The sequence below is a fragment of the Nocardioides sp. genome, assembly GCF_029937575.1.
GTDB lineage: Bacteria > Actinomycetota > Actinomycetes > Propionibacteriales > Nocardioidaceae > Nocardioides.
The window spans coordinates 1-57,671 of sequence record NZ_JAPYPS010000016.1; the positions used below are offsets into that span (position 1 = coordinate 1).

Annotated in this window: 46 protein-coding genes and 2 pseudogenes (1 of these 48 running past the window's edge); 16 read left to right on the plus strand and 32 right to left on the minus strand. The window is 70.9% G+C overall.

Annotated features, from left to right (window positions below; translation table 11 throughout):
• On the plus strand, window positions 1-592 hold a 592-nt coding region (locus Q1K33_RS07915), incomplete at its 5' end, for an HNH endonuclease signature motif containing protein (RefSeq protein WP_300402470.1).
• Between the two features lie 319 nt (window positions 593-911).
• Here Q1K33_RS07915 and Q1K33_RS20725 read toward each other — a convergent pair.
• The 7 genes and pseudogenes from Q1K33_RS20725 to Q1K33_RS07940 form a co-directional block, all read right to left on the minus strand.
• Window positions 912-1,103 carry a maleylpyruvate isomerase N-terminal domain-containing protein gene (locus tag Q1K33_RS20725; RefSeq protein WP_363319658.1) on the minus strand — a complete coding sequence of 64 codons (192 nt, stop codon included), beginning with the start codon at window positions 1,101-1,103 and terminating at the stop codon, window positions 912-914.
• A gap of 403 nt (window positions 1,104-1,506) precedes the next feature.
• Window positions 1,507-1,911 carry a type II toxin-antitoxin system VapC family toxin gene (locus Q1K33_RS07925; RefSeq protein ID WP_300402474.1) on the minus strand — a complete coding sequence of 135 codons (405 nt, stop codon included), beginning with the start codon at window positions 1,909-1,911 and terminating at the stop codon, window positions 1,507-1,509.
• Window positions 1,886-2,137 (minus strand): type II toxin-antitoxin system CcdA family antitoxin, encoded by a 252-nt coding sequence (locus tag Q1K33_RS20730; RefSeq protein WP_363319659.1) that lies wholly within the window; start codon window positions 2,135-2,137, stop codon window positions 1,886-1,888. Before Q1K33_RS20730 ends, Q1K33_RS07925 begins: the two co-directional genes overlap by 26 nt.
• Window positions 2,138-2,242: 105 nt before the next feature.
• A complete protein-coding gene (locus Q1K33_RS07930; protein ID WP_300402476.1) occupies window positions 2,243-3,013 on the minus strand; it encodes an InlB B-repeat-containing protein in 771 nt (256 codons plus the stop codon).
• Window positions 3,014-3,070: 57 nt separating this feature from the next.
• Window positions 3,071-3,814 (minus strand): annotated as a pseudogene (locus Q1K33_RS20735) (hypothetical protein); the annotation flags it as partial.
• A pseudogene (locus Q1K33_RS07935) lies at window positions 3,730-9,756 on the minus strand (metallophosphoesterase); the annotation flags it as partial. The pseudogenes Q1K33_RS20735 and Q1K33_RS07935, both read right to left, overlap by 85 nt.
• Before the next feature lie 8 nt (window positions 9,757-9,764).
• Complete coding sequence (locus Q1K33_RS07940; RefSeq protein WP_300402480.1) at window positions 9,765-15,527, minus strand: InlB B-repeat-containing protein; 5,763 nt, start codon at window positions 15,525-15,527, stop codon at window positions 9,765-9,767.
• A 236-nt stretch (window positions 15,528-15,763) separates the two neighbouring features.
• Here Q1K33_RS07940 and Q1K33_RS07945 point away from each other — a divergent pair, with 236 nt between their 5' ends.
• Entirely contained in the window at window positions 15,764-16,501 is a 738-nt protein-coding gene (locus Q1K33_RS07945; protein ID WP_300402482.1) for a hypothetical protein, read from the plus strand.
• 39 nt (window positions 16,502-16,540) lie between these two features.
• Here the strand turns inward: Q1K33_RS07945 and Q1K33_RS07950 are convergent, their stop codons facing one another.
• A complete protein-coding gene (locus tag Q1K33_RS07950) occupies window positions 16,541-18,238 on the minus strand; it encodes an acyl-CoA synthetase (protein WP_300402484.1) in 1,698 nt (565 codons plus the stop codon).
• 128 nt (window positions 18,239-18,366) lie between these two features.
• Between Q1K33_RS07950 and Q1K33_RS07955 the strand changes: the two genes are divergently transcribed.
• From Q1K33_RS07955 to Q1K33_RS07975, 5 genes are all read left to right on the plus strand, one after another.
• Window positions 18,367-19,689: a cation:proton antiporter gene (locus Q1K33_RS07955; RefSeq protein ID WP_300402486.1), complete on the plus strand. Its 1,323-nt coding sequence runs from the start codon at window positions 18,367-18,369 to the stop codon at window positions 19,687-19,689.
• 77 nt (window positions 19,690-19,766) lie between these two features.
• Entirely contained in the window at window positions 19,767-21,134 is a 1,368-nt protein-coding gene (locus Q1K33_RS07960; RefSeq protein WP_300402488.1) for an NAD(P)-binding domain-containing protein, read from the plus strand.
• Window positions 21,131-21,766, plus strand: a complete 636-nt coding sequence (locus Q1K33_RS07965) for a TetR/AcrR family transcriptional regulator (protein ID WP_300402490.1) — start codon at window positions 21,131-21,133, stop codon at window positions 21,764-21,766. Before Q1K33_RS07960 ends, Q1K33_RS07965 begins: the two co-directional genes overlap by 4 nt.
• The gene (locus Q1K33_RS07970; RefSeq protein ID WP_300402492.1) at window positions 21,763-22,671 is read left to right on the plus strand and encodes an alpha/beta hydrolase; all 909 of its coding nucleotides are present in this window, start codon (window positions 21,763-21,765) and stop codon (window positions 22,669-22,671) included. Before Q1K33_RS07965 ends, Q1K33_RS07970 begins: the two co-directional genes overlap by 4 nt.
• A 9-nt stretch (window positions 22,672-22,680) precedes the next feature.
• The gene (locus tag Q1K33_RS07975) at window positions 22,681-24,366 is read left to right on the plus strand and encodes a GMC family oxidoreductase (RefSeq protein WP_300402494.1); all 1,686 of its coding nucleotides are present in this window, start codon (window positions 22,681-22,683) and stop codon (window positions 24,364-24,366) included.
• Window positions 24,367-24,372: 6 nt separating this feature from the next.
• Here the strand turns inward: Q1K33_RS07975 and Q1K33_RS07980 are convergent, their stop codons facing one another.
• The 3 genes from Q1K33_RS07980 to Q1K33_RS07990 all read right to left on the minus strand — a co-directional run bounded on the left by Q1K33_RS07980 (window position 24,373) and on the right by Q1K33_RS07990 (window position 28,133).
• Window positions 24,373-25,992, minus strand: coding sequence for a hypothetical protein (locus Q1K33_RS07980; protein ID WP_300402496.1), 1,620 nt, complete (start codon window positions 25,990-25,992; stop codon window positions 24,373-24,375).
• Between the two features lie 126 nt (window positions 25,993-26,118).
• Entirely contained in the window at window positions 26,119-26,730 is a 612-nt protein-coding gene (locus Q1K33_RS07985) for a hypothetical protein (protein ID WP_300402498.1), read from the minus strand.
• The gene (locus Q1K33_RS07990; protein ID WP_300402500.1) at window positions 26,727-28,133 is read right to left on the minus strand and encodes an MFS transporter; all 1,407 of its coding nucleotides are present in this window, start codon (window positions 28,131-28,133) and stop codon (window positions 26,727-26,729) included. The genes Q1K33_RS07985 and Q1K33_RS07990 overlap by 4 nt, the downstream gene beginning before the upstream one ends.
• A gap of 104 nt (window positions 28,134-28,237) precedes the next feature.
• Here Q1K33_RS07990 and Q1K33_RS07995 point away from each other — a divergent pair, with 104 nt between their 5' ends.
• Complete coding sequence (locus Q1K33_RS07995; RefSeq protein WP_300402502.1) at window positions 28,238-29,233, plus strand: aldo/keto reductase; 996 nt, start codon at window positions 28,238-28,240, stop codon at window positions 29,231-29,233.
• A 9-nt stretch (window positions 29,234-29,242) separates the two neighbouring features.
• On the opposite strand, the gene Q1K33_RS08000 is transcribed toward Q1K33_RS07995, so the two are convergent.
• Window positions 29,243-29,917, minus strand: a complete 675-nt coding sequence (locus Q1K33_RS08000; RefSeq protein WP_300402504.1) for a class I SAM-dependent methyltransferase — start codon at window positions 29,915-29,917, stop codon at window positions 29,243-29,245.
• A 101-nt stretch (window positions 29,918-30,018) separates the two neighbouring features.
• On the opposite strand from Q1K33_RS08000, the gene Q1K33_RS08005 reads away from it, so the two are divergent.
• Complete coding sequence (locus Q1K33_RS08005) at window positions 30,019-30,597, plus strand: XRE family transcriptional regulator (RefSeq protein ID WP_300402506.1); 579 nt, start codon at window positions 30,019-30,021, stop codon at window positions 30,595-30,597.
• On the opposite strand, the gene Q1K33_RS08010 is transcribed toward Q1K33_RS08005, so the two are convergent.
• The 3 genes from Q1K33_RS08010 to Q1K33_RS08020 are packed head-to-tail and all read right to left on the minus strand — an operon-like array spanning window position 30,586 to window position 33,430.
• Window positions 30,586-31,233 (minus strand): PaaI family thioesterase, encoded by a 648-nt coding sequence (locus Q1K33_RS08010; protein WP_300402508.1) that lies wholly within the window; start codon window positions 31,231-31,233, stop codon window positions 30,586-30,588. The genes Q1K33_RS08005 and Q1K33_RS08010 overlap by 12 nt on opposite strands.
• Window positions 31,230-32,327, minus strand: a complete 1,098-nt coding sequence (locus tag Q1K33_RS08015) for a phosphotransferase (RefSeq protein ID WP_300402510.1) — start codon at window positions 32,325-32,327, stop codon at window positions 31,230-31,232. The genes Q1K33_RS08010 and Q1K33_RS08015 overlap by 4 nt, the downstream gene beginning before the upstream one ends.
• Window positions 32,324-33,430, minus strand: a complete 1,107-nt coding sequence (locus tag Q1K33_RS08020; RefSeq protein ID WP_300402512.1) for a TIGR03857 family LLM class F420-dependent oxidoreductase — start codon at window positions 33,428-33,430, stop codon at window positions 32,324-32,326. Before Q1K33_RS08020 ends, Q1K33_RS08015 begins: the two co-directional genes overlap by 4 nt.
• An 89-nt stretch (window positions 33,431-33,519) precedes the next feature.
• Between Q1K33_RS08020 and Q1K33_RS08025 the strand changes: the two genes are divergently transcribed.
• A complete protein-coding gene (locus tag Q1K33_RS08025) occupies window positions 33,520-35,310 on the plus strand; it encodes an amidohydrolase family protein (RefSeq protein WP_300402513.1) in 1,791 nt (596 codons plus the stop codon).
• Window positions 35,311-35,535: 225 nt separating this feature from the next.
• Here the strand turns inward: Q1K33_RS08025 and Q1K33_RS08030 are convergent, their stop codons facing one another.
• The 12 genes from Q1K33_RS08030 to Q1K33_RS08085 form a co-directional block, all read right to left on the minus strand.
• On the minus strand, window positions 35,536-36,513 hold the full coding sequence (locus Q1K33_RS08030) for a hypothetical protein (protein ID WP_300402515.1): 978 nt from the start codon (window positions 36,511-36,513) through the stop codon (window positions 35,536-35,538).
• Between the two features lie 245 nt (window positions 36,514-36,758).
• Window positions 36,759-37,655, minus strand: coding sequence for an alpha/beta fold hydrolase (locus Q1K33_RS08035; RefSeq protein WP_300402517.1), 897 nt, complete (start codon window positions 37,653-37,655; stop codon window positions 36,759-36,761).
• Window positions 37,656-37,683: 28 nt separating this feature from the next.
• On the minus strand, window positions 37,684-38,115 hold the full coding sequence (locus tag Q1K33_RS08040) for a carboxymuconolactone decarboxylase family protein (protein WP_300402519.1): 432 nt from the start codon (window positions 38,113-38,115) through the stop codon (window positions 37,684-37,686).
• Window positions 38,112-38,963, minus strand: coding sequence for an NAD(P)-dependent oxidoreductase (locus tag Q1K33_RS08045; RefSeq protein WP_300402521.1), 852 nt, complete (start codon window positions 38,961-38,963; stop codon window positions 38,112-38,114). Before Q1K33_RS08045 ends, Q1K33_RS08040 begins: the two co-directional genes overlap by 4 nt.
• A complete protein-coding gene (locus Q1K33_RS08050; RefSeq protein WP_300402523.1) occupies window positions 38,960-39,712 on the minus strand; it encodes an SDR family oxidoreductase in 753 nt (250 codons plus the stop codon). Before Q1K33_RS08050 ends, Q1K33_RS08045 begins: the two co-directional genes overlap by 4 nt.
• Before the next feature lie 144 nt (window positions 39,713-39,856).
• Window positions 39,857-41,329, minus strand: a complete 1,473-nt coding sequence (locus Q1K33_RS08055; protein WP_300402525.1) for an aldehyde dehydrogenase — start codon at window positions 41,327-41,329, stop codon at window positions 39,857-39,859.
• A complete protein-coding gene (locus Q1K33_RS08060; RefSeq protein ID WP_300402527.1) occupies window positions 41,326-41,964 on the minus strand; it encodes a hypothetical protein in 639 nt (212 codons plus the stop codon). The genes Q1K33_RS08055 and Q1K33_RS08060 overlap by 4 nt, the downstream gene beginning before the upstream one ends.
• The gene (locus tag Q1K33_RS08065) at window positions 41,961-42,170 is read right to left on the minus strand and encodes a ferredoxin (protein WP_300402529.1); all 210 of its coding nucleotides are present in this window, start codon (window positions 42,168-42,170) and stop codon (window positions 41,961-41,963) included. The genes Q1K33_RS08060 and Q1K33_RS08065 overlap by 4 nt, the downstream gene beginning before the upstream one ends.
• A complete protein-coding gene (locus Q1K33_RS08070) occupies window positions 42,167-43,543 on the minus strand; it encodes a cytochrome P450 (RefSeq protein WP_300402531.1) in 1,377 nt (458 codons plus the stop codon). Before Q1K33_RS08070 ends, Q1K33_RS08065 begins: the two co-directional genes overlap by 4 nt.
• Window positions 43,540-44,325 (minus strand): SDR family oxidoreductase, encoded by a 786-nt coding sequence (locus Q1K33_RS08075; RefSeq protein ID WP_300402533.1) that lies wholly within the window; start codon window positions 44,323-44,325, stop codon window positions 43,540-43,542. Before Q1K33_RS08075 ends, Q1K33_RS08070 begins: the two co-directional genes overlap by 4 nt.
• A gap of 3 nt (window positions 44,326-44,328) precedes the next feature.
• The gene (locus tag Q1K33_RS08080) at window positions 44,329-45,633 is read right to left on the minus strand and encodes a cytochrome P450 (RefSeq protein ID WP_300402535.1); all 1,305 of its coding nucleotides are present in this window, start codon (window positions 45,631-45,633) and stop codon (window positions 44,329-44,331) included.
• Window positions 45,633-46,247 (minus strand): TetR/AcrR family transcriptional regulator, encoded by a 615-nt coding sequence (locus Q1K33_RS08085; RefSeq protein ID WP_300402537.1) that lies wholly within the window; start codon window positions 46,245-46,247, stop codon window positions 45,633-45,635. The genes Q1K33_RS08080 and Q1K33_RS08085 overlap by 1 nt, the downstream gene beginning before the upstream one ends.
• Window positions 46,248-46,532: 285 nt before the next feature.
• On the opposite strand from Q1K33_RS08085, the gene Q1K33_RS08090 reads away from it, so the two are divergent.
• From Q1K33_RS08090 to Q1K33_RS08105, 4 genes are all read left to right on the plus strand, one after another.
• Window positions 46,533-47,705 carry a trypsin-like peptidase domain-containing protein gene (locus Q1K33_RS08090; RefSeq protein ID WP_300402539.1) on the plus strand — a complete coding sequence of 391 codons (1,173 nt, stop codon included), beginning with the start codon at window positions 46,533-46,535 and terminating at the stop codon, window positions 47,703-47,705.
• A gap of 190 nt (window positions 47,706-47,895) precedes the next feature.
• Entirely contained in the window at window positions 47,896-48,498 is a 603-nt protein-coding gene (locus Q1K33_RS08095; protein WP_300402541.1) for a DUF4956 domain-containing protein, read from the plus strand.
• Complete coding sequence (locus tag Q1K33_RS08100) at window positions 48,495-49,376, plus strand: polyphosphate polymerase domain-containing protein (RefSeq protein ID WP_300402543.1); 882 nt, start codon at window positions 48,495-48,497, stop codon at window positions 49,374-49,376. Before Q1K33_RS08095 ends, Q1K33_RS08100 begins: the two co-directional genes overlap by 4 nt.
• A complete protein-coding gene (locus tag Q1K33_RS08105; RefSeq protein WP_300402545.1) occupies window positions 49,373-51,202 on the plus strand; it encodes a carbohydrate-binding domain-containing protein in 1,830 nt (609 codons plus the stop codon). The genes Q1K33_RS08100 and Q1K33_RS08105 overlap by 4 nt, the downstream gene beginning before the upstream one ends.
• Before the next feature lie 5 nt (window positions 51,203-51,207).
• Here Q1K33_RS08105 and Q1K33_RS08110 read toward each other — a convergent pair whose 3' ends face one another.
• The 4 genes from Q1K33_RS08110 to Q1K33_RS08125 form a co-directional block, all read right to left on the minus strand.
• The gene (locus Q1K33_RS08110; RefSeq protein WP_300402547.1) at window positions 51,208-51,729 is read right to left on the minus strand and encodes a hypothetical protein; all 522 of its coding nucleotides are present in this window, start codon (window positions 51,727-51,729) and stop codon (window positions 51,208-51,210) included.
• Entirely contained in the window at window positions 51,726-53,318 is a 1,593-nt protein-coding gene (gene fadD1, locus Q1K33_RS08115; RefSeq protein WP_300402549.1) for a fatty-acid--CoA ligase FadD1, read from the minus strand. The genes Q1K33_RS08110 and fadD1 overlap by 4 nt, the downstream gene beginning before the upstream one ends.
• Complete coding sequence (locus tag Q1K33_RS08120; RefSeq protein ID WP_300402551.1) at window positions 53,318-54,196, minus strand: LLM class F420-dependent oxidoreductase; 879 nt, start codon at window positions 54,194-54,196, stop codon at window positions 53,318-53,320. Before Q1K33_RS08120 ends, fadD1 begins: the two co-directional genes overlap by 1 nt.
• A 90-nt stretch (window positions 54,197-54,286) precedes the next feature.
• On the minus strand, window positions 54,287-54,856 hold the full coding sequence (locus Q1K33_RS08125) for a TetR/AcrR family transcriptional regulator (RefSeq protein WP_300402554.1): 570 nt from the start codon (window positions 54,854-54,856) through the stop codon (window positions 54,287-54,289).
• A gap of 103 nt (window positions 54,857-54,959) precedes the next feature.
• Here Q1K33_RS08125 and Q1K33_RS08130 point away from each other — a divergent pair, with 103 nt between their 5' ends.
• Together Q1K33_RS08130 and Q1K33_RS08135 are read left to right on the plus strand one after the other, a co-directional pair.
• Complete coding sequence (locus Q1K33_RS08130) at window positions 54,960-56,510, plus strand: ABC transporter substrate-binding protein (RefSeq protein ID WP_300402556.1); 1,551 nt, start codon at window positions 54,960-54,962, stop codon at window positions 56,508-56,510.
• A gap of 168 nt (window positions 56,511-56,678) precedes the next feature.
• Window positions 56,679-56,918: a DUF6458 family protein gene (locus tag Q1K33_RS08135; protein ID WP_300402558.1), complete on the plus strand. Its 240-nt coding sequence runs from the start codon at window positions 56,679-56,681 to the stop codon at window positions 56,916-56,918.
• 222 nt (window positions 56,919-57,140) lie between these two features.
• On the opposite strand, the gene Q1K33_RS08140 is transcribed toward Q1K33_RS08135, so the two are convergent.
• On the minus strand, window positions 57,141-57,671 hold the final stretch of the coding sequence (locus Q1K33_RS08140; RefSeq protein ID WP_300402560.1) for a heavy metal translocating P-type ATPase. It continues 1,725 nt past the right edge of the window; 531 of the gene's 2,256 nt are visible here — the last part of the coding sequence; its start codon lies beyond the right edge, outside the window; the stop codon is at window positions 57,141-57,143.

Consider the following 57,671-nt stretch of genomic DNA (forward strand, 5'->3'; position numbering starts at 1 on the left):
CGTGCTCCCCGAGCTGCAGGCCGAGATGTTCCGCAAAGCCCTCCAAGCACTCGCCGCGCCCAAGCACGTGCGTGCCACCGAGGGTGCCGGTGCCTACGACTACGAGAAGCCCACCCCACACAAGCTCGGTCTGGCGTTCATGGAGTACATCGAGCGGTACCCGCTCGACGCTCTCCCGAAGCAGGGTGGCCTGGCGGCGACCGTGGTGATCACCGCCGAGGCGGAGACGTTCACCCAGGGTGCGGAGAAGGCCGGTCACACCGAGACCGGGACCGGTGTCTCGCCCGGGCAGCTGATCCGGTTGGCGTGTGAGGCGAAGGTGTTCCCCGCGGTGATGGACACGGGCGGGCATGTCCTCGATCTCGGCCGAGGCACCCGGTTCCACACCGCAGCCCAACGCCTCGCCCTACTCGTTGAGCAGCAGCACTGCCAACACCCCTCCTGCGACACCCCCGGAGCGTTCTGCCACGTCCACCACACCACTCCCTGGTCCGACGGCGGCCACACCAACACCCTCGACGCCGTACTCCTGTGCCCCTTCCACCACCACCAAGCCCACGCCACCGGCCAGACCTACCCCATGAGGACGTAGACCGAGGCCTGAGAACACAAGTGCGGGGTGCGTCGCACCGCCCGGAATGACGCACCCGGACCAGGTCCCCGTCCCGGGAACATCACGGGACGGGTGTCGCGGGACACGGCGCACCTCGGTCGTGGTCTCGCGATAGCCGTCGCCGCTCAGGTTTCCTCATTCGAGCTGTTCCAGAGCTGGTGTTCGGCGCAGGAGCGGCGCGACCTCTTCACGCCCGAGTCGGCGCCCTCGGACCGGCGACCGCCGCAAGGGCGACCCACACTCGTCTCCGGGCAGTCCGCATAGACACGCTCGGGCCCCTTGGGTGCAGGTCATCGACTCACATCTTTGCGGCGCGGTTGGAAACCTGCGCAGCAGCCCAGAGGTGGATCTCGGCGAGGTGTCGGACGAGGTCACGCATGTCCCACCCGGGACAAGAAGAGACGGGCGCATCAAGATCGGTGAGCCGAGCGGCAGCAGCGAAGAGCTGAGCTTCCCGCTCAAGAGCGGCGACGTGGCGGTCGATTTCCATGTTGTTCTCCCATCCGCAGAGGATCGACCGTGACAGCCCCGACCTGGCACCACGGTCACTGCACGTTGGTGGGCCGAGTTCTGCAGGTTCGGCACTGAGATCGAGTACTTCCGCCGCCACGTCGACCACGGGCAGTCGGCGCTCGACCTTGCGTGTGTGGCAGCGGGCGCAGCCCAAGCACCAGCTCGATCATCCACGTCGCTATCGAACGATCGTCACGCACGACAGACTGCGTGCCGTCACGCTGGACTCTGCTCCGCATCGATCTGCTCGCGGCGACCCGTTGCCGAATCCATCGAACGATCGAGTCCGCGTCGTCGGCGACTCGGCTCGTGGCACGCTCCAGTGCAGCTACCCAAACGGCACACGAAACGGGCTCACGGCTGGTCGCTGGCGGGCGAGGTCAGCTGACGACGACCTCTACGGAGGGCGCCGCGCGAAGTCGACGGTCGGTGGTGACCAGCGGAAAATCGCGGAGGACCGCCAGCTGGACGTACAGGGCGTCGACGAGCCGCAGCTGATGGCGCCGTGACCACGTGCCGATGAGAAGGTCACTCACATCGTGACGTTGGATGGGAGCGGCGATGAGAGCGCGGAGTCTGGACTCGACGTCTTCGGCCTCAAGGTCGCCAGCACGATGCAATCGTCCCAACGCGGAAAGAACCTCGGCGTCGAGGTGCGCCGGTGCGTGCAGCGCTTGACCCTTGAGTCGTTGACGAACGGCGTCACCCAACTCGTTGTCGAGCAAGAGATCCACCATCGCGGAGGCGTCGACGACCACCTCAGCCATGGCGCGTTGGGGGCTCATCCCGCGCAGCGTCGAGCGCCTCGAGGGCACGGTCGTGTGGCACACGTTCACTCGAGGCAGTGGTGACCATAGTGTCAAGCCAGGCGTCGGTCGAACTCTTGGCCAGAGTTCGCCTCACCGCCTCCTGCGTCACCGCAGAGAGATTCAAGCCCGCCTCCTTGGCCGCTGCCGCGAGCTCGTCTGGAAGATAGACATTCAGTCGAGTCACACCACACAATATACACACATGTGCCCGAGCTCCTTGCCGTGACTCGCCTGCCTACTGCCACCCACCTCGCCGCTGACCGGGAGAGGGACGGCAGCCCACCTCCCGGCAGCAGGGAGCGAGCGACTATCCCCGGAGCGTGAACGCCAGGTTCTTGGCGGTGGCCCGCTTGTAGTGCTGGTCGCCCTGGTAGACGACGACCACCTTCCACCGCCCGGCCTTGAGGCGCTTCGGCAGCGCGATCCTGGACGAACCGTCGGTGACCGTGGCCTTCACCTTCTTCCTGACAGTGGCCCGCTTGCCCTTCTTCTCGACCTTGCCCGTCAGCTTCACCTTGACCTTGCCGGAGGCGGCGGACCGGTTCTCCGCGGTGGCCACGGTGAGCACGACGTGCGTGGGCATCTTCCGCCTCTTGGCGAGCTCGGCGCGCATCGCGGGGCTCACCTTGGGCAGTGGTGTCCAGGTCGCGGTGAAGGCGAGGTCTCCCCTGCTCCCGGCCTCCACGACGACCTCCATCGAGCTCCGCGTCAGCCCGGTGCCGGTCCAGCCGGCGAAGCGGTGGTCGAGCCGCGTCGGGTTCACGAGGGTGAATGCGGGAGAGTCGATGGAGTACGCCTCCGGGTTGTCGGTCACCGACCCGCCAGCCAGGTCGTAGGTGATCTGGTAGTCGGCGGTCGTCCACGTCGCGACGTAGGCACGCCTGCCGGTCGACCCGGCAGGGATCGCCACCGACGTCGTGGGCTCGGAGAGCTCGCTGCCGGTCCAGCCCGCGAAGACGTAGCCCGAGCGTCGCGGGTTGCTGAGCGTCAGCTCACCAGACTCGATCGTGTACTCCGCCGGGTTCGCCGCGGTGAGGTATCCACCGGCCAGGTCATAGTCCAGCTGGTACGTCAGCACGTCCCACTGCGCGGTGTAGGTACGGTCCCCGGTCGAGCCCTCCGGGATGGTGACCGACCTGGTCGGGGAGCTGAGTCCCGGCCCGGTCCATCCGACGAACCGGTATCCGGTACGCCGGGGCTCGCCCAGGGTGACGGCGTCCTCCGAGGTGTACGACGAGGGGTGATCGTCGTCGAACGAGCCGCCCTCGAGGTCGTAGTCGATCGCGAACGTCGCGACGCGACGCGACGCACCACGTTCGTCTTCGACGTGACGGTGTTGCCCGACTCGTCGCTCAGCACCGCGTACCACTCCTGGGTGACGTCCAGGTCGGGGTTGAAGGTGATCTCGCCCTGCTGCTGACCGACCAGCGTGACCGGATCCCCGAGGGCCTGGGGTGCACCGCTGGCGAACGTCACCCGCGAGGTGGCGAGAGTCCGTTCCTGGGTGCCGCCGAGGTCGACCTCGATGACGTAGTTCTCCGAGTTCTCTCCCCAGTACCCGGGCGTGCTCGGCTTCGGGACGTCCTGGCTCCAGCGGCCGTCCGACGTCGTCGTCTGCAGCCAGGGGCTGTAGGTGTTGACGTAGATGAGGTTGTTCTCGGCGTCGATGCTGAGGTTCTTGAAGAACCCGTGACCGCCCCACGCCCGCGTCTGGTAGTCGGTCAGGATCGAGAACACGCGCGTCCCCCCGCTGCTGGTCCGCGAGGTGACGAACGTGCCGGACTGGTGCCCGGACAGCACGAGCTTGACGTTGGGGTACGGATCGATCAGCTCGTTGATCATCGGGTTCGAGTACGGGTTGTTCGCGTCGCGCGCCCACAGGTGGTGGTGGGTCGCCATGATGACGCTGTGCTCCGGGTGGGAGCCGATCACCGACTGGGCCCAGGCGACACCGGCGGCCGAGTTCTTGGCCCCCGGCTCGACCGACCAGTGCCCCAGCTGGAGCCACAGGATCTTCGCACCGTTGATCTCACCGGTGTAGAAGAAGTTGTCGATGTCGTGGTTGCCTCCCCACGTCCACGGCGATCCCTCGAGACCGTCCTGGAAGCGCTTCATCGGGAAGTACTTCTGCAGCATCTGCCGACCGTTGTACGACTCGTTGTAGTCGTGGTTGCCCCAGGAGATCGCCAGCGGGATGTCCGCCTCCTCCAAGGCCAGAGCGGACGGCTCGGCGTTGCGCCACTGCCACTCGTCCTCGAACTCCTCCTTGTTGACCCAGTCACCGGCCTGGACGACCATCGCGGTCTTGCGCTCCTCCGCCTTCTCCGCGATGTACTCGAACTGCTCGGTCATGGTCCACGGAGTCGCCTGCGAGTAGAGCTGTGTGTCGCCGACGTGGTTGAAGGACCAGTCGTAGTCGTCGGCCGACGGCAGCACGTCATCGAAGTTCTCGCCCTCGGCCCACGGAAGAGCCGTGAGTCCGCGCCAGACGAGCACGGTCAGCACCCGCTGCGCCGAGACCGGGTTGTCGGCCGCCGTGGTCCGTACGTCGAGGTTGACCGCGTCGCCGCTCGGGCTGGCGTCGGCCTCCTTGAGCAGCCACTCCTGCGCAGCGGTGTCCCACACCCAGGCGGACACGGTCCGGGTGTCGGCCCTGCCTCGCCAGGAGAAGTGCCACTCGCCCTCCGCGGCCTGCTCCTCGGTGAGGGCCAGACGGTAGATCTGGAAGGGGTTGGTGTCCTCGCCCACGCTCGACGGCGTCAGCTCGCTCGTCGCAGAGCCGCTCGACGGAGTCAGCGCGCTCGGCTCGCGCGCGGAGCTGACGCCCGTGCGGACCTGTACGTTGCTCGAGTCCAGCGCCACGGACTCGTTCGCGTAGTACTGGGCCGACACCCTCTCCGGCAGGTCGGACTGCGGGGTGACGTGCAGTCGGAGCGAGTCGTTGGCGGGGCGCTGCGCGTCGGTGAGCGGAGTCGCCGGGGCAGTCGTGTCGCTCACGTCGAGGACGAGCACCGACGGCTCGGAGACCAGGCTCGGGTCGGCGCTGGCCGCGGCGGAGAAGACGACCTCGACGTCCGGTCCGGTGCTCAGCACGGGCACGTCCACCGTGAACACTCCTGCCTCCACCTGCTGCTCGAAGACCGTCGCCCCGTCGATGGCCGCACTCAGCAGCGAGCGCCTGGACACCGAACCGAACACCTCGACCGCACCTGCCTCGATCTCGGCCCCGTCACCGGGACGGCCCAGCGCGAGCACGAGCTCGTCGTCGGCCTTCGTCTCCCGGCCGCCGAACCGTACGGCGTCGCCGAAGTAGTTGTCGGCACGGAAGGCGTCCAGCTCCGGGATGAACTGCGTGCTGGCGATCCAGAGCTCGTCGACGACCCCGTGGAACGGCGCCAGCAACCGGTTCGGGTCGTCCGGGTCCACGCCCGCGTCGCCCACGGTCAGCGGTGCGTCGAAGAGGTTCGGGAACCGCTTGCCCTCGGCCATCGCCGAGTGGACCTCGGCCCCGTCGACGAAGACCGCGTAGGTCATCTCGTCGAAGGTGACCGTGACCACGTGGGGCTCGGCGTCCTTGGCGAGCTGCGCCGTGGCGTCGTCGTACGGCGTCAGCGCCTGGAACAGGCCGTCCGCCTTGCGCATGCCGATCTCCATGCTCGGCTCGTCAGCCCCGGGCACACTGCGCGCGACGAGGGCGTTGCTGTCGCCGCCGATGGCGGCCATGTCCTCGGGGGTGAGGCTGAAGATGGCCGAGACGGTGAACTTCTTGGCGTTGGCGCCGATGTTGCCGCCGTACTGCAGGCGCGAGGAGACGAAGCGCGCCGATCCGCTCGCGGGCAGCGCGGAGGAGGAGTTGGTGTCCGATTCCAGCTCGGAGCCCACGAGGGTGCCGGCGACCTTGCCGGTCGCGTCGGTGCGAGCCTCGCCGACGGCGATGTCGGCGTTGAAGTGCTCGACGAGCTCGAACTCCTCGGCCCACACGTCGCGGGGGTCGTTGCCGGGCGACCCGAGGCCGCCGAAGTAGGCCCAGACCACCTGCGACTCCCGCTTCGACAGCGTGTCGAGGCGCACCCAGACGACCGAGGTGCCACCGGGTTGCCAGGTCTCGACCTCGAAGGGCACCGGAACGCTGCGGTCGGTGAACACCGCGAACGCGTCCGCTGTGACGTCGGGGGTGTCCTCGACCTGCAGTCGCACGGGCACCTCGGTGAGGGTCCGACGCTGGTCGTTGGTCACGGTGATCGGCTCGCGCTGCGTGGCGCCGGGATCCGCCCAGGCGACCTCGCTGCCGTCCTCGGAGGCGACGCCGTGCAGCACCCGCAGTGCGGCCTCGGCGGCCTTGAGCCGGTCCAGGTGGTCGAGGGCCGTGCGTTGCGCCTTCGTCAGTCCCTTCACGGCGCTGCGTCCCGCAGCGACGGCGGGCTCGTCCTCCAGCGTCACGTCGGGTGCCGGCGGCAGCGCGGCGAGCTGGTCGTCGACCACAGACATCTCGCGGTCGACGCCGAAGCCCTCCGCGAAGTAGCTCACGCCGTTGCCGTTGACCTCGTGGCGGTTGATCGTCAGCCTGTCGTCGGTCACCTCGACCTCGAGGAACGACGGGTGGGAGTTGCTCGTGAAGCTGAGACCGCCACCGAGCCGCTCGAAGAGGCCCAGGTAGTCGTCCTCGCTGATCTCCTCGGGGTGGCCGTCCTCGAGCTGGCTGTAGTGCTTGGCGCCCGCGGTGCCGGGGTTGACGAACAGCGTGCCCTCGGGGTCGACCTTGTACTCCACCCGGACACCACCGATCACCTCCTCGATGACCTCGGCCTCGGGGTCGGCCGCACGGGCCTTCACCGGTGACGACGGATCCGAGAAGAGCTCCTTGGTGCGACTCCAGTAGTGGTCGTGGCCCTGGAGCACGAGGTCGATGTCAAGCTCGTCGATCAGCGGCACGAGGCGCTCGCGCATCCCCATGATCTCCTCGTCGAACGGGTGCGCCCCCGCCGTGTAGGGACCCTTGTGGGTGGTCAGGATGATCCACTTCGCACCGTTGTCGCGCGCCGCACCGACGTCCTCGCGGATCCACTCGAACTGCTCGTCGCTGATGATCTCGCAGCCCTCCGGGTTGCCGAAGCCGTGGAGCTGGCACCCGCCCCGACCCTCGTTGGTGTTCAGCATCACGAAGTGGGCGTCGTTGTAGTCGTAGGAGTAGTAGACGCCGGCAGAGGTGTTCTGATCCCCGGATGCCTGCAACGTGAAGTGCTGGGTGAACTCGTCCGGCGCGCTGTCATGGTTGCCCGAGACGGGCGCCATGGTGCTCGCCAGCAGGCTCTCCTGCGCGGCGCCGAGCATGTCGCTCCAGTCCAGCTCGTCGTCGCTGACCTGCACCACGTCGCCGGCGTGCACGATGAACTCCGACTCCGGCACCGTCCTGAGCGCCTGCGCGATCGTCTTGGCGGACACCACTGCATCGGCACCACCCCCGCGCGCCTGCGTGTCGGCGATGCCGATGAAGGAGAAGTCGTCATCACCGTCGGCCGTCTGGAACGACCCGTTCTCGCTCCACCTGCCGGTGAAGGTGTCACCTACCCGGTAGTAGTAGGTCATGCCCGGCGTCAGCCCGGTGGCGACCACGCGATAGATGGTCTCGCCCTCGTTGCTCTCCTCCGGCGAGGCGGCGAACGTCGCCGTCGCGTCGTCCGGGAAACGCGGGTCGGTGCTGACGATCGCGCCCGGCTCCACCGCATTGGTCAGCGCCTGGTACCAGGTGAAGGCCCGCTGGGTCCCGGGGTCGCCGTAGAAGGTGGAGGTGATCCGGTTCGGCATCTCCTCCGGGGCGACGTACTTGATCCTCGGCAGCAGCGTGTCGACATCCCACATCCACGCCTCGACGAAGTCCCAGCCCAGGCCGCTGTACGTCGACTTGTTGTGCTCGTCGAGGCCATCGCCGTCGTCGCCCACGACGACGTTGCCGCTGACGGTCGTGGCGGGTCCGAGATCCGCCCCGACGACGCCGTCGGTCGCCTCGGCCGCCAGGGCGGTGCCCTCTCGGACGAGGTTGTTGCGCACGACAGCGTCGTCGGAGACCTCTGCAACCACCCCGGCGGCAATGCCCTGGACGGCGACCTCCGCCTCCGTGTCGACGTCGTGGACCGAGCTGTGCTCACGCGACTGCGCGACGACACCCGCGCCGAGCCCGGCCGCAGGCGCCGTCAGCTGCGCCTCGGTGACCTGGACCTGCGTCACCACGGCCGAGCGCGCCGGCGTCCCACCGAGCGTCACGGCCAGGCCGGCCACCTTCTCGGTGCCCGCGACGGGTGCGAGCCGCACGCCGGAGAGCGTGAGGCCGCGTACGGTGCCGTGCAGCTCGCGGAAGAGGGCGAGGTCCTCGGAGCCGGCGGTCGGTGCGTAGGTGACGTCCTCGATGGTGTGGCCGTTGCCGTCGAAGGTGCCGGAGAAACGGTCGAAGCCCCCGAACTCGGCGCCGTCGAAGTCGATGTCGGCACCGAGACGGAAGAAGTCGGACCCGTAGACGCCGTAGTCGGACTCGATGGCCGCCTGCATCGCCTCGAGGTCGGCGGGCGAGGTGATCAGGTAGGGATCAGCAGCGGTCCCCCGTCCGTCGACACCGGCCTGCACGAACGGCGGGACCTGGGCCAGTCTCGGCACCGGGTGCCCCATCACCGGCTCCCAGCGCCAGGTGCCGGACGCGGAGAAGTCCCATCCGATGCCCTCGTAGGTGTCCTGAGCGGCCAGCTGCGCCGGCGTGGCCGGGGCACCGTCGTGGCCGATGCTCCAGGTCGTCGCCAGCTCGCCGGGGACCGAGACCAGGTCGATGTCGCTGTCCCACGCGAGGTCGAAGGAGCCGGTGCCGGCGGTCTTGACGGCCTGCTCGACATGACCCTCGGCGTCGAAGGTGCGGTTGTTGTTGGAGTTGACGAGGTTCTGCGTGGCCGAGCCCAGCCTGCTGGCGGCGATCCACCCGGTGCCGAACGTGCGGTTGGCGTTGGTGTTGGCGTCCATGTAGATCCACCCGGACCTGACGACGTTCGCACGCATCGTGGTCGAGGCGCTCGGCACCAGGGTCACGAAGGCCGCCGATGCGCCGCTGCCCTGCGTGTCCTCGTTGAGTCGAGTGTCGACCACCAGGTTGCGCTCGATCGTGGGACTGCCGCCCGAGACCTGGTTGAGCACGGCGCTGGGGTACTTCTTGCCGATGACGTCCACGTTGTCGAGGTAGTTGTCGGCGATCACGCTGCTGCCGGAGATCCGGTTGACGAGCGCCGAGGCACGCGAGTTGGTCGCGGTGATGGAGGCCTTGATCAGCTCGACCTTCGAGTCGATGACCGAGTTGCCACTGACCGTGACGTCGGTGCCGCTCTCCAGCAGGACCGCTGCGAAGTGTCCGGCCGACGGCGGGTCACCTGCGACCGTGACGGTGGCTCCGACCAGGGTGAGGTCTCGGATCGTCGCGCCGGTGGCGCTGCGGAAGAAGGCGGTGCTCGTGCTCGTCGCGTAGCCACCGATGTTGCTGACGGCGTGGCCGTTGCCGTCGAAGGTCCCGGTGAACGTGTGGAACGTCGGGAACGTCGCCCCCTGGTAGTTGATGTCCGCCTCGACCCGGTAGGTCAACGGCGCATACGTCTCCGGGTCGGCGTTCACGGCCTCGGCGGCGGCCGTCAGGTCGTCAGCCGAGGCGATCAGCACGGGGTCAGCCTCGGTGCCCGACCCGCTGAGCTCGCCGACGGTGGCGGCGGCCGCCGGGCCGGCGATCACCAGCAAGGAGCCGGTGAGCGCCGCGGCCACGACGATCGACAGGCGGCGCGGGGAGAGCATCTTCATGGCGGCCTTCACTTCTTGTGGGTGTAGGAGAGGGCCTTCGAGGTGGCCTTGGCGTAGAACTGGTCGCCCCGGTACCTCGCGGTGACCTTGTACGTGCCACGGGGGAGCGACTTCGGGAGCTTCGCGGTCGACGTGCCGGCCTCGAGGGTCGTCGTGACCTTCTTGGTGACGCGCACCTTCCGCTTCTTGCCGCCCGCCCCCTTGGTGACCTTGCCGGTCACCTTGACGAATATGCGGCCGGACGGAGCGTCGAGACCGGCGGCCTGAGGCACCAGGGCCTTCACCTGGGTCGGGCGCTTCTTGCCCTTGGTCTTCTTGACGTAGGACAGCGACACGCGTGAGGCGACCTTGGCCTGCTTCTTCCAGGTCGCGGTGAGCACGAGGTCGCCCGCCGTGCCCGTGGGGATGACCAGGGCCGTGCTCGTCTCACCGAGGCCCGCCCAGCCCGCGAAGTCGTACCCCGTGCGGGTCGGGTTGAGGATCGTGAGCGGAGCCGACGTCACCGTGTAGGAGGTCGGGTTGCCCTCAGGGGCAGTGCCGCCGGCCAGGTCGTAGCTGATCGAGTGCACCTGGTGCCAGGTGGGCGCATAGCTGCGCAGACCCGTCGAGCCGCTGGGGATCGTCACGACGAGCGTCGGCCCGGCCAGGTCGGTCCCGGTCCAGCCGGCGAACTCGTAGCCGGCGCGAACCGGGGTGGGCAAGGTGATCTCGTCCGACTCGATCGTGTAGGTGCCCGGGGCCGGGCCGTCGAATCCCTCGTCGTCGGCGAGCTCGTAGATGATCGTGTGGACGACGGGCGTCCAGGTCGCGGTGTAGGAGCGTGCCTCCGAGGAGCCCGCGGCGACGACCACCGTCGTGACCGCACCATTGAGGTCCGTGCCGGTCCAGCCGGCGAAGGCGTAGCCGGCGCGGGTGGGGTTGACCAGGCTGAACTCCTCGCTCTCGACGTTGTACGACGTGGGGTTGATCCCGCCCGCCGTACCGCCGGCGAGGTCGTAGCTGATCGCGTAGCCGATCGGCGTCCAGGTGGCCGTGTAGCTCCGGGTCCCGGTGGAGCCGGAGGCGACCGCGACGTCAGCGCTCGTGCCGTCGATGTCGGTGCCGGTCCAGCCCGCGAACGTGTAGCCGGCACGGGTCGGGTTCACCAGCGTGAACTGGTCGCTCTCGATCGTGTAGGACATCGGGTTGCCCTCGACCGAGCCGCCCGCGAGGTCGTAGCTGACCGCGTAGGACACGGGGGTCCAGGTGGCGGTGAACCGCAACGCCGTCGTCGGGTAGCGCGGCAGCGTCACGGCGAGCGCGGACCCGTCGACGCTCGGACCGCTCCACCCGGCGAACGTGTAGCCGACCCGGGTCGGGTTGACCAGCGTCGTGTCGGTGGCGTAGCCGTGGGTGGCGGGGTTGGCCCCGTCGTCGGTCCCGCCGGCGAGGTCGAGGTCGAGGTCGACGCTCGGCATGCTCACCCCACGGGGAAGCGGGTGCTCGCGCTCCTCGTCCCAGCGCCAGGCACCGACCTCGGAGGAGAAGTCCCAGCCGAGCGCCTCGTACGTCGCCTGGTCGGCCAGCTCCTCGCGCGAGGTGTAGGTGCCGAGGTCACCGAGGGTCCAGGCGCCGACGGTGTCGAGCGTCGTCGAGCCGGACCAGAACACGTCGTACGGATTCGGGGTGGGTGCGTCGGTGTGCCCGACAGGCGCCTGGGCGTCGATGTTGTTGTTGGCGTTCACCAGGTTGCCGGTGCTCTCGCACCCGGAGGCCGCGGTGCGGATCCACCCGTAGTTGGCGGGCGAGCTCTGCCGGATCGCGCCCGAGAGGACGACGTTGCCGGTGAGGGTTCCCGAGCACGAGCTGTGTCCGTTGAGGAAGGCCGCACCCGCTCCGGAGCTGCCGTTCTGCGTGATCGACGTGTCGAGGACGAGGGTCTGCGAGACCGCCGCGTCGCCGTTGGCCCAGCCGATCGCCCCACCGACACGCTTGTCGCCGTTGATGGTGACCCCGGCGAGCAGGTTGCCCACAAGGGTGTTTCCGCCGCCGACCGCCTTGCCGGCGAGGCCACCGACGCCCGAGGAGTTGTCGGTGTTGTCCGGGGACCTCACGGTCGAGCCGATCAGGGCAGAGCCGGTGATCGTGGCCCCGTCGATGCGGGCTGCGAAGCCGGCCTGCTGGACCCGGTCGGAGGAGCCGCCGGTGGTCAGCGAGGTCAGCTCGCGCAGCGTCAGGTCCCGGATCGTGCCCTCGAGGTGACGGATGAAGCCGGTCTGGGTCGAGCCGGCGTCACCGGCGTCGGCGACCGCACCAGGCTCCAGCGTCAGGTCGCTGATCGTGTGGCCGTTGCCGTCGAGCGTGCCGGAGAAGCGGTCGAAGGTCGCGAACGTCCCGCCGTCGTAGTCGATGTCCCCGGAGAGCTCGAACCACGCAGCGCCAGCGCCGCTCTGCTCCGTGTCGGCGTTGACCATCGACGCGGCGGCGTCGAGGTCCGCGGCCGACCCCACGACGTACGGCGACCCCTCGGTGCCCTCGCCGGCGAGCTCGCTCACCACGATCGTGACCGGGCTGGGCACCGCGATGTCGTCGCCGTCGGCCGCGGTGACGGTGGCGGGGTAGCTCCCCGGGACGGTGAAGTCGACGTCGCTCACGTCGACGTCGAGCGTGCCGCGGTCGACGGTCGCGCCGAAGCGGGCGAGCAGCTCGGCGACCGTCGGGCTGCTGCCCACCTGGTAGGACGTCGTGCTGGTGACGACCGCGATGACCGGCAGCTCCACGACCGGCTCGGCCGCCGCGCGCAGCACCGGGTGCTCGGCCTCGGCATCCCATGCCCACACGGTCTCGAAGTCCCAGCCCAGGTCCTCGTAGGGGGCCGGGGTCCGCAGCTCCTCGGACGGCGTCGACGTGCCGTCGTTGCCGAGGACCCACTTGTTGGGAGCGTCGTGCGCGTAGCCACCGCCGGAGCGCCGGGTCCACCGCAGCGCGTGGTCGGCCGGGTCGGTCTCGGCCACGGCGGGGAAGCCCACTCGGTTGTGGTCGGAGGTGACCAGGTTGAGGCCGTAGCTGTCGATCTGCTCGTGGTTGGCTCCCGCGATCCAGCTCACCGTGTTGCCGTTGGTGCCGGTCGCGTGCGAGTACACCGAGCCCGAGTAGACGACGTTGCCGGAGATGTCCTGCCCGTCGGCTCCGGCGCCGCCGTAGTTCACCAGCACGCCGGCGTTCATGTTGGCGCCCCCCGCCCCGTTCTCGGACATGTGGCTGCTGGACGGGTCGGCGGCGACGAGGTTGTTGGTGACCGTCGAGAAGGCCCCGTGGTAGCCGACGAAGGCGCTGACGTACTTGCCCGCGCTGTACACCGTGGTGGCGCCGCCGATCATGCTGTTGGACACGGTCGTCGGCTGGTCCGTCGTCCCGTCGATCCTCGAGACGAACCCGGCGTCGAAGGAATTCTCTCCCTCCGAGCTCTCGTTTCGCACCGTCGCGTCGCGCACGGCGACACGGTCGATCGTCGAGCTCGTCGCCTGGGTCGACAGGCCCGCGGTGACCGCCGAGGTGGCGTCCGGCGCCAGCGTCGTGCCCGACTTCAGTGCCGTGGCCTGGTCCAGCGTGAGGCCGACGACCGTGGCGCCGTCGAGCACCGCGAAGAAGGCAACGCGCTCGGTGCTGCCGTCGACCCACGGCGTGTAGACGAGGTTGCTGATCGTGTGGCCGCCACCGTCGAAGACGCCCGAGAAGCGGTGGAAGCCGGCGAACTCGGCGCCGGCGTAGCTCAGGTGCTCGGTGAGCTCCACGTGACGCGGGCCGAACGTCTCGTAGTCGCTGTTGACGGCGGCTGCCACGGCGTCGAGCGCGGCGACGTCGCCGACCAGGTAGGGGCTGGCCTCGGTGCCCTCGCCGACGACGCCGGCGATCTCCACCGGCTCGAGGATCCAGGTGGCGGTGTAGGAGCGCGCCCCCGACGAGCCGGACGGGATCGTGACGGTCGTCGTGGGCCCGTCCAGGCCGGTCCCGGTCCAGCCGCCGAAGGTGTAGCCGGCTCGGGTCGGGTTGGCGAGCACGATGTCGTCGTCGCTCTCGATGTACGTCTCCGGGTTGTCTTCGGTGGCCACGCCGCCGGCGAGGTCGTAGGTGATCGCGTGGCCCGAGATCCACGTGGCGGTGTAGCTGCGGTCGCCGGTGGAGCCGGACTCGATGGTCACCGTCTCGGCGGGCTCGCCGAGGTCGGTGCCGGTCCAGCCGCCGAACGAGTGGCCGGGGCGAGTCGGCGTCTCGAGGGTGAGGTCATCGCTCTCGATGGTGTAGGTCGCCGGCGCCGGGTTCTCCACGGAGCCGCCGGCGAGGTCGACGTCGAGCACGTAGTCGGTCAGGGCCCAGCTCGCGACGTACTCACGGTCGCCGGTCGACCCGGACGCCACGGTGACCTCGAGCGTCGCCTCGGCGAGACCGGTCCCGGTCCACCCGGTGAAGGTGTGGCCGGGGCGGGTCGGCGGAAGGATCGTGAGGTCGGCGTCCTCGGAGGTGTACGCCGTCGGGTTGGCGCCGTTCGCACCGCCGTCGAGGACGTAGGAGATCTCGTCGAAGCCGTCGAGGTCGGCGCGCGCGGGGACCGGGTGATCCAGCTCCGCCGCCCAGCGCCAGCCGCCGGTGCCGGCGGCGAAGTCCCAGCCGAGGTCCTCGTAGGTCGCCTGCTCGGCGAGCTGCTCGGGGCTGGTGTAGGTGCCCAGGTCGCCCACGGTCCAGCTGCCCGTCTCCGAGAGCGGGGTCGAGCCCAGCCAGAGCAGGTCGTAGGGGTTCGGCTCGGGCGCGACGGTGTCCCCGACCGGGTCGGCCGGGTCGATGTTGTTGTCGGAGCTGACCAGGTTGTCCGAGGAGGTGCACCCGTTGGCAGAGCGGACCCAGCCGTAGCCGGCCGAGGCCACCTGCTCGACGAGCCCGGACACCACCACGTTGCCGGTGATGTCACCCAGGCATGCGGTGTGGCCGGTGATCATCGCGGCGCCGGCGCCGGCGTTGCCGTGGTGAGCGACGGAGGCGTCGACGACGAGGTTGTCCGAGACCGTGGCCGCACTGTTCTGCCAGCCGACCACCCCGCCGACGCGCTTGTCCCCCGACACGGTCGTGCCCGAGAGCAGGTTGCCGCTGATCGTGGTCGAGGCCCCACCGAGGCTCTTGCCGACCAGGCCACCGACGGCCGAGGAGTTGTCGGTGTTGTCCGGTGAGCTCACCACCGAGTCGACCAACGACGATCCCGTCACCGTGCCACCGGCGCTGCGGGCGGCGAACCCACCCACCTGGACGCGGGTGCTCGAGCCACCCACCGCCGCCGCGGTCGCCCGCTTCAACGTCAGGTCCTCGATGACGCCGCCCGACAGCACCTGCACGAAACCGGTCTGAGTGGCGTTGGCGTCTGCGGAGTCGGTGGTCGTGCCCGGTCGCATCGTCACGTCGCTGATCTCGTGGGCGTTGCCGTCGAAGACCCCGGAGAACTCCCGGAACGTCTCGAACGTGCCACCGGCGTAGTCGATGTCGGCCCCCAGGCGATAGCTGAGCGATCCGTACGTCGAGGTGTCTCCGTTGACGTTGGCAGCTGCCGCGTCGAGGTCCGCAGCCGACCGGATCACGATCGGATCGGCCGTCGTGCCCGAGCCCGTCAAGCCGTCGATGACGGCTGCCACGGCCGGGGCGGGGGCAACGACGGCCAGGCCACCGCTGCCGACCGCGAGACCGAGGACTGCGACGCCGAGGCGTGCGAGGAAACGGGGGGCCCGTCCGGGCTCCGGGTGTGACATGGGGGCTCTCTCCACTGGATGTCGCGCACGACCGAGTCCCGACGGGGCTGCCGGGCAGGAGGAACTCAACTGACTCCGGGTAACCGTCGGCGAGGTGCTCGCGACCGGATTGCGAGGACCAGATGAACAAGCGTCTTAGCGCTGCGGGAGGCCTCTGCCCAGAACGCCCGTCGGATCACTCGCCGTTCACGGGGTGTCCACCGCGGCGTCGGCCGGCTGTGGTGTCGTCCGCTGCGATGAGACGACCAGGAGGGCTCCGGCGCGCGGCGATCACCTCGGCAGCGGGGGTGCTCGTCTGGTGCGCCACAACCCCGGCGGCGGTGGCGCACCCCTTCGGCGATCCCCAGTCGGCCGAGATCAGCGTGACACCGCAGGGACTGCGCATCACCTGGAACGCCGCCGTCGACGACCTCGGCCTCCTGGCTGCCTGGATCGGGGCGAGCGACGGCACGGGCAGCCTCATGGTCTTCGAGGACGGCGAATTCCTCGAGGACGAGTCGACGGAGCTCCCCGGGGCCCAGCTGGCCCGCGCCCCGCAGCTCGCCGACTACCTCCTCGACCGGATCGAGGTCAGCGCTGCCGGAGAGGTCTGCGCGGGCGAGCTGCTCCACGTCGACGACGTCGAGACGTCGGGGGCCACGCTCGACTTCGACTGCGGTGGGCCGGTGCCTGCTGCGGACGTCCGGATCGCCACGCTCACCGACATCGACGATACCTACCGGATCCTCGCCGCAGGGCCCCACGGACAGGGTCATCTGTACTCGACCGTCGCCGCCGTCCATCGTTGGGTCCTCAGGGACGCACCGGTCACGAGCAGCCCGGGAGCCGGCGCAGCGGAGACCACTGCTCCCGCGGCAGGGCCGGAGAGCCGAGCACACAGCGCGATGACCCAGCTGGGGAGCATCGGTGTGGGCGTCGTGGTTGCCGTCGGGGTCGCCCTGCACGTGGCCCGTCGCCGACGGAGCAGGACGTGATCGGCTGCGCCGGGTCTCGTGGTCGGTGGAGCGAGTGAGTCAGCCGGGCTGCTCGGCCTCGACCGCACGAGCCGCCGCCCACCGGTAGTCCGCCTTTCCGGAGGGCGAGCGCTCCACCTTCGCCACCCGGACGAACCCCTTGGGCACCTTGTAGCCCGCGACGTGGCGACCACACTCGGCCCGCAGTTCCTCGTCGGTGACGCTCGCGCCGTCATGGAGCTGGACGACGGCGACGACCTCGCTCCCCCACCGTGGCGAGGGCCGGCCGACGACCACCACGTCACGCACCGCGGGGTGCTCGACGATCGCCCGCTCCACCTCCTCGACGAAGATCTTCTCGCCGCCGGAGTTGATGGTGACGCTGTCGCGTCCGAGCAGCGCGATCCGGCCGTCCTCGAGAAGGTCGGCTCGATCGCCCGGGACCGACCAGCGCACGCCCGCGATCGTCGGGAAGGTCCGCGCCGTCTTCTCGGCGTCGCCCAGGTAGCCCAGCGGGACGCGGTCGCGGCGCGCCAACCAGCCTCCGGACTCCCCGGGCTCGAAGGTCCGCGACATCGCCTCGTCGACCACGGTCGTGTCGGCCTGGGGGGTGAAGGTCGCGGCCTCCACCTCGGCACCCTTCAGCGACATCGAGCTCATCTGCAGCCCGGTCTCCGACGAGCCGGCTGCGTCCATCAGCAGGATGTGGGGCAGCGCCTCCAGGATGCGGGTGCGCACGCTCGGGGTGAGCGGCGCGCTGCCGTTGTTGATGGCCGCCAGCCCGCTCAGGTCGTACGGCGTGCCTGCCGCCGCCGCGCGCTCGACCTCCTCGACGAGCGGGAGCGCGACGGCGTCACCGACCACGGGGAAGCTGACCGCCTTCTCCCGGATCGCCACGGTGAGCGCGCCGGCCGCGTCGAAGCGGTGCACGTCGTCCGGGATCACGATGCTCCCGCCACCGGTGATCATGTGGAAGGTCGACCACTGGGCGGCACCGTGCATGAACGGCGCCACCAGCAGCATCGTCATCCGGCCCGCACCCGACGCGGCGTGCTCCGCGACGGCGTCGTACGACTCGAACGGCTCGGTGCCACCGAAGACCGTGCCGCCCATCGAGGAGACGTAGATGTCGTCGTGGCGCCACAGGACACCCTTGGGCATCCCGGTCGTCCCGCCGGTGTAGAGGATGAAGAGGTCGTCCCCACACGGGGTCGGCATCCCCGCGGGGGGCGCCGGCGTGACCAGCACCGCCTCGTAGTCGAGGGCTCCCGGGAGCAGGTCGTTGCCGCTCTCGTCGGCCACCTGGACGAGGACGCGCAGGTGCGGCAGCCGGTCGCGGATCGCCGCGACCTGGGGTGCGAACTCGGCGTGGTAGACGAGCACACTCGTGCGGGCGTCGGCGAGGAGGTAGACCAGCTCGTCGGCGACGTAGCGGTAGTTGACGTTGATCGCCGCGCACCGAGCCCGGTAGGAGGCGACCATCGCCTCGAGGTACTCGTTGCCGTTGCGCAGGTAGATGCCGACGTGGTCCTGCCCCGACTCGTGGCCGGCGAGCGCGGAGCCGGTCCGCTCCGTGTGGCAGCCGAGCCCCTGGGCGACCAGGTGGTGCGCGAGGCCGTCGATGCGTGCGTTCATCGCGGCGTACGTGATCCGCTGCTCGCGCCAGACCATCACCTCCTGGTCGGGGACCGCCCGCGCCACGGTGTCGAAGACGGTGGAGAGGTTGAATCCTCCGGTGACGGGCTGCGAGGTGACCATCGCCACAAACTAGAACGCGTTCTAGGATGCGGCAACCGCGGGCCGACGGCACGGACTCTGCGGGAGCCCGAGCCACGCGTGCCCGACGACCCCGTAGATTCAGGACCCATGCGCGCCAGGACGTCTCGGTGACAGCCGATCTCGTCTACCTCGTCGCCGGAGGCTGCCTGCTGCTGGCCGTGGTCATGCCGACCCTCCTCGGCCGCGCACCCGTCACGTCGCCGATGATCCTGGTCGGCCTGGGCATGCTCCTGGGCACGACCCCGTTGCCCGACGACCTCCCGCTCAACCCGCAGGAGAACCGCGCCGCCATCGAGCACGTCACCGAGCTCACGGTGATCGTGGCCCTGATGGGCGTGGGCCTCGCCCTCGACCGGCCCCTCGACCTGCGCCGGCGGGCCTCGCGGTGCGCCTGGTCGCCCACGTGGCGACTCCTCGGCGTCGCGATGCCACTGTCGATCGCCGGCGTGGCCCTGCTGGGCTGGTGGGCGGGCCTCGCACCGGCCGTCGCCCTGCTGCTCGGCGCCGTCCTCGCACCGACGGACCCGGTCCTCGCCTCCGACGTCCAGGTCGAAGGCCCCTCGACCTCGGACCAGGAGGCGGTCGACGACTGCGAGCCCATCGACGAGGACGACGAGGTCCGCTTCGCGCTCACCTCCGAGGCCGGCCTGAACGACGGCCTCGCCTTCCCGTTCGTCTACCTCGCGGTCCTGGTCGCGGCACCGTCCTCCCTCGTGGCCACCACCGCGGAGTGGGTCGGCTGGTACCTGGTCGGCAAGGTCGTCCTCGGCCTGCTCGTCGGCGCCGTCCTGGGCTGGGGACTGGCCCGGTTCGCCTTCAGCTCCTCCAGTCCTGCCCTCCGCGTGGCCGAGCGTGGCGAACCCTTGCTGGCGGTCGCGGCGCTGACCCTGGCGTACGGCGTGTCGGAGGTGGCAGGCGGCTACGGCTTCCTCGCGGTGTTCGCGTGCGCCCTGGCCTTCCGGGCAGCCGAGCGACAGCACGCCTACCACCGCGCCATGCACGAGGTGGTCGACCGCCTCGAGCGGCTCCTGACCCTGTTCGTCCTGCTGGTCCTCGGGATCGCCCTGACTCGCGGACTGCTCGTCGCCCTCGACTGGCGCGGCGTGGCCATCGGCCTGGCCCTCATCCTGCTCGTGCGTCCCCTCGCCGCCTGGGTCGCCCTGAGCGTGCGCCCACCCGCGGCCGACCTACGCGGCGGCATGACCGGTCCCGAGCGGCTGGTCACGGCCTTCTTCGGGGTGCGCGGCGTGGGCTCGCTCTACTACCTCGCCTACGCGGCAGGCGAGGTCGAGGAGTTCGGGCAGGGGTGGCTGTGGTCGACCGTCGGCTTCACGGTGGTCGCCTCGGTGCTGATCCACGGCTCGCTGGCCGGACCCGCGATGAGCTGGCTGGAGCGACGCGACCACGCCACGACGGAGCCGAGCGACTGAGCCGCCGTCCATCGGGTTATTGACACGCGTCAACTTGTGGCTAGGATCACACGCAGCCTACCCCGAGGAGACGTCCCATGAGCCTGCCCACCACCGCCGTCATCGGCGCCGGGATCAGCGGTCTGACCTCGGCCAAGATGCTGCTCGACTACGGCGTGCCGGTCACCGTCTTCGAGGCCTCCGACCGGGTCGGCGGCAACTGGGCGTTCGGCAACCCCAACGGACACAGCAGCGCCTACCGCTCGCTGCACATCGACACCTCCAAGCACCGACTGTCCTTCAAGGACTTCCCGATGCCCGAGGACTACCCGGACTTCCCCCACCACACCCAGATCAAGGCCTACCTCGACTCCTACTGCGACGCGTTCGGGATCCGCGAGCACATCGAGTTCCAGAACAGGGTGATGCACGCCGAGCGGCTGCCCGGCGGCGGCTGGGAGCTGCTCGACGAGGCGGGCGAGCGTCGGCACTTCGACTTCCTGGTCGTCGGCAACGGTCACCACTGGGACCCGCGGATGGCCGACTTCCCCGGCGAGTTCACCGGAGAGTCCATCCACGCCCACCACTACGTGGACCCCCACGACCCGCTGGACTTCACGCACAAGAAGATCCTGGTCGTCGGCCTGGGCAACTCCGCGGCCGACATCACCGTCGAGCTCTCCAGCCGCTCCCTGCAGAACGAGGTCACGATCTCGACTCGCTCCAGCGCCTGGATCGTGCCGAAGTACACCGGCGGCCTGCCGGCCGACAAGTACTACGTCACCACGCCGTACCTGCCCTTGTCGTGGCAGCGGAAGTTCGTGCAGAAGATGCAGTTCATGGCCGGCTCCAACCCCGAGCTCTACGGCCTGCCCGCGCCCAACCACAAGTTCTTCGAGGCCCACCCGACCCAGTCGGTCGAGCTGCCGCTGCGCCTCGGGTCCGGCGACGTCACGCCGAAGGGCAACGTCTCGCGCCTCGACGGGCGCACGGTGCACTTCGACGACGGCACGAGCAGTGAGTTCGACGTGATCGTCTACGCCACCGGCTACAACATCACCTTCCCCTTCTTCGACGAGGACTTCCTCAGCGCCCCGGACAACGCGATCCCCCTCTACAAGCGGATGTTCAAGCCCGGGCTCGACGACCTGGCCCTCGTCGGCTTCGCCCAGTCCACGCCCACGCTCTTCCCCTTCGTCGAGGCCCAGGCCCGCCTCGTCGGGGCGTACGCCACCGGCAACTACCGCCTGCCCGACGAGGCCACGATGGAGCGGGTGATCGTCGAGGACCAGCAGAAGTACACCGGCCACATGCTCGACCGCCCCCGCCACACCCAGCAGGTCGACTACTTCATCTACGAGCACGACATGCGCACCAAGGAGATCCCGGCCGGCCGCATGCGCGCCCAGCAGCACGGCGCCCCGCTTCTCGCCGGGCGCAGCCGGTGCGAGAGCCTCGCTGGATGAACGACGTACCGACCATCAGGCAACACGCCGCCAAGGGCGACGAGCGCCGAGCCGCGCTGCTCGCCGCCCTGGACCACCACCTGCTCGAGGGCGACGGCGCGCTCGACTCCATCAACATCGCCGACATCTCGCGTCGCGCCGGGGTGACCCGCTCGGCCTTCTACTTCTACTTCGAGTCCAAGGCCGCCGCGGTCGCCGCCCTGTCGGAGGAGATGTACGACGCCTCGCTCGCCGCGGCTGCCCACCTCGCCGCCGACGGCACCCCGGCCGACAACATCGAGGCCGTCATCCGCACCCTCTTCGGCGCCTGGGAGAAGCACCAGCACCTCTACCGCGCGATGCTCGACGCCCGCTCGACCAGTCCCGCCGTCCGGCAGATGTGGGAGTCGGACCGGGCCTCGTTCGTCGCGCCGGTCGCCTCCATCATCACCAGCGAGCGCGACGCTGCCCGAGCCCCCGCCGGCGCCGACGCCGAGGCGCTGGCCTCGGTCCTGCTCGAGCTCAACGACCGGATGCTCGAGCGGCTCGCGCTCGGCGGCGACGTCCCCCGCGAGACCTTGGTCGAGACGGTGGTCTCGATCTGGCTGCGCTCCATCTACGGCACCGACTCCACCGGAAGGCTCCACCCATGAACCCCGACACCATCACCTTCACCAGTGGCGGCGACACGATCGATGCCTGGCACTTCGTCGGCAGCGGCGACGCCCTCTCCTCCGCTGCCGGGCGACCGGTCGTCGTGATGGCCCACGGCGTCGGCGGCACCAAGGACTCCGGCCTCATGGCCTTCGCCACCCCGCTCGCCGCCGCGGGCTGCGACGTACTCGCCTTCGACTACCGCGGCTTCGGCGCCTCGGGCGGCACCCCGCGCCAGACGGTCTCGGTCGCCGGCCAGGTCGACGACTACCGCGCCGCGATGGACGCCGCGCGCCGGCTGCCCGGCGTCGACCGCGATCGCCTGGTCCTGTGGGGTGTCTCGCTGTCCGGCGGCCACGTCTTCGCCGCGGCTGCCGGACGCGACGACGTCGCCGCGATGATCTCGCTGACCCCGCTGGTCGACGGTGTCGCGGCCGGGCTGCACGCGCTCTCCAGCCACAAGACGTCCGAGATCCTGCGCAGCAGCATCGAGGGCTTCCGCTCCAAGCTCGGGAAGCCGCGGATGATGCCCGTCGTCGCCCGGCCCGGCGAGCTGGGCTGCCTGACGCTGGAGGGTTCCCTGGAGGACTACACGGCGATCGCCGGGCCCACCTGGGTCAACGAGCTCGACGCCACCGTCGGCCTCGAGCTCGGCAACCACCGGCCCGGCAAGCTCGCCAAGCAGGTGACCTGCCCGACGTTGGTGCAGATCGCCGACTTCGATCGCAGCGCCCCACCCCAGGCGGCCGCCAAGGCGGCGTTCAACGCCCGGGCGCTGGTGCGGCACTACCCCGGCGACCACTTCGACGTGTGGGAGGGCAAGCCGTTCCACACCGCCACGGTCCAGCACCAGGTCGACTTCCTGACCCGCACGTTCACGCCCGTCATCCAGCCCGTGGCCTGACCCGCCGCCGTGACGCACTACGACGTCGTGGTCATCGGATCGGGCTTCGGCGGGAGCGTCTGCGCCCTGCGGCTGACCGAGAAGGGCTACCGCGTCGGGGTCCTGGAGGCCGGGCGTCGCTGGACCGACGAGGACTTCGCCCAACAAGGCTCCCGCGACATGCTGTGGCTCCCGAGGCTGGGCATGTTCGGGCCGATGCGGCTCTCGATGATGGGCGAGATCTCGCTCTTCAGCGCGGTCGGCGTCGGTGGCGGTTCGCTGATCTACGCCAACACGCTCTACGAGCCGCACGAGGCGTTCTACACCGACCCGTCGTGGGGCCACATCACCGACTGGCACGCCGAGCTGGCGCCGTACTACCAGCAGGCGCGCCGGATGCTCGGCGTGACGACCAACCCGCGGCTGTGGCCGGCCGACGAGGTGGTCCGCTCCGTGGCCGAGGACCTGGGGGCCGGCGACACCTTCCAACCGACCGACGTCGGGGTGCTCTTCGACGAGGCCGCACCCGGCCGCAGAGTGCCGGACCCGTTCTTCGGTGGTGCCGGCCCGGAGCGCAACGCCTGCGTGCACTGCGCGCGGTGCACCTCCGGCTGCCCCTTCAACGCCAAGAACACGCTGCCCAAGAACTACCTCCACCTCGCCGAGCAGGCCGGGGCCGTCGTGCACGGCCTGAGCGAGGTGACCGACGTGCGGCCTCGCGACGGTGCCGCCGGCAGCGGCGGGTACGTCGTGACCACCCGGCAACCGGGGCTGCGCGGTCACCGCGCCCGGGAGGCGAGGCGCACCTACACCGCCGACCAGGTGGTCTTCTCCGCCGCCGCTCGCGGCACCCAAACGCTGCTGCACGCCCTGCGTGACGGCGGCTCACTGCCCGACCTGTCGCCGCGGCTGGGCGAGCTCTCCCGCTCCAACTCCGAGGCGATCGTCAACGTGCTGGCCCGCGAGCCGCAGGGCTTCGCACGAGGGGTGGCGATCACCTCGTCGTTCCACCCCGAGCCGCACACCCACGTGGAGCTGTGCCGCAGCAACGAGCTGCAGGAGAAGGGCGCGGTGATGAACGTCCCGCTCGTCGACGGCGGGCCGCGGCGCGTGCTGCGGTTCCTCGGCGGGCAGGTCCGGCGCCCCGGGCCGTTCCTGCGCACGCGCCGCTCGGAGGACTCCGCCTCACGCACCCTGTCGCTGCTGGTGATGCAGTCCCTGGACAACTCGCTGACGTCGTACCTGCGCCGGGGTCGGCTCCGCACCCGGGTCGGTGCGGGCGAGCCAAACCCGTCCTGGATCCCGCTCGCCCACGACGTCGTACGCCGCGTCGCCGCGAAGGTGCACGGCGACGCCACGTCGCTGGCGAGCGACCTGGTCGGCACACCCGCGACCGCGCACTACGTCGGCGGCGCCGTGATCGGCGACTCGCCTGCCTCCGGGGTGGTCGACCCCTACCACCGCGTCCACGGCTACGACGGTCTCCACGTGATCGACGGCTCCACCATCGGCGCCAACCTCGGCGTGAACCCGTCCCTGACGATCACCGCGATGTCCGAGCGCGCCTGCGCGCTGTGGCCCAACAAGGGCGAGACCGATCCGCGCCCGGTCGTCGGGGCGGCGTACGAGGCGGTGGCGCCGGTGGCTCCCTCCTCTCCCGCCGTGCCGGCCGACGCACCCGCTGCGTTGGTGTGGTTGGGGCTGCCGGGGTCCTGAGCTCGGTCAGCGCTCGACCGGCGACGTGCTGTCGGAGACTGCGGTGCCCGCGACGTAGGTGTAGCCCTCGGCGACGGTGGCGACGACGACTCGCAGGCGTCGTCCCAGCTGACGGGTCCGGGGGGTGAACGTCCCCGCGGTGGCACCGCGGACCGGAAGCCCGTCAGCCAGCCACTGGAAGGTCACCCGCGGATTCGTCGCTACGTGGTCCTGGGTCTCCCACGCGCCCGGGGTCACCGCCAGGGTCGACCCGACCCGAGCGTCGCCGACGATGGTGGGGCGCTCGACGTTCAGGAGCGGGAGACGCTGCAGCACCTTCCGGACGCCGGTGACATCGTCCCCGCGTCGGACCCGGACCCGGGAGCGTCCGCGATCGAGGAAGGCGGGTGGGCGGTACACCACCTTGTAGCGGCCGGGATCGACACCAGCGAAGCTCCATCGCCCGTAGTTGGCGCCCATGGTGAGCGTGGCGGTGCTCGCGACGGTGACCCACGCCCCGGCCCGGCGGGCCATCAGACGCACCGGGAACGACCTGACGGGTACTGGCCCCGGGCGCAGCCTGACCTTCCCCGCGATGATCGCCCGTCGCTCCAGCGAAGCGCGGAGACCACCGGTCACCTCCTCGGCCCGCACGTCGATCGTGGTCGACTGCCCGGGCACCCGGGCGTCCCTCCACCACTCCTCGCGGTAGATCCGGTAGTCCTCGTCGGCGTCGTCGCAGAACCGCAGGACGTAGCGACCGGGGATCGACGGCAGCGAGAACTTGCCGACGGCATCCGGGCTGGTCCTGCCGTCGAGCACCCAGGAGTCCCCGGTCTGACGGTACGACCTCACGAGGCACCCGGGCCTGCGCTCCCGGTTGCCGTCCTCCACCAGGCGGCCACGGATGTGCCCCACGCGCTGCAGCTTCGTGTCCCCCAGGTCGGTGCTCGCGCCCGGGGTCACGGAGATCTCGGTCGCGAGGTCCGGCGAAGCCCCACCCACGAACGCGTCACGCAGGGCGTCGTCGTCGACGTCGACCTCCAGCCGCACCACGCCCTTGGCGATCTGCAGCCGGTAGCGTCCGTCCTCAGAGGTGGTGGCGTTCGGGCTGGACCAGCCGACGAAGGACCACGAGCCGCGTGTCAGCCGCGACGCCCGGACCGCAGCTCCCACGACCGGCCGACCGAGATCGTCGGTCACGCGCCCGGTCAGCAGTCCCGGCTCGTCGAGCACGGCATCGATGCCGGCGGCGACACCCGCGTCGTCGAACGTCAGCGGAGTGGCCTCGTCGAGGGAGGAGGCGTCGTCCCACGCCTCGTCTGCCAGCCCGGCGGCGTCGCCGCTGGCCAGGAAGCTCACCGAGAGCTCATCCGGCTCGTAGAAGATGGTCGACGCGATCTCGTAGTGGCCGGCGGCATCGGTGAGGACGGGGTCGCCCGACGGACCGGAGAACCGCTCGGTCCGCGTGTGGAGCTGGACCTCGACTCCGGCCAGCGGCGCGCCCGCCGCATCGGTCACGCGTCCGGCGACCAGTCGGGACGTGCCGTCCGGCGAGGAGCTCGTCCCGGCGCTGGCGGTGGTGGCGAGAGCAGCAACCAGGGAGGCAACGACCGTCGCGGTCCCGAGTGCACGACCGATGGGCATGGCGGCATGGTTTCATCGCAGTGGCGGTCTCGCGGCTCTTTCACCGAGGTCGAGCTGTGCGGGAGTGGCGGTCACGATGTGGTGCGCCCGGTGGCTCTGCTCGCCGCCCCCGACCCCGGCGGACCCTCAGACGAGGTTGCGCAGTCGGTCGAGCAGCGAGTCCTTGACCGCCTCCGTGATGGCTGCCTCGACCTGACGGTCGAGGTCGGCCGGGTTGTCGAGGTTGCCCAGCAGGCTGCGCACGTCCAGCTCCTCGACCGTGCGCGTCAGCACGTCGTCGGTCTTGAGCGCGGCATCGATCACGCCGTCCGGCAGGGCCCGGATGGCGAACTCCAGGATCCCGTTGAGCTCCGCCTGGTCGAGCGCCTCGTCCACCAGCTCCGAGGCCGGCGGCAGGGTGCCGTCGTCGTCCATCCGTCGTACGGCGGACAGCAGGCCGTCGCGCAGGGCCTCGACCTCAACGTCGTACACCTCGGCGCTCTGCGCGAGCTCGAGGGTGAGGGCCTCACGGCTGACGCCCAGCGTGCAGGCGGCGTCGGCGACCCCGAGCAGCACCAGCCGCTCGGTCAGGCCGTCGATGCCATCTGCCCGCGAGGTGACCGGACGCTCGGTGCAGGCGTCGGGAGGTCGCAGCGGCTCGTAGGTGCCGCCGCCGTTGAGGAGCTGGGTGAGGAGCACGGCCGCGACCAGCACGAGCGAGACCAGGGGCAGCGTGGCCGACCGCAGCGCGCTGCTCACGTGGTCCTCCGTCGTCCAGGCAGGACCACGACGAGCAGGGCGAGGAGCGCGAACCCGGCGCCGGCGAGGAAGGAGTCGCGGAAGGCACGCGTCGCCGCTCGCTCCAGCTGGTCGTCGAGGTCGCGCTCGAGCCGCTCGACCGCGGCCCGCTCCGTGGGCTCGACCTCCACCCTGTCGAAGGCAGGACCCAGGTCGGGCACCTGTCCCTGCTCGCCGGCCAGCGCTCCGCCCAGCGCCTGGGCGACCGAGATCTTGTCCTCGGGCTGCAGCGGCGCGTCGAGCACGAGGGCGGTGATCGCCTCCTGCGCGGGCACCTGGGCGTCCTGCAGGTCAGCGGTGAAGACGGGCGTGAGGACAGCGAGCCCGACGACGACGCCGGCGTGTCGGGCGCCGATGGTCCAGCCGGCGTGCTCGGCGCGGGGCCGGCGCAGCTGCACCGCGCGGGCGGTCAACCGGTCGACGGTGAGGCCGAGGCCGAGGCCGACCAGCGCCTGCGGCGCGATGGTCCAGGCGAGGTCGGACGACGGCGGGATCGCCAGACCCACCAGGCCGCCGGCGATCAGGAAGCACCCGACCGCGACCTCCACCTCCTCGCTCGGCTGGAGGAGTCGGGCCAGCGGCCCAGCGGCGATGGCCGCGATCGGCACGACCGAGACCGTCAGCGCGGCGACACCGGGCGAGCGGCTCCACCCCTCCACCAGGAGCAGGACGAGCAGGAACAGCGCGGCCGTCAACGCTGCCGACAGCAGGGCGAGCGTGATGTTGGGTCGTACGTCGGGCCGCTCCGGCCTCACCGGCCCCGGCCCCGGCCGGCCGGGCGCCTCCGACCCCGACCCCTCCCCCCGCCCAGTCTCGACGCCGACAGGGACGGCGTCCCGCACGACCAGCGCCGCCGGCACCGCCAGCACCGCGAACGGCACCTGCACCACGAAGATCGACTGCCACGAGATGAGCTCGGTCATCAGCCCGCCCGCGAACGGCCCGGTCGCCGTACCGACAACTCCCGCCGTCGCCCAGACCGCCACGCCGCGACGCTCGTCGTACAGCCTGACCAGGAGCTCGAGGCAGCCGACCACCGCCAGGGCACCACCGACTGCCTGGAGGCAGCGGGCCGCGATGAGGACGTCGATCGAGCCGGCCACCGCACACCACGCGGAGGCGCCGGCGAACAGCGCGATGCCGACGGCGCTCGACCCGGCCGCCCACCCGCGGGCCAGCAGCCGGGCCGCCGGCACGGCACCGAGCGCGAGGACGAGGTTGAAGGAGATCAGCACCCACGCGACCTGCCCGACGGATGTGTCGAGCTCGCGCAGGATGTCGGGCAGGGCGAGCGTCACCACGGCGGAGTCGGCCAGCACCAGCGCGACGGTCACGGCGAGCAGGGGACCCGCAGCACGATGCACGCCTCCAGTCTTCCAGGCACCTGCGCACGACCACCACCAGCGCGCCATGCTGGGGATCGGGCCTCGGCCCCCACCCCCCCCACCTCGAGCGAAGGAGTCCCGTCATGGAGATGCGCACCCTGGGAAGCGCCACGGCAGGCACGGCCCTGGAGGTCTCGGCGATCGGGCTCGGCTGCATGGGCATCAGCCAGTCGTTCGGCCCCTCCCCCGACCGCGCCGTGATGGTCGACTTCCTGCGCGAAGCCGTCGAGCACGGCGTGACGTTCTTCGACACCGCGGAGGTCTACGGCCCGTTCCACAACGAGGAGGTCGTCGGGGAGGCGCTCGCTCCCGTGCGCGACCGGGTGGTGGTCGCGACCAAGTTCGGCTTCTCGCTCGATGCCAGCGACCGCAAGCTCGACAGCCGCCCGGAGCACATCCGCGAGGTCCTGGACGCGTCGCTGCGACGGTTGCGTACCGACCACGTCGACCTGCTCTACCAGCACCGCGTCGACCCCGACGTCCCGATCGAGGAGGTCGCCGGGACCGTCCGCGACCTCATCGCCGCGGGCAAGGTCGGCCACTTCGGCCTCTCCGAGGCCGGCGTCGACACGCTGCGGCGGGCTCACGCCGTCCAGCCCGTGACGGCGCTGCAGAGCGAGTACTCCCTCTTCTGGCGCGAGCCCGAGGGCGCGATCCTCGACGCCCTCGACGAGCTGGGCATCGGGTTCGTGCCGTTCAGCCCACTGGGCCGCGGCTTCCTGACCGGCACCGTCGATGCGACCACGGAGTTCTCCGAGGGCGACATCCGGGCCAACCTCCCGCGCTTCACCGTCGCGGCGCGCGAGGCCAACCTGGCGCTGGTGGAGCGGGTGCGGGCCGTGGCGGAGCGCAACGACGCCTCGCTCGGCCAGGTCGCGCTCGCGTGGCTGCTCGCGCAGCGGTCGACGATCGTCCCGATCCCCGGCACCCGACGGATCTCGCGGCTCGACGAGAACCTCGGTGCCGCGCGGCTCGCCCTGTCGGCCGAGGACCTCGCCGAGCTGGACGAGGCCTCGACCGAGGTCAAGATCATCGGCGACCGCTACCCCGAGGCGATGCAGCAGATGATCAACCGGTAGCCCCGGGACTCAGCCTCGCCGTCGTGCCAGCAGGGTCGAGTCGTCGATCTCGAAGGTCTCGCCGTCGCGGACCATGGTGCGCGGCCGCTGCTCGACGACGAGCACCTCGAAGTCGTCCGGCAGCGCGGGCAGGAGGTCCTCGGCGACGAACATCGCCTTCTTCATGCCCGCCGGCATCCGGTCGGCCAGGTGGGAGGGCGCGTGCCCCACCACGAGCAGGTGCCCACCCGGCGCGACCGCGTCGACGAGGCGTCGTACGACGGCGACCATGCCGCCGTCGGGCGGGTGCAGGAAGTGCGTCGTCACCAGGTCGTACGTCGCGCCTGCGGCGTCGAAGGTGCGGGCGTCCACCTGCCACCAGTCGGTCGGCTCGGCGACGCCGGCCTCCTCGGCGTGCGCGGCGGCGCGGGCCAGTCCCTTGGCGGAGAAGTCGGCGCCGGTGACCCGCCACCCCTGCTGCGCCAACCAGATGACGTCGCCCCCCTCGCCGCACCCGACGTCGAGCGCCGTCCCGGGCGTCAGCGGCGTCACCTCGGTGACGAGCTGGGGGTTGGGGTTGCCGCTCCAGACCTTGCCCTCCTCCGAGTAGCGCTCCTCCCAGCTCGGCGCCTCGAAGGTCGCCCGGACCTCCTCGTCGCTCATCCCGTGGCCGTGGCCGTGTCCCTGCTTCTCCTGTGCGGCCATCAGCGGCCGCCGTCGCTCGTCTGCATGTCACCAGCGTGGGGGCGGCCGTCTCCGCACGCCAGATTCGTTGCCGTTTCGGCAACATCGGCCACAATCAAGTCGTGACCGATGTCGAGACCACGCTGGCGGCCGTCGGCCCCCGCCTGCGCGATCTGCGCCTGGCCAGCGCCCTGACCCTTGCGGGGCTCTCCGAGACGACCGGCATCTCGGTCAGCACGCTGTCGCGGCTCGAGTCGGGCGAGCGGCGTCCCACCCTCGAGCTGTTGCTGCGGCTGGCCCGCGTCCACCGGCTCTCCCTCGACGAGCTCGTCGACGCGCCCGAGACGGGTGATCCCCGGGTGCGGGCCAAGCCGGTCACGCGGCACGGACGGACGTTCATCCCGCTCACCAAGCGACCCGGCGGGCTGCAGGCCTTCAAGCTGGTGATCCCCGCCCACGACCCGGCGCCGCCGTACCGACCGGCGACGCACGAGGGCTACGAGTGGCTCTACGTGCTCTCCGGCCGCCTGCACCTCGTGCTCGGTCGCCAGGAGATCGAGCTCGGTCCGGGCGAGGTCGCGGAGTTCGACACGCGCACCCCCCACGTCATCGCCAACCGGGAGGACCATCCGATCGAGGTGCTGGCGCTGTTCGGCCCGCAGGGCGAGCGGATGCACGTGCGTTCGAGATCAGTCAGGTGAGGGCGCCCAGCTCGGCACGATGAAGAGTCCCTCGGCCTCGATCGCCGCGCCGTCGGCACCGTTGATCTCCGCAGTCACCGTCACCTTGCGGCCGGTGTCCGAGACCACCCGACCCGCCAGCGCGACCTCTCCGAGGAGCAGCGGGCGGCGGTAGCGCAGGGTGAGCGTGCCGGTCATCGTGAGCTTCTTCATCGAGCTGGCCGTCACCCCCATCAGATGGTCGAGCAGCAGCGCGCTCACGCCGCCGTGGACCATCCCGGGCGGGCCCTCGTAGGCGTTGCCCAGGCTGAGTCGGGCCGAGGTCGAGCCGTCGTCGTGGCGCTCGACCACCATCGGGGGTGCCACCGCGTTGCGCTGGCCCACCACGGCGTTGCCCCACTGCCAGGACCGTCCCGTGTCGTTGCGCACGACACGTGCCGGACCCTCCTTGGCGCAACGGCCGAGCAGCTCGGCCGCGGCGGCGAGGTGCTCGCGGGCCGCCGCCACCTCGGCGTCGCCGACCTCGGAGCGGATCGTCACGTCGACGAGTCGGCGCAGGTCGTCGGTGACCGGCTCGAAGCGAGCCTGGATCTCGTCCACCTCGGCGTCGGTGAGGTCCGCGTGGTCGAAGAAGCCGCCGTAGGTCTCGGCCCTCACGAGGACGCCACCAGCGCGAGCGTGTCGAGATCACGGATCGCTGCGCACGAGCGATTGACCATCGCCGCGAACATCGCGTCCCCGCGCTCGGTGCGCGCGCCGTACGCGCAGCCGAAGACCGACACCAGCGGGCCCTGCATCATCGCGAAGCGGTAGTCCTCCCACGCGGTGGCGCGGTCGTAGCCGGCGACGCCGTGGGAGGACAGGGCAGAGTGGTACGCCGCCACGATGCCCTCCTCGTGGGCGCGCCGGGCCACGACCTCCAGGCCGGTGCCGACGAGGTAGGCCAGGTCACGGGCCGGCAGCCCGAGCGAGAGCGTCTGCCAGTCGACGGCCGTGACCACGTCGGGGCCATCGGGGCCATCGGGGCCAGGAGCGAACATCAGGTTGTCGAGGCGGTAGTCACCGTGCACCAGCCCGAACCGCTCGCCGCGGGCCAGCGTCCACCGCTCCGCCAGGTCGAGCGTCTGTCGCAGGGTCTCCACGGTCGGTGGCTCCAGCAGGTCACCGAGGCCGTCGACGAAGATCTCCAGCGCCGGGCCGTAGAACTCTGCGAGCAGTGCCGCGTCCTCGGGTCCCTGGATCGTCAGGCCCTCGATGTCGCTCAGCGAGGCGTCGCACCAGCGCGGTCCGTGCAGACCGGCCAAGTTCACCGCGGCCGCACGCGCCTGGTCGGGCGTGCACCCAGCAATCTGGTCGCCCTGGACCGCCGGGGCGAGGTCCTCCATCACCAGGGTGAAGGCCCCGGTCTCCAGGTCGATCGCCTGGTGGTGCACCGTCGGCACCGTGACCGCCACCGTCGGGGAGATCTCCCGGTAGAAGCGCAGCTCGATCGCGTAGGCCCCGATCACCAGCGCCCGCGAGGCCGGGTCTGCGGCCGGCAGCTTGACCAGCACCGTGCGCGGCAGCGCCGGGTCGCCGTCGAGGCGCAGGCGGTGGCAGGTGCCCATCTGGCCGGTGCCGACCTGCTCCCGCTCGACGCTGTGGACCGGCGCACCCAGCGCGGCGCTCAGCCATGTCGCGGTGAGCTCCTCGGGCTCGGTGACGATGGGTGGGAGCGTGGTGGGCGGGGTGGTCGGGCTGGTCGGGCTCATGCGGTCATCCATCCGGGGTTGGCGGGCAGGTCGTCGAGGCCACGGTCGTCGGGCCGGATCGCTCGCCACGCCTCGAGGACCGGCGCCAGCTCCGTGGGGGTGGCCCCGTGGAGCACCACGCTGTCGGCGCCGGCGTCGAGCTGGTCGACGATCCGGGCGGCACAGTCGGCCGCGGACCCGGTGGCCGAGGCGGCCAGCCACTCGGCCGGCAGCACGTGGTCGCGCAGGTGGGTGAGGTCCTCGACGGTCCCGATCGCGTCGAAGGCACCCGGGTAGCCGACGACGAGGTCGTCGGTGCGGAAACGCTCCAGGTCGGCCAGGTCCCAGCCGTTGGCGCGGACCAGCACCTCCCCGTAGCCCTGGAGGTACGTCGCCAGACGACCCACCAGCTTGCGCAGCCGCAGCCCCTCGGGCACCTCGTCGGTCACCGTCCCCAGCACCGACCAGATCCGTACGGCGTGCGGGTCCCGGCCCGCGTCGTCCGCAGCGTTGCGCACGACCTCGACCGCTCGCCGTACGGTCTCGTCGGACATGAAGGTGTGCAGCACGACGCCGTCGGCGACCCGGCCGGCCAGCTGCAGGGTCTTGTCGCCGATGGCCATCATCAGCACAGGGATCCGCTCGTCGAACGAGCTGTCCTGGTTGAGGTAGGGGTAGCTCCCGGACGGTCCCTCGTGGCCCGCGACCGACCCGCCCGACCAGAGCGTGCGCAGGATGCCGACCGCGTCCTCGATCTGGTCCCCGGTGACGCGCTTGATGCCCATCAGGTCGAAGAGCACGTCGAAGCCGCGGCCCAGCCCCAGGGCGTAGCGCCCGCCGGAGAGCCGGTGCATCGTGGTCGCCATCGTGGCGGTGACCAACGGGTGGCGGGTGTTGTGGTTGGTGGCCGCGGTCGCGATGCCGATCCGGGTCGAGGCCGCTGCGGCGGCGCCGGCCATCACCCCGGCGTCCTTCACGTTGAAGCGCTCGGACAGGAAGACCGAGCCGAGGCCGAGGCTCTCGGCGAGCGCGACCTCGGCGAGGAGGTCACGGGGGGTGGCCGAGTGACCGGCCAGGCCGTAGCAAGCGAGCTCGGGGAAGTCAGGGACACCAGCTGGTGACATGTGAGCATCCTCACGCAGCAATCAGACACGTGTCCAGCAAACGGGCGACAAGTCTTGACGCGCGTCAATCGAGCCTGTGCAATGGGACTGTGACCTACGACACCATCATCAACGGCGGGCGCTGGTTCGACGGGACCGGATCGGCCTCGGCCATCCGCAACCTCGGCATCACCGCCGGGGTGGTCGTCGAGGTCTCCTCCGGTCCGCTCGAGCCCGGGCCGGGCACCGAGGTCGTCGACGCACACGGCCAGTGGGTGATGCCGGGCATGGTCGACATCCACACTCACTACGACATCGAGGTGCTCGACGGACCGGGGCTGTCGGAGTCCGTGCGCCACGGGGTCACCACGATCATGATCGGCTCCTGCTCGCTCTCGACGGTCCACCTGGACGCCGTCGACGCCGGCGACATCTTCGGTCGCGTCGAGGCGATCCCGCGCCAGCACGTCATCGACGCCGTCACCGAGCACCAGACCTGGTCGAGCGCCGCACAGTACGTCGACGCCCTCGAGCGGCTCCCGCTCGGACCCAACCTCGCGGCCTTCATCGGCCACTCCGACATGCGCGCCGCGACGATGGGCCTCGACCGCGCGACGCGCCCGGACGAGAAGCCGACCGGCGCCGAGCAGTCGCGGATGGAGTCGATGCTCTCCGAGGCCCTCGACGCCGGGTTCCTCGGGATGTCCTCGCAGCAGCTGCTCTTCGACAAGCTCGACGGCGAGGTCTGCCGCTCGCGCACCCTGCCCTCGACGTACGCCAAGGCGCGCGAGCTGCGGCGGCTCAACTCGATCCTGCGCCAGCGCGCCCGGGTGCTGCAGTCCGGCCCCGACATCACCCACCCGCAGAGCCTTCTCTCGCAAGCGCTCAGCTCGCTCGGCGTCGGACGCCCGCAGCTCAAGACCTCCCTGCTCTCGGCCGCCGACATCAAGGCGATCCCCGCCGTCATCCACGGGATGGGTCCGCTCGCCCGGGCGATCAACAAGCTCGGCGGAGACTTCCGCTGGCAGCACCTCCCCGTCCCCTTCGAGGTGTACGCCGACGGCATCGACCTGGTGATCTTCGAGGAGTTCGGCTCCGGTGCCGCAGCCCTGCACCTCGCCGACGCCGTGGCGCGCGACGAGCTGCTGCGCGACGAGGACTACCGCCGTCGGTTCCGCAAGGACTACGAGGCGAAGTGGGGACCGCGTGTGTGGCACCGCGACCTCTTCGACGCCGAGATCGTCGAGTGCCCCGACGCCTCGATCGTCGGCAAGTCGTTCGGCGCCGTCGGCCAGGAGCGCGGGGGCGTGCACCCCGTGGACGCCTTCCTCGACCTCGTCCTCGAGCACGGCACCGCCATCCGCTGGCGCACCACGATCTCCAACCACCGCCCCGAGCTGCTCAAGAAGATCGCGGTCGAGCCCGGCGTACAGCTCGGCTTCTCCGACGCCGGCGCCCACCTGCGCAACATGGCGTTCTACAACATGGGCCTGCGCTTCCTGCGCCACGCCCACGACGCCGAGCTCGCGGGCAAGCCCTTCATGACGATGGAGCACGCCGTGCACCGTCTCACCGGCGAGCTGGCCGACTGGTACAGCGTCGACGCCGGGCACCTGCGCGTCGGCGACCGCGCCGACCTGGTGATCCTCGACCCGGCCCACCTCGACTCCGACCTCGACGACTACCACGAGAGCCCGGTCGAGCAGTTCGGCGGACTCTCCCGGATGGTCAACCGCAACGACGCCTGCGTCTCGCGCGTGCTGATCTCCGGACGCACTGTGGTCGAGGCGGGCGAGCCGACGGCCCTGCTCGGAGCCGAGCGGACCGGGTCGTTCCTGCGGGTGGGGCAGAAGGTGGCGCCGCGGGTCCCGGTCGAGGCGGCCGGCGCCGCGGCGCTCTGACGTCACAGCACGCAGCAGACCCCACGACCCTCACTCCGGCCCGGTGGGGGGTTGTGTGCCCGAGCCCGGTCCATGGGTCGGCCTCAGGCACACGACCCGGTGCGGCTGATGTCGCGGGCCGGCCCGCGCGGGGTCGTGTGCCTCAGAACGGTCCATGCACCGGCGTGAGGCACACAACCCGACGTACGGCGCCGCGCATCGCCGCTAGGGCGGAGGGCGGAGGGCTCAGGCTGCCGAGTCCGGCATCCGGCCGGACAACCCGAGGGCGATCAGGTCGACCGCGACCGACGCCGGCTCGTGCCGCAACTCGTAGGCCGAGCAGCGTACGACGATTCGATCGCGCGTCGTGAGGGCGCGACTGCGCTTGAGGTCGTCGTGCCACGAGCGCACCTCCATGTGGTGCGACCCGTCGATCTCGAGGACCAGCACCGTCCCGTCGGGAAGGTCCCACTCGCAGTCGGTCCAGCGCCGCCTGCCGTGCCGGTCGTTGCGCGACCGCTGACGATCCGGGCGCGGCAGGCCGATGTCACGGCACAACCTCGCGAGGTCCAGCTCCGGCCCCGAGTGGGCGCCGCCGGCGATCTCACTCAACGCGCGCTTGAACACCTTCGCGCGGCGCAGCGGACGCAGCACGTCCACCCAGTCGTACAAGCGCTCGGCTGTGGTCAGTCTCTGCTGCACCGCAGCGGCAAGCCCCGCGACCGCGGCCCGTTGCTGGGCCTGGTAGCCGGCCCACAGCAGCAACGCCGGCTCGACGCGCGCCGAGGCGATCCCCGACCGCGGGCTGGCCATCAGGTGGAAGGGGCGACGACTTCGGAAGAACCGGACGCCGTCGACCGGCTCGAAGCTGAGCTCGTCGTCGACCAGCACGGTGACGATGTCGGTCTCCCACCCTGACAGTCCGTGGTGCGACCCGGCGGTCAGCCCACCGAGCATGCTACGCGGCCCGGCATGCAGGACCCCGACCCAGCGACGCTGCTCCACGGTGAGCGCGCCGGTCACAGTGCTGACGACGCGCGGGGTGCGCACGACCCAGCGCCGCGCGAGCTCGTTGGCCTGGACCGCGTCCCAGTCGACACCGAACGCCGTGAGCTGTCGCCTGGCGACGATGCCGCACTGCTGGTCGATCAGCCGAGCCAGCCCGCGGTCGCGCCGCTGGCGCGCCAGGTCGTCGCGGCGGTGGTCTTCGTCGTACCCGTTCATGCAGCGAGCATCGCTGCATCGGGACGATCTGTGCAGGCGTCATCCACAGCCCGCTCCCAGCTCTCAGCGGCAGGACCGGGTCGTGTGCCTCACAACGGCGCATGGACCGGCCTCAGGCACACGACCCGTACGCCGGGTGGACGGCGTGTCCGCCCACCCCAGGCGCCAGGGGGTCGTGTGCCTCACAACGGCCCATGGACCGGCCTCAGGCACACGACCCGTACGCCGGCCGGGTGGACAGACCATCACGCCGCGTCGAGGAACTCCGCCACCAGCGCGTTGACGACCTCGGGGCGCTCCACCTGCAGGAAGTGGCCCACGCCCGGCACGAGCATCGCGCGGCTCTCACCCGTCAGCGCCAACGAGGCGCCGGTGAAGAACCGGCGGTCCAGGCAGCCGTCCTGGTCGCCCTGGAGGAATAACGTCGGCACGATCGGCGAGTCGGCGAACGTGCGGTGCCAGTCGGCGTACGCCCGCGCACCGCGGCCGGGGCGCAGGAACGCCCGGTAGTAGGACACCACGGCCTGGGCGTGGGCGCGGTCGGGCACCGACGAGAGCAGGAAGTCGAGATCCTCTCTGGAGTCGTAGCCCGGCGACCAGTCGTGCCAGAGCTTGGTGACCAGGCGCTCGAAGTGGCGCTCGGCCAGGCCGGGGACCTGGTTGAAGGCGATGTACCAGCTGTTGCGTGGCTGGCGCACCGCGGCCCCGAGCCACGCCCCGAGCCATTCGCGCGACGGGGTCATCGAGGGCAGCGGAGGGACGGCCATGGTCACGATCCGCCGGAACGGCGAGTCCGGGTGCGCGCCGAGGCCACTGGTCGCGATCGCGCCCCAGTCGTGCCCGACGAGCATCGAGCGGTCGTCACCCCCGAGTGCACCGTGCACGGCGACCGCATCGGCCATCAGCGAGCCCACCGTGTAGGTCTCGTCGCTGGGGACCGACGACGGTCCGTAGCCGCGCAGGAACGGCGCCGCCACCCGGTAGCCGCGCTCGGCGAGGTAGGGCCCCAGGTGGCGCCAGGTCCACGCGGTGTCGGGGAAGCCGTGCAGCGCCAGCACCAGCGGCGCATCGGCGTCGCCCCACTCCAGGACGCGTGAGGTGTACGTCGGCAGCGGGACCGCGACCACGCGAGGCAGGCTCATGGCCTCACCCTCCCAGACGCCGTCGAGCTCAGGCCTCGCTCGGGGCCGGCTTCGTCGCGCGTGCCGCGGCCCTGGCCGCCTTGGAGATCGTGTCCTCCACGATCGAGTTGAGCCGGGCCCCGTTGGGCCAGCCCGCGTAGTGGCACACGAAGATCACGATCTCGCGCAGCGCCTCGTCGTCCAGCTCGCCGTTGGCGTAGGCCGCAGGCACCTGGATGCCGAGCACGTCGGCGGCGCCCTGACCGGCCAGCATGCCGATCAGGATCAGCCGCCGGTCGCGGTCGGAGAGACCGGGTCGGGTCCAGATGTCGGCGAAGAGGTGGTCGGCGGTGATCCCGAAGAAGTCCCCCGTGCCGTCGGTCATGTCGAAGCCGTAGACGGTCTCCATCTTCTCCAGGCCGATCCGCCGCTTGTCCGGCAGCCCGTCGAACTTGCCCGTCGTCGCACTCTCGTCGGTCACAGTCCCAGTCCTGTCCTCAGTCGTCGCAGCGCCAAGTCGGCGAGCGGGGTGTCCACGCCGAGCGACTCGCCCAGCTCGGTCGCGAAGCGGAGGTCCTTCTCACCCAGGTCGGCGACATGGGAGAAGACCCCCATCCAGAAGTCACCGTCCTCGATCGGCGCGGCGGTCTCGCGGTGCATGATCGCCCCGGGGCCCCCGGTGATCGCGTCGGTGTGACGTACGACGTCGCCCAGCGCGCGCAGGTCGAGTCCCGCCGCCTCGGCGAGCCGCTGCGCCTCGGTCGCGGCGGTGAAGGAGATGAAGTGCATCATGTTGCGGGCGAGCTTGAACTTCGTGCCGGCGCCGATCGTGCCGGCATGGATCACCTTCGACCCCAGCGCGTCGAGGGCCGGCCGTGCGGCGGCGAAGGCCTCGTCGGTCCCGCCGACCATGATGGCGAGGGTGCCGTCGGCCGCCCCCATCGCTCCACCGGAGACCGGAGCGTCCACGAGCAGCACGCCGTGCTTGGCGGCCGTGATCTCCAGCTGCCGCGGCGTCTCGGGGGCGACCGTGGAGTGCACGACGACCACGAGCCCGTCGCGAGCCGAGCCGAGCGCCTGGCCGAGCACGTCGCGGACCTGGTCGTCGTCGCGCACCATCACGCACAGCACGTCGACGTCGGCGACCAGCTCGGCGACCGAGCCCGTGACCGTCGCCCCGGCCGCCTCCAGCTCGGCGAGCGGCTCGGGCATCACGTCGTAGACCGACAGCGACAGCTCGCCCGATGCCTGCGCCCGTCGGGCCAGGCGCAGCGCCATCGGCTTGCCGATGTTGCCGAGCCCGACGAAGCCGACTGCCGTGCCGGTCATGAGCGGAACGTCTGGCCGCCGTCGACGGCGATGATCTGCCCGGTCACCCACGAGGCCTCGTCGGAGAGCAGGAAGAGGCACGCCCCGACCATGTCCTCGGGCTGCCCCATCCGCTTCAGTGCCAGGCCCTTGACCAGGTCCTTGGCAGCGTCCCCGGCCTGGGTGCGCGTGGCGGCGGTGTCGGTGGGGCCCGGCGCGATCGCGTTGACCCGGATCTCCATCCCGCCGACCTCGTGGGCCAGCTGCTGGGTCAGGCCGTTGACGCCGACCTTGGCGAGCCCGTAGAAGCCGGAGTAGAGGTAGGCAGCCGTCGAGCTCTGGTTGACGATCGAGCCGCCGCCGCGCGCCTGCATCGACGGGTAGACCGCGCGGGTCATCACGAGCGCGCCGTCCATGTTCACCGACATGAACTTCCGGTAGTAGTCCCAGTCGACGCTGATCAGCAGGTCGAACTGCATGTCGCCGTAGATGGCGGCGTTGTTGACCAGGCCGTCGATCCCGCCGTACGCCGCCGTGACGGCCTCGACCAGGGCGGTCGCCGACTCGTGCGAGGAGACGTCGGTGCGCACGAACATCGCCGTACCGCCGTCGGCCTCGATCGCCTCGACGACACCGACGCCGGCGCCCTCGTTGAGGTCGGCGACCACGACGGAGGCGCCCTCGGCGGCCAGCGCCCTGGCGTATGCCTCGCCGATGCCCTGGGCGGCGCCGGTGACGACGACGACCTTGTTGTCGAACCTGCTGCTCATCTGGCTGTCCTTCTGGTTGCTGTGGTGGGTGCTGCTGCTTCCTGGCTCACGGGGTTTCGAGACGCGTCACGCAGCCCGTCGCTTCGCTCCTGGCTGCGTCGACGCTCCTCAACCCGCTCGCGGGCTTTTCCAGCGCTCGCAAGCTCACGCTGGAAACGCGAGCGTCTTGGTCTCGAGGTACTCCTCGAAGCCGGCGACGCCCATCTCGCGTCCGATGCCGGAGTGCTTGTAGCCGCCGAAGGGCGCGTCCGGGCTGAACCACACGCCACCGTTGACGGCCAGCGTGCCGGTGCGGATGCGAGCGGCGACCGCGGTGGCGCGCTCGAGGGAGCCCGAGTCCACGGAGCCGGAGAGCCCGTAGGCCGAGTCGTTGGCGATGCGGACGGCGTCGTCGTCGCCGTCGTGCGCGATCACGACGAGCACCGGACCGAAGATCTCCTCCTGGGCGAGCCGCGAGGAGTTGTCGAGGCCGGCGATCACCGTGGGCTGGATCCAGTAGCCGTCCTGCTCGATGACCGCGCCGCCCGTGGCGAAGGTGCCGCCCTCCTCGACCGCCAGTCGCAGGTAGGCCTCCACCCGATCGCGCTGGACCGCAGAGATCACCGGGCCGCAGATGGCGCCGGGGTCGGACGGGTCCTTGGCCCCGATCGACTCCATCGTGGCGGCCGCGACCTGCACCGCCTCGTCGTACTTCTCGCGCGGGACGACGAGACGCGTGGTGATCGCGCAGCCCTGTCCCGCGTGGATGCACGCGGCGAACGCCGTGGCACCGGCCACCGCTCCCACGTCGGCGTCGTCGAGCGCGATCGCGGCCGACTTGCCGCCGAGCTCGAGGAAGACCCGCTTCAACGACGGTGCCGCGGCGGCCATGATCGCCTTGCCCACGCCGGTCGACCCGGTGAAGGAGACCATGTCGACGCGCTCGTCGGTCGAGAGCACCGAGGCGACCTCGTTGGAGCGCGGCGTGACGACGTTGAGCACGCCGGCCGGGATGTCGGTGTGCTCGGCGGCGAGCCGACCGAGCTCGCAGGCCACCCACGGTGTGTCCGGTGCCGGCTTGAGGACGACTGTGCACCCGGCCGCCAGGGCCGGGCCGATCTTGGCGAGGTTGATCTGGGTGGGGACGTTCCACGGCGTGATCGCAGCGACCACACCGATCGGCTCGCGCCGGACCGTGCGTCGCGAGGCGATGCCCATCGGGGAGGCGACACCGAGGTCGCTCTCGAAGGCGTAGGTCTCGGCGAGGTCGGTGACCCACTTCAGTCCGTCGACCGGCACGTCGAAGCCGGCAGCGCCCATCATGAAGTCGGGCATGCCGACCTCGGCGCGGGTGAGCGCCCGGAAGTCGTCGGCGTTGTCGAGCAGCGCCTGGTGGAGCTGGCGCAGGCAGCGCACGCGCAGCTCGACGTCGGTGGACCAGTCGGACTCGTCGAAGGCCCGACGGGCGGCAGCGATCGCTCCCTCCACGTCCGCGGCCGTCCCGTCGGGGGCTTGGCCGATCTCGCGGCCCGTGGCGGGATTGAGGATCGGGTACGTCGTGCCGTCCGAGGCGCCGACGAGCTTGCCGTCGATCAGCTGCTGCGGTGGCGGCGTCGACAGGACGGGCGTGTCGCTCACTGGACGGGCTCCCCTGCTGAGGTCTGGGTGACGTAGTCGCCGCGCTCGACGGGCGGTGGCCACACGGGAGAGGGGATCTCGTCGTAGTGGTAGTGCCCGGGGACATCGTGACCGGCGACCTCCATCCGCTTGAGCAGGGTCTCGGGGGCCTTGCCGGCCTTGATGATCTCGACGAAGGTGTGCGCGGTCGACGGCATGTCGAACCAGTCGCGCTGCCAGGCGAACTTCAGCAGCCCGTCGTCGGCCCCGCCGACCTGGCGCTCGACGCCGAACCACGAGCCGCCGATCCCGAGGATCTCGTACTCCCGGCCGGTCTCGTCGTTGACGATCCCGGACTTCTGCTTCCAGAAGCCGAGCACCATGCCCTTCGCCTCGTCGATCATCGAGCACTGGTAGTCGTAGTGCCAGCCGTCGAGACCGTCCATCTCGATACCGATGGCCCAGTCCCGGATCTGGTCGCGCCCGACCGCCATGAAGTGCTCGTCGGGGCTGTACATCCAGCCGTACGACGCGTCCTCGGCGTACCACTGCGCCATCGCCCGCCAGTCGCCCGAGGCCTCTGCCTCGCGGTTGACCTGGAGCCAGGTCTCCCAGAACTCCTCGATCTCTGCGCGGGTCAACGTGCTCTCGGTCATGACCGGTCCTCCTCGATCGCCAGCGCCATCGCTGGGCAGTAGGTGACGGCCGCAACGACCTGCGACCGGAGACTCTCGTCGGGGCTCTCGTCGAGGACGACGACGACGTCGGCCTCCTCGTCGAAGGCGAAGACGTCGGGCGCCTCGCCCTGGCACATCTGGTGGCCTTGGCAGATGTCGCGGTCCGCGACGACGTGCAGGCTCACTGCTGGCGCCGCACGTAGCGGGCCCGACACGGCCGCTGCAGCTGGATGACCATCTTGGAGTAGTCGTCGCGATAGGTCTCGCTGGGTTGGACGAGCTCGAACTCGAAGTCGCGCAGCAGCACCGAGAAGATCGCCTTGATCTGCATCATCGCGAAGGCATTGCCCACGCAGCGGTGCTTCCCGGCGCCGAACGGGATCCAGGTCCAGCGGTTCTGCAGGTCCTCCTGGCGTCCGTCGCGATACCGCGTCGGATCGAAGGACTGCGGCTCCGGGAAGTCCTCGGCGAGCCGGTTGGAGACCCGCGGCGACGACGCCACGATCGTGCCCGGGGGGATCAGGTGACCGGCGAGCTCGATCTCCTCGACGACCTGGCGCATCAGGATGATCAGCGGCGGGTGCAGGCGCAGGGTCTCCTTGATCACCGACTCGAGCTGGGGGATCGAGCGCAGCGCCTGGAAGGAGATCTCCACGCGACCGTCGGGGCCGTCGGCGTACAGGTCGTCGAGCTCGGTGACCACCTCGGCCATCACGTCGGGGTGCCGCATCAGCTCGATCAGGCTCCACGCCGAGGTGCCGGACGAGGTGTGGTGGCCGGCGAAGAGCATCGAGATGAAGACGCCGGTGATGTAGTCGGCACTCATGTCCAGCGAGATCAGCACGTCGAGCAGGTCGCGCTGGTCCTTGGGCACGGTGCCCCGCACCCGACGGCGGTCGATGATGTCCTGCACCAGCGCGACCAGCGTCTCGCGCGAGCGGTCGCGGATCTCGAAGGACTCGACGCCCTCCATGTAGGGGTCGACGTAGGCGAGCGCGTCGGTGCCGCGCTCGAGCCCGTGGTAGGCCGCCGCGAAGCGGGCGTCGATCTCCTCGCGGAACGGCAGCCCGACCAGGCACGCGGCGGTGTTGTAGATCGTGAGCTCGGCGAAGAAGTCGAGCAGGTCGACCTCACCCTCGTCGCCCCAGTCGGCGACCATCCGGTTGATCTCGTTCTCGATGGTGGTGGCGTGCCCGCGCATCTGGTCGCCGCGCAGCGCCTGGTTCTTCAGGGCCTGCTGGCGCTCCTCCGGCGAGGCGTCGAAGACCACGCCGTGGCCGAAGATCGGCGTCATGAACGGGTAGGCCGCGGCCTGGTCGAGGGTCGACTCGGGCGCCTTGAAGAACTGCTCGTTGGCCTCCGCACCCGTCACCATGATCACCTCCTTGTCGGCGATCCGGAACCGGCCGATGGCGCCGCACTCGGCGTACACGCGCTCGAGCAGGGCGACCGGGTCGGTGCGGAGCTCGGCGAGGTGCCCGTGGCCGTCCTCGTCGGGGACGGCGACGGAGACCTCGGGGATGTCGGCGACTCCGAGCGTGCGGTCGGTGACGGTCATGCGGGGTCCTCCACGGGTGCTTCGGGTGAGACTTCGATGAGGTTGAGGTGGACGCCGCGCGGGGCGGCGACGACCATCGCGATCGCGTCGGCGATCGCTTGCGGCTTCATGAAGTGCGGGTGGCGGGCGAGGCCGAACCTCACCCAGGCGTTGAGCACCGTGGCCGCCTCGTCGGCGTCCCAGTCGGCGCCCATCTCGCTCCACGTCGGGCCGGGCCGCACGATCGAGGCCCGGACGCCGGAGCCCTCGAGCTCCATCTGCAGCGCGTGGGCCATCCCCTCCAGCCCCCACTTGCCGGCGGCGTACGACGACATGAACGGGCGGGCGCGTACCGCGACGTCGGAGGAGACGAAGACGACGTCCCCGCGACGACGCTCGATCATCGCCGGCACGAAGGCACGCACGAGGCGGTGCGCGCCGGTGATGTTGAGGTCCAGTTCGCGGGAGAACCGCTCGGAGTCGACCTCGGCGATCAGCCCTGGCGCGACCGCGCCGGCGTTGGAGACGACGGTCTCGATGTCGCCCAGCGCCTCGGTGACCTCGACGGTGAACTGCTTGACCGAGTCGTCGTCGGTGATGTCGAGTGCGGCGACCGCGACCTCTCCCCCGGTCTCGCGGATCTGCGCGGCGACCTCCTCGAGCTTGTCGACGCGGCGAGCACCCAGCGCGACCGGGTAGCCGGCCGCAGCGAAGGTCAACGCCGTCGCGGCGCCGATCCCGGACGAGGCGCCGGTGATGACGGCCGGGCGTCGCTCAGGACGCTCGTACGTGGCTCTGCCCATGCCTCAGCGCACCTCGATCGAGGGGACCGGGACCGAGGAGAATCCGCGCACGCTGACCGAGTGCACGCGCAGGCACTCGTCGTGGGCGACCTGGATCCGCTTCACCCGGGTGACCAGCTCGCGCAGCGCGATCCGCGCCTCGAGCCGCGCCAGGTTGGCACCGAGGCAGAAGTGCCGCCCCCCGCCGAAGCTGACCGACTGCGACAGCTCCTCCTTCGGCCTGTGGAGGTCGAACTCGTCGGCCCTGGTGAAGACGCGCTCGTCGCGGTTGGCCGAGCCGATGCACAGCGCGAGCTTGGCGCCGGCCGGCGCGACGACACCCTCGACCTCGACGTCGGCCAGGAGGTGTCGGGCCAGCACCTGGCTGGAGGTGTCGAAGCGCAGGGTCTCCTCGATCCACGGGTCGACCAGGTCGAGACCCGACGCCAGCTCTGGTGCGGCGAAGACGTCGTCGTACTGGCTCGGGTGGCGGGTCAGGTGGAACAACGCGTGACCGAGCAGCTTGGTGGTCGTCTCGTTGCCGGCCACGACCATCAGGAAGAGGAACGCGATGATCTCGTCGTCCTCGAGCTTGTCGCCGTCGATCTCGGCGGCCAGCAGCGCCGAGGTGAGGTCGTCGGTCGGCTGCTTCTTGCGCGCGGCGACCATCTCGGCGTAGTAGACGACGAGGTCCAGCGACGCGGTCACGCCCGCCTCGGGTACGTCGTGCACGCCGTCCTCGCGGTGCACCACGACGTCGGCCAGGCGCCGCACCTCGTCCCGGTCGGCCTGCGGCACCCCCATCATCTCGGAGATGACGTCCATCGGGAGCAAGCCTGCGAAGTCCTTGATCCAGTCGAACCCCTGCCCACTCTCGGCGAGCTCGACGCAACGGGTGAGGTAGCGGTCGGTGAGGCGCTCGATCTGCGGCGCGAGCTCGGTGACCCGGCGCGGCGTGAAGCCCTTGGACACCAGCGAGCGCAGCCGCTTCTGCCGGTCACCGTCCATCCCGAGGAACGACATCACCTTGTGGGCGTGCGGTCCCCAGGCACTGGGCTCGAGGGAGACCCCCATCGCGTTGGAGTAGACGCCCTCGGTGCGGAACGCCTGCTGCACGTCGGCGTGGCGAGTGAGGACCCAGAAGTCGTGGGTCGTGTTGTGGTGCAGGGGCTCCTCGGCGCGGCAGCGGGCGTAGACCGGGTAGGGGTCCTCCTGGAAGCCGTAGTCGAACGGGTCGAAGACGATCGGGCCAGATCCGGTCGGGCCAGATCCGGTCGGGCCGGGTCCGGTCGGGTCGCCGGCGTCGCGGCGGGTGTCGGTGGTCGTCATCAGACGTTGCCTCGCAGGATCGTGGCGACGACGGTGTCGAGCCGGTCGCCCATCTCGGTGTAGGTCAGCAGGCCCATGCCCGCCTGCAGCAGGGCGCCGGAGAAGGCCAGGGTCAGTGCCTCGACGAGCTCCTCGTCCCCATCCCCGTTCCCATCCCCGGCCTCGTCTCCGGTCTCGTCTCCGGCGAGGGCGTCGCTGAAGCGCCGCACGAACTCGGCGCCGATCCGCAGCCGCAGGCGCTCCACGTCGGGGTCCGAGCTGAGCAGCGCCGGCGTGACCGCGGCCGCCAGTTCGGGGGCGGCGGCCAGCCGCTGCGCCATCTGGCGGGTGACGCTGCGGACCCGGTCGACGGCGTCGGCGCCACTCGCCTCGTGCTCGGCGTCCTCGGCGAGGTAGCCGAGGAAGAGCTCGGCGAAGAGGTGGTTCTTCGAGGCCAGGTAGGTGTACGCGGTGGCGGGCGAGACCCCGGCGCGCGCGGCGACCGTGCGCACCGTGAGGGCCTCGTGGCCGACGGAGCGCAGCTCCTCGTCGCCGGCGACGAGGAGCTTGGTCAGCGTCTCCGCCTGCCGGGACCGCAGGCCTTGCCGGGGACTTCTGAACACTTGACTGGACACGTGTCCAGACTAGAACGAGTTCTCGGGCGCGCGCAAGGTCTCGCGTCGGGAGAGCCCGCTGAGTCACCGCCGAGCCCGTAGCGCGAGCACCCGCGCCAGGAATCGCGTGACCGGCAGCTCTCGCACCTGGCTCACGGACGCCTCACAGGAAGGGGACATCCCCGAGGCCCACAGTCGGGGCACCGACGTACCCGACCTGACCAGGAGCCACCGATGTCGACATCCAGCATCCCGACCCCTACCGCCGGACCGTCGCGCCCGCCGCGACGCCGTCACCTCCGCCGCGTGGCTGCTGCCGTCGGCGCAGCAGCGCTGACCGCGCCGTTCGTGCTCGGTGTCGGCGCGCTCGGGGCGTCCGCGGTCGGCCCCGCGTCCGCCGGCGCGTCGCTGACGGCCACCCCCGGCATCGTGCAGGCCGCCGACCGGGGCGGCTACGGACCCTTCGGCGGCTACGCGTACGGCGGGGCCTCCGGCTACGCGTACGGGTACGGCGGCGGACAGGGCGACTCAGGCCTCTCCGGCCTGCCCGGAGGGACCACCAGCACCTCCCTGGACACCAGCGACGCGACGGAGGAGCAGTCGGTCGGCCTCGCCCTGATCACCAGCACGCTCGACTACGGGGCAGGCGAGGCAGCCGGCACCGGCATGGTGATCGACGCCGACGGTCTCGTGGTCACCAACCACCACGTCGTCGCGGACGCGACCTCGCTCGAGGTCACCATCGCCGAGACCGGCGAGACCTTCGAGGCGACGTACGTCGGCGGAGACGCCACCCGCGACGTGGCGGTCCTCCGACTGACCGGCGCCACCGAGCTCACCCCGGTGGACCTCGACCCGACCGGCGTCGCAGAGGGTGACGTCGTCACCTCGATCGGGGATGCCGGCGGCGACGGCGGTTCGCTGACCGCGGCCAGCGGCACCGTGACCGACGCCCGGACCGGGATCGAGGTGAGCAACGACGACGGGTCGACGTCGCGGTTGCGCGCGTTGATCGAGGTCGATGCCGACATCGTCCCCGGCGACTCCGGCGGCGCTCTGCTCGACGCGGATGGTGAGGTCGCCGGGATGAATGTCGCGGCGTCGGGCGGCGGCACCGACATCACGGGCTACGCCATCCCGATCACCCGGGTCCTGAGGATCACCGAGGCGATCATCGACGGGGACACCAGCAACGGAGTCGTCCTCGGCTACGAGGCGTTCCTCGGCGTAGAGCTGTCCGGAGCTGGCACGTCACCCGTGCTGGCCGGGGTGCTCGACGGCACCGCCGCGGCCACGGCAGGACTCGCTGCCGGCGACACGGTCACCGCCGTGGGCGACATCACCGTGACCACCGCCGACGAGCTCTCGTCCGCGATCGCCACGCACGCGGCCGGCGAGACGGTCAGCATCGCCTGGACCGACTCCGACGGCGCCGACCACGAGGCCGAAGCGACCCTCGGGGCCGCCCCCATCGCCTGACGGGGGACAGGCCGGACCCCCGGTCTCCCCTGACACCGCCCCGGCGCACAGGCACCCCACAGATCCGCCACACGGCCCGGCCAGTCGGGTCGGGCTGACTAGGGCGTGTCACCCCACGTTCACCCCGCGTCCGTCCCCACGTCACCGGCCGCACCGGCCGGGCGGACGCATCAGACCAAGGAGCATGTTCATGCAGCAGTACTGGATGCTCGGCGCCGACCTCGTCGCGATCGCCGTGCTCGTCGGAGCCCTCTTCCTGCCCCGGCACGATCGTCGCGAGCTCGTCGTCGCCTACCTGGGCGTCAACATCGGCGTGCTGGCCGTGACCGCGACGCTGGCGACCAGCACCGTCGGCGCGGGCCTCGGCCTCGGCCTGTTCGGCGTCCTGTCGATCATCCGGCTTCGCTCCCAGGAGCTCGAGCACCACGAGATCGCCTACTACTTCGCCGCCCTGGCGATCGGCCTGCTCTGCGGTCTGGCCACCACCCCGACGTGGCTGCACGGCGTGCTGCTGGTCGGCGTCCTGGCCGCGATCTGGGTCGGGGACCACCCGCGGATCGCCGAGACCGCGCAGCGCCAGGAGCTGGTGCTCGACCGCGCCTTCACCTGCGGGCCGGCCCTGACCGCCCACCTCGAGCACACGCTGGACGCCCACGTGCTCTCGGCCACCGTGCGTCGGACCGACCTGGTCAACGACACCACCCTCGTCCAGGTGCGCTACCGAGCGACCACCGCCCCGCCTGCCGCCGACCCCACCCAGCCGGCCGTGCTGCGCACGAGTGGTGTGGCATGAGCGTGGCCACCCTCGACCCCGAGCCCGCCCACGCGGTCGCCGAGACGCTGCGCCGACTCACTCCCGTCGGACTGGACGAGCTGGTCGACCGCGCAGCCCTTCTCACCCGCGTCGACCGCAAGTACGTCGTGGCGGTGCAGGACCTGCCCGCCCTGCTCGAGTACCTCCCGGACGACACCCACGTGCTCGAGATCGGCGATGCCCGCGCCTTCGGCTACCGCTCGACCTACCTCGACACCCCGGACCGGGCCAGCTACCTGCTCGCCGGTCGGCGCCACCGCCGCCGCTTCAAGGTGCGCACCCGCGCCTATCTCGACACCGACACCTGTTGGTTGGAGGTCAAGACGCGGTCGGCACGCGATGCCACCGTGAAGCAGCGGATCACCCACCACGACGCCGGTGACGGACCGCTCACCACCGAGGGTCTCGCGTTCGTCGACGCGTGCCTCGAGGAGGCCCGGGTGGAGGCCGCCTGCGCCGCTGATCTCGCACCGGTCCTCGTGACGGCCTACCGTCGCGCCACCCTGCTCCTGCCGAGCTCCGGCAGCCGCGTCACCATCGACACCGATCTCGGCTGGACCTCGCTCACCTCCACGCCACGCGACCTCGATCGACCCGCACTGGCGATCGTCGAGACCAAGACCGGCTCGACACCCTCTGCGGTCGACCGGCTGCTGTGGTCGCGCGGGCACCGGCCCGTCCAGGTCTCCAAGTACGGCGTGGGCATGGCCGCTCTCGATCCCGTCCTCCCGCGCCTGAAGTGGCACCGGGTCCTCGACCGCCGGCTGCACGTGCCCCGCCGGCACGCATCCCACCCACACGCACCCGCATCCGCATCCGCCAGCTCACCGACGCCTCCGAGAAGGAGCCCACGATGAATCTCCGCCACACCCTCCGCACGAGCCTCGCCGCAGGTGCCGCGGTCGCCCTCCTGGTCGGCTGCGGCAGCACTGCCCCGGCCGGCACCTCCGCGGCCTCCACCGGCACCTCCGGCAGCACCACGTCGCTGGTCGCGGGCACCGCCGGCATCACCGCCACCGAGGCCCTGGCTGCCAACGAGGAGGCGCACACCGCAGACGACCCCGGCGCATACGGCGATGGCGACACCGACACCGGCACGGGGACGACCATCACGCTGGACGACGCGGAGTCGGCCGTCGACGGTGACGGCGCCTCGGTCGAGGGGGACGTCGTGACCATCTCGACGGCGGGCACCTACGTCATCTCCGGCACCCTGACCGACGGCCAGCTGGTCGTCGACAGCACCGACGACGGCACGGTCGAGCTCGTGCTCGACGGCGTCGACATCACCTCGACTGACGACTCGCCGCTGCTCGTCACCGAGGCCGACGAGGCCGTGGTGGTGCTCGCCGACGGCTCGGTCAACCGCCTGGCCGACGGCGCGGCCTCCACCGCCGACGACGACGAGGAGGACGCCGCGAACGCCACCCTCTTCTCCACCGCCGATCTGACCATCGCCGGCACCGGCGCGCTGGAGGTCGAGGGCAACGCCGACGGGATCACCAGCAAGGACGGCCTCGTCGTGCTCGGGGGCGAGATCACCATCAGCGCCGCCGACGATGGTCTCCGCGGCAAGGACTACCTGGTGGTCGAAGGGGGCACCCTCACCGTCGAGGCCGGAGGCGACGGGCTGAAGTCGGACAACGACAGCGACGAGGCCGACGGCTTCGTGGCCGTCACCGGAGGCTCGGTCACGGTCGAGGCCGCCGACGACGGGCTCGCCGCCACCACGGACGCCATCGTGGGGGGCGGCAGCCTGTCCATCACCGCCGGGGACGGCTCCGCCTCCGGCACCTCCTCTGCCACCACGGACGACACGACCAGCAAGGGCATCCAGGCCGGGGCCAGCATCGTCGTCTCCGGGGGCGAGGTCACCGTGGATGCCTCCGACGACGCGATCAACTCCGACAGCGTGGTCTCGGTCGACGGCGGCACCCTCGTCCTCGCCTCCGGTGACGACGCCATGCACGCGGACGGCGACCTGACCGTGGCCGGTGGCAGCATCACGGTCACGACCTCCTACGAGGCTCTCGAGGCGGGCACCATGACCATCTCCGACGGCATCCTCGACGTGACCTCGAGCGATGACGGCATCAACGTGGTCAACGACGCCGGCGACGCCTCGCTCCTCATCGAGGGAGGCAGTGTGCTCGTGCACGCCGGCGGCGACGGGATCGACGTGGGGGGAGACGGCAGCATCACCGGCGGCGACGTCGTCGTCGAGGGCCCCACCCAGCCGGGCAACGGCGCGCTCGACCTCGACGGCGCCCTGCTGACCGAGGGCGGCACCCTCGTGGCTGTCGGCACGTCCGGCATGGCGTCGGCCCCGTCGACGGAGTCGTCACAGGCCTGGGTGTCGGCCACGCTCACCAGCACCGTCCCGACCGGGTCGGTCATCACCGTCACCGACAGCGACGGCACCCTGGTGACCGAGTACGAGGTGGGCGAGGAGATCTCGTCGTTCGTCTACTCGGGCCCGGAGATCGAGGACGGCGACTCGTACTACCTCCTGGTCGATGGCGTCGAGACGGCCACCGTCACCGCCGGCGAGGGCCCCACGGGCGGCATGGGGGGCATGGGCGGGGGCCCCGGTGGCGGGGGCCCCGGTGGCGGGGGCCCCGGTGGCGGGGGCCCCGGTGGCGGGGGCACCCCTCCCGACGGGTTCCCGGACGTCGCGTCCTGAGGGGCTCAGCGCCGGAGGTAGGCCAGCTCGTCGAGCTCCGGGGCGGGCGTGGCGTAGATCTCGAGCCAGTCCAGCGCCCCGATCGGGCCCTCCAGCCCGACGTACGGCAGACCCACGGCACGTTCGACCCGGCCCAGCAGCACGGCATCGGGACAGGCCACGGCGAGGTCGTCCTCGAAGCCGACGAAGCACAGCGACACCGTCCCGTCGGGCACGCCGGGCACCACGAAGTCGACCCGACGCGACACCGGACCGTCGTCCTCGACGGCCGTCAGACCGGCCACCGACAGTCCCGGGACGGCCCCGTCGGCCGGCAGGTAGCCGAGCCACGAGTCGTCGTCCGCGACGGTGCGATAGCTGTCGGAGACGCCGGCGTTCCCGGAGTTGCCGGCAACGCCGTCGTACACCGCCAGCGCGACGAGCAGGCCCACGACCACCAGCAGCACCGGCCCCACCCGGCGCGCCAGCGCCCGCGCCCGCTCACCGCCGAAGGGCGGGCGTGCGGGTCGCGGGCTGCGGTGGTTCACGTCAAGGCCAGACTCGGACCGTACGACGTGCCACGCGGCTGGCGCGACCAGAGGACGCCGTCGCCGGGCGTGATGCCCTCGGCGATGAGGGTGCGCTTGAGCACCTTGTTGGTCGCGGTGCTGGGCAGGGACGGCGCCAGCCGGACGAAGCGCGGCCACGCCTTGGGCGACAGGTCGGGCTGGGCGGCGAGGAACTCCTCGAGCTCGTCGGGCTCGAGGGTGGAGTCGTCGTTGAGCACGATGGCGGCCATCACCTGGTCACCCACGTCGTCGGGCACGGCGTACACCGCCACCTGGTTGATCGCGTCCAGGCGGGTCAGGATCCGCTCGATCGGCGCGGCGGCGAGGTTCTCCCCGTCGACGCGCATCCAGTCGGCGGTGCGCCCGGCCAGGTAGATCCAGTCGTCGGCGTCCTTGTAGGCCAGGTCGCCAGACCAGTACATCCCGTGACGCATCCGGTCCTCGTTGGCCTTCGGGTCGTTGTAGTACCCCTGGAAGTAGCCGCCGCCCGTGGTGTTGACCAGCTCGCCGACGGCCTGGTCGGCGTTGGTCAGGGCACCGTGCTCGTCGAACTGCGCGACCGCGCACTCGGTGACGCTCGCGCTGTCGTAGATCGCGACGCCGTCCATCCCCTTGCCGATCGAGCCCGGCGGGCACCCGTCCTCGCGCAGGATGATGATCGCCAGCTCGGTCGAGCCGAAGCCGTCCACCACCGAGCAACCGAAGCGACGGGCGAACTCGTCGATGTTGCGGTCGCCGGCCTCGTTGCCGAACGCGGTGCGCAGGGGGTTGTCGGCGTCGTCGGGCTGCTCGGGCGTCGCGAGCACGTAGGCCAACGGCTTGCCGACGTAGTTCATGTAGGTCACGCCATGGGTTCGTACGTCGTCGAGGAACCGGCTCGCGGAGAACTTCGTCGGCACCATGGCCGCCCCGGACCCGACCGCGACCGCCCAGCCGGCCACCACCGCGTTGGAGTGGAACAGCGGCATCGACAGGTAGCAGACGTCGTCGCTGGTCATCGAGAACCGGTCGACCAGGTTGAGGCCGGAGAAGAGCACCATCAGGTGGGCGACCTGCACGGCCTTGGGGTCACCGCTGGTGCCGGAGGTGAAGATCATCATGAAGGTGTCCATCGCCTCGACCTCGCGGTGCGGCGTCAGCGGTCCGGCCCCGGCGATGAGCTCGGCCCACTCCCCGGTGGACGTGTCGAGCACCCGTACGTCGCCGAGGTCGAGGCCCTCGAGCAGCGGGTGATGCTCGTTGTCGGTGACCAGCACCTGGCACTCCGAGCGACGGATGTCGGCGACCAGCCCGTCCCCACGCCGGGTGGTGTTGATGCCACACAGGGTGAACCCACCGAGCCCGGCCGCCGCCATCATCCGCAGCATGTCCGGGCTGTTGCCGAGCAGCGTGCCCACGTGCACCGGCCGCTGGGCGTCCGCGATCCCGATCAGGGCGGCTGCGACCTGCGAGCTCTCCGAGATGTGCTCACGCCAGGTCTGCGACCGGCCGTCGTGGAGGATCGCGGTGCTGTCGTCCTCGGCGCGCTCGCGCAGCAGCTGCTGGACCGTCCCTGCCGTCGAGGCCATCAGGCCACGCTCCCGGCGGTGGTGCCGACGCCGGCGGTGAGGCCGATCCGGTCGGCCAGCCGGTCGAGGGAGGCCATCACCTCGTCATCGGACTTGTCCGGTACCCCCCAGATCAGGTCGGTGGCACCTGCCTCCGCCCAGCCGGCGAGGTCCTCGGGCGACGGCTTCGAGGCGATCAGCACGTGGATCTGCGGCTCACCGTCGCGACCGGCCTCGGCCCAGGCCGTGCGCAGCGCAGCACACTTCGCGCTGATGTCCTGCTCGATCGGCGTCGTCATCCACCCGTCGGCGTGAGCGGCGATCCAGGCGAACGTCTTGGGCCCGGCCCCGGCCCCGATCACCAGCGGGATGTGCGGCTGCACCGGCTTGGGGTAGGCCCACGAGGGTCCGAACGAGACGAACTCCCCGTCGTAGGAGGCCTCCTCGTCGGTCCACAGCGAGCGCATCGCCTCGACGTACTCCTTCAGGACCGTACGGCGCCTGCCTGGCGGCACGTGGTGGTCCTCGAGCTCGTCGGTGTTCCAGCCGAAGCCTGCCCCGATGGTCACCCGCCCGCCGGAGAGGTGGTCGAGGGTGGCGATCTGCTTGGCCAGCGTGATCGGGTCCGACTCCACGGGCAGCGCCACCGCCGTCGAGAGCCGGATCCGCGAGGTCACCGCGGCTGCTGTCGCCAGCGAGATCCACGGGTCGAGAGTGCGGGTGTAGCGGTCGTCGGGCAGCGACTCACCCCCCGTCGGGTGCGCGGCGTCGCGCCGCACCGGGATGTGCGTGTGCTCCGGCACGTAGATCGTGTCGAAACCACGTTGCTCCCCAGCAAGGGCGAGCGCGGCAGGGGTGATCCCCCGGTCGGACGAGAACAGGACGAGGCCGTTGCGCATGAACGGCATTAGAACGTGTTCTAGTTCACTTCGTCCAGGAAATGGCTCAGAAGGATGCCTCCGACGTGCCGCGCGGCCCTGGCGTCGCGCTCAGCCGTCGACGAGGGCCTGGATGGAGCGACCGTAGAGATCGACCAGCTGCTCGACGGAGGCCTCGACGATCAGCCGATCAGCCAGGATCGCCACGGCGTCGAGCAGCCCGGAGATGGCCGCCGCGACCAGTCGTGCCCGCAGCTCGGGGTCGGGCCCCGACAGCCGAGGCGCGAGGGGCTCGATGAACATCTCCTCCATCGCGGCGATCAGGCGGGACCGCACCAGGTCGCTGTCGGTCGCACGCAGCATCGCCCGCCACGTGCTGAAGGTGAGCTCGGGCGCCTCGGTCAGCAACGACTCCACCAGCCGCGCGCCGAGCGACTCCAGGGGACCGCTGGTCACGTGGTCGAAGCGCCCCTCGATGGCGACCGTCTCCAGGAACAGCCGCTCCTTGGAGCCGAAGTGCCGGATGACCAGCGCCGGGTCCGCACCCGCCTCGGCCGCGATCGCCCGCACCGACGTGGCGGCGTACCCCTGCCGCGCGAAGAGCCGACGCGCCGCCGTGCCGATCGCCTCCTTCGTGAGCGCACCCGACCCGCTGCGGGAGCTGGCGGCGGCCTCGGTCACGCGGCCGACCCTATGCGGTGGGCCGTGTGAGCGTTGACACACGGCGGAGGCGGTTCGTACAGTCCGCTTGTCAACAGTGTTGACTTACCCGTCTGGAGACTGCATGCCTCGCTTGCTCCCGCGACGCACCCGCCCGTCCGCGACCGTCGTCGCTGTCGCCGCGACGGTGGCCTGCCTCGCCCTGACCGCCTGCGGCTCCAACCTCGATCCCCAGCAGGTTGCCGCCGGTCGCGGCGTCGACACCGCAGGAAGCGGTACGGCGGCTCCCGGCGCCCCTGCCGATGGCACCGTCCCCGGCGCCGACGACGGCGGTGTCCCCGCGGATCCCGGCGACGGGTCGGTCCCCGACTCCACCGGTAGTGGCAACGGGACACCCCCGGCCAGCGGAGACGCCGGCTCAGGCAGCGGCGGCGCCCCCGGTGACGACGGGACATCCGGCGAAGCACCCGGGGACGGAGACTCGGGCGACGGCGACGACACCCCCGGCGACAACTCCCCCACGGGGGGCCGCGCGGCCGGCGACTGCGACGGGTTCACGAACACCACAGGGATCACCGACTCCGAGATCACCATCGCCAACGCCTCGGACATCTCCGGCCCCGTGCCCGGCCTCTTCGAGTCCGCTCGACAGGGCACCCAGGCCTTCGTCAGCTACTACAACTCGACCGAGAAGCTCTGTGGGCGCTCCCTCAAGCTGCTCCCCCTCGACAGTCGCGCCGATGCGGGCGCCGACCAGCAGGCCTACGCGACCGCGTGCGAGGAGTCCTTCGCCGCCGTGGGGTCCGTCTCGTCGTTCGACGCCGGTGGGGCCGCGACCGCGGAGCAGTGCGGCCTGCCCGACATCCGCGGCTTCACCGTCACTCCGGAGCGGCAGAAGTGCTCCACCTGTCGGGCGGCGTACGCGATCTCGAGCTCGACCATCTCCGACACCATCCCGAAGTTCTGGCTCAAGAAGGAGCCCGAGGCCAGCAAGCACGTGGGGATCTTCTACGTCAACGTCGCCGCCTCGAAGGTCAACGCCGAGGCGTTCCGCAACGCCTACGAGCGCGCCGGCATGAACGTCGACGTGCTGCAGCCCATCGACACGGCGGAGTTCAACTACGCGACGTACGCACAACAGATGAAGGACAACGACATCCAGTTCGTGCAGTACTTCGGGCCCTACCAGTTCGCCATCAAGCTGCAGCAGGCGATGAAGCAGCAGAGCTTCACCCCGAAGGTGTACTTCCAGGACCCGACCATCTACGACGCCAACTACCTCAAGCAGGCGGGCGACGTCGCCAAGGGTGTCTACGTCTTCAGCACCACCGAGCTCTTCGACAACACCGGCATCCGTGAGATGGCGCTCTACCGCAGCTGGCTGGACCAGGTCGCCCCGGGCGCCGTCCCCAACTACTACGGGCTCTACGCCTGGTCGGCCGCACGGCTCTTCGTCGAGCAGGCCACGGCCCTCGGTGGCAAGCTCAGCCGCACGTCCCTGGTGAACTCGCTCGCGAAGGTCAAGGGCTGGACCAGCAACGGGCTCCACGCCCCGATGGCCGTCGGCGCCGGCACCACGTCGCCCTGCGCCAAGATCCTCCAGTACTCCGGCAGCTCGTGGAGCTCGGTGAGCGGGCGCGACTTCACCTGCGGCAGCCTGGTCAACGCCACCTGACCGGCGCCCGCACCGTCCCACAGCCCGACTGCGCCGACTCACCCCGACGGGCGACGCGAGCCCCCGCCAGCCGTGTCACGGTGATGGATCGGCGCCCTTGCGGCGCCGATCCAGCAGGCGCGGACCACCCAGGTCGGAGCGCCGATCACCAGCAAGGAGTGTCAGCAGATGGGTTACGGATTCGGTGGATTCCTGATCGTGGTGGGACTCGTCCTCGCCTTCGCGGTCAACGACGCGGTCGACGACGTCAACCTGTACGCCGTTGGCCTCATCATGGCGGGCGTGGGAGTGGTGGTCGTCGCCCTGACCGCCTTCACGCTCAACAACCAGCGCCGCTCGCGCACGGTGCAGACGACCACGCACCCGGATGGCTCGCAGACGGTCAACGAGCGTCGCAACGAGATCTGATCCAGCAGCGCCGATCGGCCCGGGCTCGCCCCCGGGCCGATTCGTGTGTCCAGGCCGATTCGCACGTGCGGGCGCGCACGCGACTGAGGCCCCACCGGCCGGGGAGCAGACGGAAGGGCCTCAACCACCCGAGGGCATCGGGCAACCGGAGTGGCGGCGTCTGCGCAAGTCGCCTCCACCACCGGTGAGACCCACACTACCCAGTGACGCCACGCTCAACCCTCACCCGCGAGGCTGAAAGCTGCGCAGGCGCAGGCTGTTGCCCACGACGAACAGTGACGAGAACGCCATCGCCGCACCCGCGATCATCGGGTTCAGCAGGCCCGCGGCCGCCAGGGGCAGACCGGCGACGTTGTAGCCGAACGCCCACAGCAGGTTGCCGCGGATGATGGCCAGGGTGCGACGCGAGAGCCTGATCGCGTCGACAGCGACGCGCAGGTCGCCTCGCACGAGGGTCAGGTCGCCGGCCTCGATGGCGGCGTCGGTGCCGGTGCCCATGGCCAGGCCCAGGTCGGCCTGGGCGAGGGCCGCGGCGTCATTGACGCCGTCGCCCACCATGGCCACGACCCGTCCTTCGCCCTGCAGTCGTCGTACGACGTCGGCCTTGTCGGTCGGCAGCACGCCGGCGATCACGTCGTCCTCGGTGATCCCGACCTCGCGGGCGACCCTGGCGGCCACCACCGCATCGTCACCGGTGAGCAGGACCGGGCGCAGACCGAGCTCGCGCAGCTGCCCGATCGCCTCGACAGAGGT

What these genes read in the sequence shown, in the direction of transcription:
- Q1K33_RS20725 (WP_363319658.1), bottom strand. Translation starts at nt 1,103, where the DNA reads ATGGAAATCGACCGCCACGTCGCCGCTCTTGAGCGGGAAGCTCAGCTC.
- Q1K33_RS07925 (WP_300402474.1), bottom strand. Translation starts at nt 1,911, where the DNA reads ATGAGCCCCCAACGCGCCATGGCTGAGGTGGTCGTCGACGCCTCCGCG.
- Q1K33_RS07940 (WP_300402480.1), bottom strand. Translation starts at nt 15,527, where the DNA reads ATGTCACACCCGGAGCCCGGACGGGCCCCCCGTTTCCTCGCACGCCTC.
- Q1K33_RS07945 (WP_300402482.1), top strand. Translation starts at nt 15,764, where the DNA reads ATGAGACGACCAGGAGGGCTCCGGCGCGCGGCGATCACCTCGGCAGCG.
- Q1K33_RS07950 (WP_300402484.1), bottom strand. Translation starts at nt 18,238, where the DNA reads ATGGTCACCTCGCAGCCCGTCACCGGAGGATTCAACCTCTCCACCGTC.
- Q1K33_RS07960 (WP_300402488.1), top strand. Translation starts at nt 19,767, where the DNA reads ATGAGCCTGCCCACCACCGCCGTCATCGGCGCCGGGATCAGCGGTCTG.
- Q1K33_RS07965 (WP_300402490.1), top strand. Translation starts at nt 21,131, where the DNA reads ATGAACGACGTACCGACCATCAGGCAACACGCCGCCAAGGGCGACGAG.
- Q1K33_RS07970 (WP_300402492.1), top strand. Translation starts at nt 21,763, where the DNA reads ATGAACCCCGACACCATCACCTTCACCAGTGGCGGCGACACGATCGAT.
- Q1K33_RS07980 (WP_300402496.1), bottom strand. Translation starts at nt 25,992, where the DNA reads ATGCCCATCGGTCGTGCACTCGGGACCGCGACGGTCGTTGCCTCCCTG.
- Q1K33_RS07995 (WP_300402502.1), top strand. Translation starts at nt 28,238, where the DNA reads ATGGAGATGCGCACCCTGGGAAGCGCCACGGCAGGCACGGCCCTGGAG.
- Q1K33_RS08000 (WP_300402504.1), bottom strand. Translation starts at nt 29,917, where the DNA reads ATGGCCGCACAGGAGAAGCAGGGACACGGCCACGGCCACGGGATGAGC.
- Q1K33_RS08015 (WP_300402510.1), bottom strand. Translation starts at nt 32,327, where the DNA reads ATGAGCCCGACCAGCCCGACCACCCCGCCCACCACGCTCCCACCCATC.
- Q1K33_RS08020 (WP_300402512.1), bottom strand. Translation starts at nt 33,430, where the DNA reads ATGTCACCAGCTGGTGTCCCTGACTTCCCCGAGCTCGCTTGCTACGGC.
- Q1K33_RS08030 (WP_300402515.1), bottom strand. Translation starts at nt 36,513, where the DNA reads ATGAACGGGTACGACGAAGACCACCGCCGCGACGACCTGGCGCGCCAG.
- Q1K33_RS08035 (WP_300402517.1), bottom strand. Translation starts at nt 37,655, where the DNA reads ATGAGCCTGCCTCGCGTGGTCGCGGTCCCGCTGCCGACGTACACCTCA.
- Q1K33_RS08045 (WP_300402521.1), bottom strand. Translation starts at nt 38,963, where the DNA reads ATGACCGGCACGGCAGTCGGCTTCGTCGGGCTCGGCAACATCGGCAAG.
- Q1K33_RS08050 (WP_300402523.1), bottom strand. Translation starts at nt 39,712, where the DNA reads ATGAGCAGCAGGTTCGACAACAAGGTCGTCGTCGTCACCGGCGCCGCC.
- Q1K33_RS08060 (WP_300402527.1), bottom strand. Translation starts at nt 41,964, where the DNA reads ATGACCGAGAGCACGTTGACCCGCGCAGAGATCGAGGAGTTCTGGGAG.
- Q1K33_RS08070 (WP_300402531.1), bottom strand. Translation starts at nt 43,543, where the DNA reads ATGACCGTCACCGACCGCACGCTCGGAGTCGCCGACATCCCCGAGGTC.
- Q1K33_RS08075 (WP_300402533.1), bottom strand. Translation starts at nt 44,325, where the DNA reads ATGGGCAGAGCCACGTACGAGCGTCCTGAGCGACGCCCGGCCGTCATC.
- Q1K33_RS08080 (WP_300402535.1), bottom strand. Translation starts at nt 45,633, where the DNA reads ATGACGACCACCGACACCCGCCGCGACGCCGGCGACCCGACCGGACCC.
- Q1K33_RS08095 (WP_300402541.1), top strand. Translation starts at nt 47,896, where the DNA reads ATGCAGCAGTACTGGATGCTCGGCGCCGACCTCGTCGCGATCGCCGTG.
- Q1K33_RS08100 (WP_300402543.1), top strand. Translation starts at nt 48,495, where the DNA reads ATGAGCGTGGCCACCCTCGACCCCGAGCCCGCCCACGCGGTCGCCGAG.
- Q1K33_RS08105 (WP_300402545.1), top strand. Translation starts at nt 49,373, where the DNA reads ATGAATCTCCGCCACACCCTCCGCACGAGCCTCGCCGCAGGTGCCGCG.
- fadD1 (WP_300402549.1), bottom strand. Translation starts at nt 53,318, where the DNA reads ATGGCCTCGACGGCAGGGACGGTCCAGCAGCTGCTGCGCGAGCGCGCC.
- Q1K33_RS08120 (WP_300402551.1), bottom strand. Translation starts at nt 54,196, where the DNA reads ATGCGCAACGGCCTCGTCCTGTTCTCGTCCGACCGGGGGATCACCCCT.
- Q1K33_RS08130 (WP_300402556.1), top strand. Translation starts at nt 54,960, where the DNA reads ATGCCTCGCTTGCTCCCGCGACGCACCCGCCCGTCCGCGACCGTCGTC.
- Q1K33_RS08135 (WP_300402558.1), top strand. Translation starts at nt 56,679, where the DNA reads ATGGGTTACGGATTCGGTGGATTCCTGATCGTGGTGGGACTCGTCCTC.